Origin of the sequence: Lutibacter sp., from assembly GCF_041596795.1 — a bacterium.
In the GTDB taxonomy this organism is placed as follows: domain Bacteria; phylum Bacteroidota; class Bacteroidia; order Flavobacteriales; family Flavobacteriaceae; genus Lutibacter.
Map to the genome: position 1 here is coordinate 1 of NZ_JBFHHX010000009.1, position 42,609 is coordinate 42,609.

Annotated in this window: 36 protein-coding genes and 1 tRNA gene; 19 read left to right on the plus strand and 18 right to left on the minus strand. The window is 29.9% G+C overall.

The features are described 5' to 3' along the window. A partial coding sequence (locus ABY298_RS02225) for a YgiQ family radical SAM protein (RefSeq protein ID WP_372744361.1) occupies nt 1–1,229 on the minus strand: 1,229 nt, incomplete at its 3' end. A 158-nt stretch (nt 1,230–1,387) separates the two neighbouring features. Here ABY298_RS02225 and ABY298_RS02230 point away from each other — a divergent pair. Continuing rightward, a complete protein-coding gene (locus ABY298_RS02230; RefSeq protein ID WP_372744362.1) occupies nt 1,388–1,843 on the plus strand; it encodes a Spy/CpxP family protein refolding chaperone in 456 nt (151 codons plus the stop codon). An 85-nt stretch (nt 1,844–1,928) separates the two neighbouring features. Here the strand turns inward: ABY298_RS02230 and ABY298_RS02235 are convergent, their stop codons facing one another. The 3 genes from ABY298_RS02235 to ABY298_RS02245 are packed head-to-tail and all read right to left on the minus strand — an operon-like array spanning nt 1,929 to nt 5,787. Beyond that, entirely contained in the window at nt 1,929–2,942 is a 1,014-nt protein-coding gene (locus tag ABY298_RS02235; protein WP_372744363.1) for a glucosaminidase domain-containing protein, read from the minus strand. 2 nt (nt 2,943–2,944) lie between these two features. After that, complete coding sequence (locus tag ABY298_RS02240) at nt 2,945–3,877, minus strand: 1-aminocyclopropane-1-carboxylate deaminase/D-cysteine desulfhydrase (RefSeq protein ID WP_372744364.1); 933 nt, start codon at nt 3,875–3,877, stop codon at nt 2,945–2,947. Next, nucleotides 3,868–5,787, minus strand: coding sequence for an ABC-F family ATP-binding cassette domain-containing protein (locus ABY298_RS02245; RefSeq protein WP_372744365.1), 1,920 nt, complete (start codon nt 5,785–5,787; stop codon nt 3,868–3,870). The genes ABY298_RS02240 and ABY298_RS02245 overlap by 10 nt, the downstream gene beginning before the upstream one ends. 113 nt (nt 5,788–5,900) lie before the next feature. Between ABY298_RS02245 and ABY298_RS02250 the strand changes: the two genes are divergently transcribed. After that, nucleotides 5,901–6,314 (plus strand): DUF983 domain-containing protein, encoded by a 414-nt coding sequence (locus ABY298_RS02250; protein WP_372744366.1) that lies wholly within the window; start codon nt 5,901–5,903, stop codon nt 6,312–6,314. On the opposite strand, the gene ABY298_RS02255 is transcribed toward ABY298_RS02250, so the two are convergent. The 7 genes from ABY298_RS02255 to topA form a co-directional block, all read right to left on the minus strand. Then, complete coding sequence (locus tag ABY298_RS02255; RefSeq protein WP_372744367.1) at nt 6,274–7,320, minus strand: NAD(P)/FAD-dependent oxidoreductase; 1,047 nt, start codon at nt 7,318–7,320, stop codon at nt 6,274–6,276. The two genes, ABY298_RS02250 and ABY298_RS02255, sit on opposite strands and share 41 nt — an antisense overlap. Before the next feature lie 72 nt (nt 7,321–7,392). Then, nucleotides 7,393–8,292: a gliding motility protein GldN gene (gene gldN, locus ABY298_RS02260; RefSeq protein ID WP_372744368.1), complete on the minus strand. Its 900-nt coding sequence runs from the start codon at nt 8,290–8,292 to the stop codon at nt 7,393–7,395. 16 nt (nt 8,293–8,308) lie between these two features. After that, nucleotides 8,309–9,838 carry a gliding motility protein GldM gene (gene gldM, locus ABY298_RS02265; protein WP_372744369.1) on the minus strand — a complete coding sequence of 510 codons (1,530 nt, stop codon included), beginning with the start codon at nt 9,836–9,838 and terminating at the stop codon, nt 8,309–8,311. A 46-nt stretch (nt 9,839–9,884) separates the two neighbouring features. After that, entirely contained in the window at nt 9,885–10,532 is a 648-nt protein-coding gene (gene gldL, locus ABY298_RS02270) for a gliding motility protein GldL (RefSeq protein WP_372744370.1), read from the minus strand. Nucleotides 10,533–10,576: 44 nt separating this feature from the next. Further along, entirely contained in the window at nt 10,577–11,935 is a 1,359-nt protein-coding gene (gene gldK, locus ABY298_RS02275; protein WP_372744371.1) for a gliding motility lipoprotein GldK, read from the minus strand. Nucleotides 11,936–12,045: 110 nt separating this feature from the next. Then, complete coding sequence (locus ABY298_RS02280; protein WP_372744372.1) at nt 12,046–13,206, minus strand: formimidoylglutamase; 1,161 nt, start codon at nt 13,204–13,206, stop codon at nt 12,046–12,048. A 49-nt stretch (nt 13,207–13,255) separates the two neighbouring features. Then, a complete protein-coding gene (gene topA, locus ABY298_RS02285) occupies nt 13,256–15,739 on the minus strand; it encodes a type I DNA topoisomerase (RefSeq protein WP_372744373.1) in 2,484 nt (827 codons plus the stop codon). Nucleotides 15,740–15,932: 193 nt separating this feature from the next. Here topA and miaB point away from each other — a divergent pair, with 193 nt between their 5' ends. From miaB to groL, 7 genes are all read left to right on the plus strand, one after another. Continuing rightward, entirely contained in the window at nt 15,933–17,366 is a 1,434-nt protein-coding gene (gene miaB, locus ABY298_RS02290; protein ID WP_372744374.1) for a tRNA (N6-isopentenyl adenosine(37)-C2)-methylthiotransferase MiaB, read from the plus strand. Nucleotides 17,367–17,370: 4 nt separating this feature from the next. Continuing rightward, complete coding sequence (locus tag ABY298_RS02295) at nt 17,371–18,603, plus strand: sigma-54 interaction domain-containing protein (protein WP_372744375.1); 1,233 nt, start codon at nt 17,371–17,373, stop codon at nt 18,601–18,603. Between the two features lie 89 nt (nt 18,604–18,692). Continuing rightward, entirely contained in the window at nt 18,693–19,199 is a 507-nt protein-coding gene (locus tag ABY298_RS02300; RefSeq protein WP_372744376.1) for an LptE family protein, read from the plus strand. Nucleotides 19,200–19,203: 4 nt separating this feature from the next. Next, the gene (locus tag ABY298_RS02305; RefSeq protein ID WP_372744377.1) at nt 19,204–20,205 is read left to right on the plus strand and encodes a hypothetical protein; all 1,002 of its coding nucleotides are present in this window, start codon (nt 19,204–19,206) and stop codon (nt 20,203–20,205) included. Next, nucleotides 20,202–20,549: a preprotein translocase subunit SecG gene (secG, locus tag ABY298_RS02310; RefSeq protein ID WP_372744378.1), complete on the plus strand. Its 348-nt coding sequence runs from the start codon at nt 20,202–20,204 to the stop codon at nt 20,547–20,549. Before ABY298_RS02305 ends, secG begins: the two co-directional genes overlap by 4 nt. A 162-nt stretch (nt 20,550–20,711) precedes the next feature. Beyond that, on the plus strand, nt 20,712–20,990 hold the full coding sequence (groES, locus tag ABY298_RS02315; protein WP_372744379.1) for a co-chaperone GroES: 279 nt from the start codon (nt 20,712–20,714) through the stop codon (nt 20,988–20,990). A 19-nt stretch (nt 20,991–21,009) separates the two neighbouring features. Beyond that, the gene (groL, locus tag ABY298_RS02320; protein ID WP_372744380.1) at nt 21,010–22,638 is read left to right on the plus strand and encodes a chaperonin GroEL; all 1,629 of its coding nucleotides are present in this window, start codon (nt 21,010–21,012) and stop codon (nt 22,636–22,638) included. Between the two features lie 73 nt (nt 22,639–22,711). Here groL and ABY298_RS02325 read toward each other — a convergent pair whose 3' ends face one another. Beyond that, nucleotides 22,712–25,207: a zinc-dependent metalloprotease gene (locus tag ABY298_RS02325; protein ID WP_372744381.1), complete on the minus strand. Its 2,496-nt coding sequence runs from the start codon at nt 25,205–25,207 to the stop codon at nt 22,712–22,714. A 305-nt stretch (nt 25,208–25,512) separates the two neighbouring features. Here ABY298_RS02325 and ABY298_RS02330 point away from each other — a divergent pair, with 305 nt between their 5' ends. Beyond that, nucleotides 25,513–27,873 (plus strand): carboxypeptidase regulatory-like domain-containing protein, encoded by a 2,361-nt coding sequence (locus tag ABY298_RS02330; protein ID WP_372744382.1) that lies wholly within the window; start codon nt 25,513–25,515, stop codon nt 27,871–27,873. Between the two features lie 33 nt (nt 27,874–27,906). On the opposite strand, the gene ABY298_RS02335 is transcribed toward ABY298_RS02330, so the two are convergent. The 3 genes from ABY298_RS02335 to xrtF all read right to left on the minus strand — a co-directional run bounded on the left by ABY298_RS02335 (nt 27,907) and on the right by xrtF (nt 29,438). Then, the gene (locus ABY298_RS02335) at nt 27,907–28,341 is read right to left on the minus strand and encodes a heavy metal-binding domain-containing protein (protein ID WP_372744383.1); all 435 of its coding nucleotides are present in this window, start codon (nt 28,339–28,341) and stop codon (nt 27,907–27,909) included. A gap of 126 nt (nt 28,342–28,467) precedes the next feature. Further along, nucleotides 28,468–28,905 (minus strand): exosortase F system-associated protein, encoded by a 438-nt coding sequence (locus ABY298_RS02340; protein WP_372744384.1) that lies wholly within the window; start codon nt 28,903–28,905, stop codon nt 28,468–28,470. Then, on the minus strand, nt 28,905–29,438 hold the full coding sequence (gene xrtF / locus ABY298_RS02345) for an exosortase family protein XrtF (RefSeq protein WP_372744385.1): 534 nt from the start codon (nt 29,436–29,438) through the stop codon (nt 28,905–28,907). Before xrtF ends, ABY298_RS02340 begins: the two co-directional genes overlap by 1 nt. A 41-nt stretch (nt 29,439–29,479) precedes the next feature. Here xrtF and ABY298_RS02350 point away from each other — a divergent pair, with 41 nt between their 5' ends. The 7 genes from ABY298_RS02350 (at nt 29,480) to rodA (ending at nt 37,318) form a co-directional block, all read left to right on the plus strand. Next, nucleotides 29,480–29,932: a GAF domain-containing protein gene (locus ABY298_RS02350; protein WP_372744386.1), complete on the plus strand. Its 453-nt coding sequence runs from the start codon at nt 29,480–29,482 to the stop codon at nt 29,930–29,932. Nucleotides 29,933–30,247: 315 nt separating this feature from the next. Continuing rightward, nucleotides 30,248–31,774 (plus strand): bifunctional phosphoribosylaminoimidazolecarboxamide formyltransferase/IMP cyclohydrolase, encoded by a 1,527-nt coding sequence (gene purH, locus ABY298_RS02355; protein WP_372744387.1) that lies wholly within the window; start codon nt 30,248–30,250, stop codon nt 31,772–31,774. Between the two features lie 53 nt (nt 31,775–31,827). Next, nucleotides 31,828–32,856 (plus strand): rod shape-determining protein, encoded by a 1,029-nt coding sequence (locus ABY298_RS02360; protein WP_372744388.1) that lies wholly within the window; start codon nt 31,828–31,830, stop codon nt 32,854–32,856. 20 nt (nt 32,857–32,876) lie between these two features. Then, entirely contained in the window at nt 32,877–33,698 is an 822-nt protein-coding gene (mreC, locus tag ABY298_RS02365; RefSeq protein WP_372744390.1) for a rod shape-determining protein MreC, read from the plus strand. After that, the gene (gene mreD / locus ABY298_RS02370; RefSeq protein WP_372744391.1) at nt 33,691–34,197 is read left to right on the plus strand and encodes a rod shape-determining protein MreD; all 507 of its coding nucleotides are present in this window, start codon (nt 33,691–33,693) and stop codon (nt 34,195–34,197) included. The genes mreC and mreD overlap by 8 nt, the downstream gene beginning before the upstream one ends. After that, the gene (gene mrdA, locus ABY298_RS02375; RefSeq protein ID WP_372744392.1) at nt 34,197–36,032 is read left to right on the plus strand and encodes a penicillin-binding protein 2; all 1,836 of its coding nucleotides are present in this window, start codon (nt 34,197–34,199) and stop codon (nt 36,030–36,032) included. Before mreD ends, mrdA begins: the two co-directional genes overlap by 1 nt. Before the next feature lie 8 nt (nt 36,033–36,040). Next, nucleotides 36,041–37,318 carry a rod shape-determining protein RodA gene (gene rodA, locus ABY298_RS02380; RefSeq protein ID WP_372744393.1) on the plus strand — a complete coding sequence of 426 codons (1,278 nt, stop codon included), beginning with the start codon at nt 36,041–36,043 and terminating at the stop codon, nt 37,316–37,318. A 417-nt stretch (nt 37,319–37,735) separates the two neighbouring features. Here rodA and rpsT read toward each other — a convergent pair whose 3' ends face one another. From rpsT to proS, 3 genes are all read right to left on the minus strand, one after another. Next, entirely contained in the window at nt 37,736–37,987 is a 252-nt protein-coding gene (rpsT, locus tag ABY298_RS02385; protein ID WP_372744394.1) for a 30S ribosomal protein S20, read from the minus strand. Between the two features lie 26 nt (nt 37,988–38,013). Continuing rightward, nucleotides 38,014–38,085, minus strand: a tRNA-Glu gene (locus tag ABY298_RS02390). Between the two features lie 95 nt (nt 38,086–38,180). Next, nucleotides 38,181–39,659, minus strand: coding sequence for a proline--tRNA ligase (gene proS, locus ABY298_RS02395; protein ID WP_372744395.1), 1,479 nt, complete (start codon nt 39,657–39,659; stop codon nt 38,181–38,183). Nucleotides 39,660–39,763: 104 nt separating this feature from the next. Between proS and ABY298_RS02400 the strand changes: the two genes are divergently transcribed. Beyond that, entirely contained in the window at nt 39,764–40,927 is a 1,164-nt protein-coding gene (locus ABY298_RS02400; protein WP_372744396.1) for a hypothetical protein, read from the plus strand. Nucleotides 40,928–40,953: 26 nt separating this feature from the next. After that, nucleotides 40,954–42,300 carry an OmpP1/FadL family transporter gene (locus tag ABY298_RS02405; protein ID WP_372744397.1) on the plus strand — a complete coding sequence of 449 codons (1,347 nt, stop codon included), beginning with the start codon at nt 40,954–40,956 and terminating at the stop codon, nt 42,298–42,300. Nucleotides 42,301–42,609: the final 309 nt, after the last annotated feature.

Consider the following 42,609-nt stretch of genomic DNA (forward strand, 5'->3'; position numbering starts at 1 on the left):
GCTTTATAAAGCTCAGTTAATGGTTTATGAGAGGTATCTAAATTATGACAAATTACTGGTGAAATACAAGAAGGAGACACACATCTATCACAAATTTCTTGCACTTTCCCTTTCATTTTGTACATATTTGCCGATGGTCCGCCAATATCTGATAAATACCCTTTAAAATCGGGCATATTTGCAACTTTATCAACTTCTTTTAAAATTGATTCTTGACTTCTACTAGCAATAAATTTTCCTTGATGTGCAGAAATTGTACAAAAGCTACAACCTCCAAAACATCCTCTATGAATATTAATGGAAAATTTAATCATTTCAAACGCTGGAATTGGTCCTCGTTTATTATATTTTGGATGTGGTAAACGTGTAAAAGGCAAATCGAAAGAAGCATCAATTTCAGCCTCTGTCATTGTTTCAAAAGGCGGATTAATAACTAATTTTGTATCTCCAACATCTTGAAAAACTCTATCCGCAAATAATTTATTAGATTCTTGTTCAATTACTTTAAAATTAGAGGCATATGCCTTTTTATCTTTTAAACAAGCTTCATGAGAATTTATAGTAACATCCTTCCAATTTTTATTTTTCGGAATTTCTTCGTCCTTATTTAATAAAAAAGCAGTTTGTTTTACCGTTGTTAAACTAGAAAACGGAACACCTTTTTGTAATAAATTTACTATTTCACGCAATGGTTGTTCTCCCATTCCGTACACTAATAAATCGGCTTTAGAATCTTTTAAAATGGTTGGTTTTAGCGTATCACTCCAATAATCGTAATGTGTAACTCTACGCAATGAGGCTTCAATTCCACCAATTAAAACCGGAATATCTGGAAATTTATCTTTTAAAATATTTGTATAAACAGTAGTTGCATAATCTGGCCTAAAACCTTTGTCTCCGTTTGGCGTGTATGCATCATGGTCTCGTCTTCTTTTACTTGCTGTATAATTGCTTACCATAGGATCCATACAACCGCCGGTAACTGCAAAAAATAATTTTGGAATTCCTAGTTTAGTAAAATCTTGTAAATTATCGTTTACACTTGGCTGAGGAACAATTGCAACTCGTAATCCATAACTTTCTAAAATCCTACCTATTACTGCAGGACCGAAAGCCGGATGATCCACATAGGCATCTCCACTGAAAAGAATTACATCTAATTCTTCCCAACCTCTAAGTTTCACCTCTTTATTTGTTGTAGGTAACCAATCTGAAAGTTTGTTCATCATATTTTGCAAAAATACACTATTTTAAATTATTCTAAATAAAATAGTTTTAGCATTGTTTTTATCTTTTTGTTAATCAATGTTAATGAGTGTTAACATATTAAACCTTTCTAATTTAGAATAGTCTTACCAACATAAAACATTTTAAAACTTTATATATTATGAAAAAAATAATTGGATTTACAGTACTTGTATTAATGCTATCTTTTACAATGAATGCTCAAAACAAAAAAGGAGGAAACAGACAAGGCTCTGATTATACACCTGAGCAAATGGCTACTTTACAAACAAAAAAAATGACTTTAAGACTTGATTTAACTGAAGGTCAACAAAAAGAAATTTACAAATTAATGTTGACATCTGCCAAAGAAAGAGAAATTCAAAGAGAAGAATTCCAAAAAAACCGAAAAGATGGAGTAAAACTAACTGCTGATGAAAAATTTGATAGAGAAAAATTACGATTAGAAAAACAACTTACTCAAAAAGCTGCAATGAAAAAAATATTGAATGCAGATCAATATGAAAAATGGGAAAAAAATATGGGACAAATGGGGATGAACAAACGATCTGATAAAATGAACAATAATAATTATAATTGTTCACAAAGAAATAATTAAATCAATCCGAGAACTCATTACAAAATGAGTAAATTTAAGTTTAGTTAATTTAATAAAAAAACGCTGCAATTGCAGCGTTTTTTTATTATTTAGTTAATATTGATTGTCCAATACTAAGTTCGTTTGATTGTAGATTATTTATCCTTTTTAAGTCTTCTACTGATATTCCATATCTTTTAGAAATATTGTATAACGTATCACCTTTTTCTACAATATGTTCTTTTAATGTTGAAACTTGTACCGAAGTATCTGAATTTTTAGAATATTTCAAATTCTGACCAATAGAAATTGTATCGGTAGTTAAATTATTTAATTCTTTTAATTCATTTACAGAAATTCCGTATTTATTGGCTATTGAAAATAACGTATCGTTATAATTTACTGTATGATAGCCACTTTTACTAGCCACGTTAGCAACTACTTTTTCTGATACAATTTTTTCCTTCAAACCTGAATTTACAGTATACGATTTTCCTAAAACTTGAGTATCATATTTGTGTAGTTCAAATTTCTCTATTAATCCAATTAATTTTGCTGGATATCTTCTGTCTGTAGCATAACCAGCATCGCTTAAGCCTTTTGCCCATCCAACATAATCTCCTTGATCTAATTTAAACAAATCAGAGTATCTAGATCTTAATGTTAAAAATAATGAATGATCTCTATAAGATTTGGCAGGATCTTTATAAACCCTAAAACATTCTCCCTTTTCATCATCATCATGGTAAGTTCTATCACCGTCCCATTCTTTATGACATTTAATACCAAAATGATTGTTAGACCTTTTTGTTAGTTCACTATTTCCACTTGAAGATTCAATAATACCTTGCGCTAAAGTTATACTTGCAGGAATTTTATAAATTTTCATTTCTTCAATAGCAGCATCTTTAAAATAGTTAATATACGCTTCTGTTGATTTAAATATTAATGAATTAGTATCACTGCTATTGCCTTGTTCTTTAGTAACAACATCTTCGTTCTTTTCTATCACTTTTGGATGCGCTTTTGCAATTGGCTTGTGCACAACTTGCTTTTTACTGTGACAACTAGCCAAAACCATAATTGATAAAACGGCAATTAAAAATCTTGAAAATCTCATAATCATATAATTTGGGGTAAATTTTTCTTTTTTAAAACAGCATTCATACCTTTTATTCCTTGTAAACCGCCCGTATGAATTGCAATTATTTTTGTTCCGGTTTTAAAATACTCATTTTTAATTAAATCAACAATTCCAAACATCATTTTCCCTGTGTAAATAGGATCTAAAGGAATTCCTGTTTCATTTTTAAATTTATTGATAAAAGTAATTAATTCTTCAGATATTTTAGCATATCCACCAAAATGATAATTTGTATTTACTTGCCAATTTTTGGTGGTTTTTACATAATTCTGAATCTCATTAATTAAAAAATCTCCTTTTAGAGCAGGAAATCCTATAATATTTTGGTGCTCTTTTGCAGCATTTATCAGTCCAGCAATAGTTCCTCCTGTTCCAATTGATGAGCAAATAACATCAAATTTTTCATCCTCTTTTGTTAAAATTTCCTCACAGCCTTTTACCGCTAAATTATTTGTTCCGCCTTCTGGAACCAAATAAAAATCGCCAAACTCATTATTTAAATTAGCAATAAACTTAGTGGAATTTTTCTTTCTGTAATCGCTTCTTGATACAAAATGAAATTTCATACCGTGTTGGTGCGCAAATTTTAATGTTGCATTATTTTTTAAAACTTCATCTAAATTATTTGCTAACTCATCACCTCTAATTACTCCAATAGTTTCAAAATTAAATTCAAACCCAGCTGCTGCAGTTGCTGCAATATGGTTAGAAAATGCACCGCCAAAAGTAAGTAATATAGACTTCCCCAACTCTTTAGCTTCAGATAAGTTGTATTTTAATTTTCTAAATTTATTACCTGAAATAAAAGGATGTAATTCGTCTTCTCTTTTTATAAATAATGAAACATTTTTGTTTGTTATTTCCGAAAAACGAATTTCCTGAATCCTACTTAACCTATTATCTAAGAACAACTTGCTACTTTTTCTTCAATTTCAGTCCAATCTTCCATCAATTTTTCAATTTTCTTCTTTTTAGACTCGTAAGTTTCAAAAAATTTAGCATCAGAAGCAGTCTTTTCATAGTCCTTTGCTAATTTAGCATCCATTTCTAAAATCTCTTTTTCTAAAGTATCAATTTCAGTTTCAATTTTAGACAATTGATTTTTTAACTTTTTTAATTCTTTTTCTTCTTCTTTTGAAAACTGAGTTTTTACAACTTTTTCCGCTTTTGGTTTTGCTTCTACAACTGTTCTTTTCTCAGCTTCTCTTAAATTTTCAATTTGATGTTGTTCTAAAAAGAAATCAATATCTCCTAAGTATTCTTTTATAACTTTATCTTTAAAACCATAAACTGTAGTTGCCAATCCTTGTAAAAAATCTCTATCATGTGAAACCAAAATTAAAGTTCCATCAAAGCTTTTTAAGGCTTGTTTTAATACATTTTTTGAAGCAATATCAAGGTGATTTGTAGGCTCATCCATTATTAAAACATTAAAAGGCAACAGCAATAATTTACAAAGCGCTAATCTGTTTCTTTCACCACCCGATAACATTTTTGCCTTTTTATCTACGGCATCTCCACCAAATAAAAAAGAACCAAGCATATCTCTTACTTTTGCTCTATTTCCATCAGTTGCAGCATCTTCCATAATTTCTAATACTGTTTTTTCAGGATCTAAATATTCCGATTGATTTTGAGCAAAATAACCAATTTGTACATTGTGCCCTAATTTTAAATGACCACCGTGAGCAATTTCACCAACCATAATTTTTGCTAGTGTAGATTTTCCTTGTCCGTTTTGACCAACAAATGCAATTTTACTATTGCGTTCTATCAATAAATCAACATTTTCTAATACATGCTTATCACCATAACTTTTTGATAAATTTTCTGCTTCAAAAACCACTTTTCCGGGGTCTTTAGATACTTGAAATCGAATATTCATAACGGCATTATCATCATCATCCACTTCAATTAACTCAACTTTATCCAATTTTTTAATTAAAGATTGTGCCATTGAAGCTTTATTTGCTTTGGCTCTAAATTTATCTATTAGCTGTTGTGTTGCTTTAATCTCTTTTTCTTGATTTTTTTGAGCTTGTAATTGTTTTTCTTTTATTTCATCACGCAATAATAAAAATTGTGAGTACGGTTTTTTATAATCGTAAATTTTACCCAATGAAATCTCAATAGTTCTATTGGTAACATTATCTAAAAACATTTTATCATGCGATACTAACACAATAGCTCCTGCATACGATTTTAAAAAGTTTTCCAACCAAATAATAGATTCAATATCTAAATGGTTTGTTGGCTCATCTAGCAACAAAATATCATTATCTTGTAATAATAACTTTGCCAATTCAATACGCATTCTCCAACCACCAGAAAATGTTTCCGTTAATTTATTAAAATCTTCTCGCTGAAAACCTAATCCTTGTAAAATTCTTTCGGTATTTCCTTGATAATTATAACCTCCTAACAGCTCATACCTATGTGAAAACTCGTTTAGGTTTACCATTAAATCATGATAATATTCACTTTCATAATCCGTTCTTTCGGCAAGTTCAAAGTTAATTTGATCAATTTTTGCTTCTAATTCTTTAATCTCTTCAAAGGCCTGATATGCTTCTTCAAGAATTGTTCGTCCTTCAATAAAATCAATATCTTGTCGTAAAAATCCAATACGTACATCTTTATCAAAAGCCATGGTTCCACCAGAACTTTCAATATCTTTAGAAATTACTTTTAACAAGGTAGATTTTCCCGCGCCATTTTTTCCTATTAATCCAATTCTATCCCCTTTATTCAATTTAAAAGTTATCCCTGAAAATAAATCGGAACCAGCAAAGGAAACCGTTAAATTATGTACGTTAAGCATTTATTTTTATTATTTAGTGTAATTTTGTATGTGTTTTAAAAAAACGTACAAATTTACTATAAAAAAAATTGGCACTCAATTAAAGTTATCATTATAAAAAATTTTCATTTGTTATGATTAAAAAAGGAACCAAACTATATAGCATTTTATTTAATAAATGTCCTAAATGTCAGGAAGGAGATTTTATGAAAGAAAAAAATATATTTAAACTTCACAAAGCATTTCAAATGAACGAAAGATGCTCTAAATGTGGTTTAAAATATATGATGGAGCCTTCTTTTTTTTATGGGGCAATGTATGTTAATTACGGCTTAACAGTTGGTTTAGCCATAATTACATTTGCAATTTCGGTATTGTTTTTTAATTTAACTTTATTAGAGAGTTTTATTCCAATTGTAATAATATTAATTGCAACAGCACCAATTACCATTCGATTATCACGAATTATTTGGATAAATATTTTTGTTCATTTTGATAAAAAAGCTATTAATCTTTCAAAAAACGAAGAATTGAATACTCAGGATTAATGCTAACTCCATTTTCTAAATAATTATACAATTGTTTAGCTGCAATTGGAGCAATTATAACTCCACGCGTACCCAAACCGTTTAAAATAGCTAAATTTTTATAGTGCGGATGGGTTCCAACTAAAGGTCTTCTATCTTTCACCGTTGGTCTAATTCCGGCTAACTGCTTAACAACTTTGTACGGTACATTTAAAAATGTATCTAATTTCTCTAAAAGCTCTATTTTTCCTTCTTCCGATGGATTTTGAGTTTTATCTTTCCAATTAAAAGTTGCGCCTACTTTATACAAATCATTTCCTAAAGGCAACACAAAAACAGCCGCTTTAATTAATGCATTAACTTTTAAATTTGGTGCGTGTATAATTAACAATTCGCCTTTAGCTTCTTGCATTGGTAAATAGTTAAAAAATGGGTTTTGCAGCATTCCAAAACCTTCGCAAAACACAATTTTAGTAGCAGTTATATGTTGGTATTTAATATTTTCATCAGAAATAATTACGTCTGCATGGTTAAAACTTTCATTTAGTAAAGCATTTTTAGTTTTTAAATAAGCGCTATAATCATTTAATAACAATTGTGTATCAACCCAACCTGTATTTACTAATTTTCCATAACCGTGATTTGCTTGAATTCCATCAATTGCCGAGTGGTTTATTTCAGAAACCATATAATTACTTAATGCCTGATTGTCTGATGCAACAAACCAGTTATTTTGCTCTTCTATAGATTTAAAAATTCTAAAAATATCAATGGGAAAATTATACCTTTTTTTGAATTTATTTTCTAATTCCTGATAAAAAGGGAGAGCCACATTAAGCTGATTGCTTGCTTCCCAAACTGGCGTAAACCTTTTTAAAATAACCGGATTATAAACACCTCCAGCTACCACTGATGAGTTCTGCGAATTATTTTCAAATACCGCAAATGATTTATTATTAGCTTCCAATTCTTTTGAAAAAGCTAAACCAGCTAAACCTAAACCAACAATAATATAATCTACATTCATATACAGCAAATATATATTAAAACAAAAAACTCCTGCAATTTGCAGGAGTTTTTTGTTTTAAAAAGTATGGAATTAATAATTCCACATATCTAATTCTTTATTTCTAATTTCGTCTTTAATTCTGTTAGACTCTATTACTTGGAACAAAGAATTCCCTTTTACATAATGAGCCACATCTCTATCTCCATAAATATTTTCTTCTCTATAAATAATAGAACTAAATCTACGTGCATTTAATAAATGATCAAAAGAAATAGGATATGCAGAGTTTTTCTCATTAAACACTTTCATATCGTGCAATATATTTCTAGCATCTGGAAACCAAACCCAAAATAAAGGAAGTTGTTCAGTAATATCTAAATCTTCTCTTCCCATTACTTGCACATCTGGAGCAACTGGTGCTAATGCTAATAACCTATATTTTAATTCTCCTTGGCGTTTATCAAAATACCACAAACCTTTAATTTTAAATCCTTCAATATCCTGAGAACTTAAATTAATTTTGTCAATATATTCATCAATATTTCTATTTCCAGCATTTAATTCATCAAAACCTGCATCTGTTGTATCAATTCTAAAAAGCTTAGCATTAATTTCAGATTTTGTCATTTTTGCTGTAAAATAAGAATCATCATACACCTCTGTTATAGCACCTTTTCTAATACCTCTTAACAAAGTATCAAATAAAGATCTTCTATCCATTGTTACATTAGATGTATCAACAGGATAATACATTGGCAAATTAATACGCTCATTTAGGTCTATATATTCCCAAACAACTTTAGACCAAACAATATCTCTATCATCAATATATCCATATTCTAATGGTTTATCATTGTCAATTGCTTTTTGTGCCATTGTCTTTTTACCAATATCAGAAGGTTTTTTGGCATTTAATAAATTAGATTGTGCTGATAAAGAATTTACCAACATAAACACAACCAAAAAAGACCAAATATAATTCTTATTCATTCTTATAATTTTTTTATTATTGAATTTCTATACTTACTGCCGAAGCATCTTTAATCTTGTAAGAGGAATTACCTATTAACGAAGATTTTATATCAAATATTATAACAACATCTCCTCTTTTTGCTTTTGCAATTGCTTTTTGAGCAGCGCTATCCATTCTGTCTCCTCTTACAACAACTGCACCTTGTCCAGGAACTTTAATTGTAAATCCAGTAGTATTTAACCTTAAATCAAAATCAAAATCTGGTAATTCTGCTCCAACAGTAGAATTTTCTAAACTTGAACTTGGCATTTTAACATATCCAAATTGTTTTCTAATTGTTCCGTTTGGAGAAGGAATATCTTTAATTCTAAAAGTTTGAGATGAACTAACCGAAGTTCCGTCAGGTAATTTTCCTGAAACACTAATTTTAACTTCGTTTCCGGTAGAAGGAGTCATAATGTATTTTCCAGTTCCACTACCTTTACTTAATCCAGTGCCATTGGCAGTAACTAAGTTATCTGGAACACCTGGAATTGAAATAGTCATTGGGTTAGGAACACCTCTATAAACTACATTCATTTTATCTGCCGAAATAACCGCACTATTTGGTTTTGGAATTACTGCATAGCTAGAAGCAATTGGAATTTCTACAGGTTTACCATTTTCTATAAAAACAAATTTACCTTTAATTTCTCTTTCACCAACAGCTCCGGCAGGGAAGTTTAAAATTGCTCCACCATCTTGAATTGTTTTAATTTCACTTCCATTTACTACAACTTGCTCAGGTTTTAATGAAGCATCATATCTACCTAATACAATTTTTCCTTTAAAGTTTTCACCTTGAAAGAAAGCTGATTTTTCAGGAATTAAAATTGTTCTATAGTTAGACATAGATACATCACTTTCTAACTGACCACCTAATAAAGTTCCAAAAATCTCAGATTGCGTAGTTTCAATATCCATTTGCATAGATGTTAAATTAGTAATCGTAGAAATTAAAGGAAACCCTTCGTATCTATTTTTTAACCAAGGCTGTGTTCCATCTTCTGTTTTTTGATCAGAAGTATCAAATCTTGCAACTATACTATTAGTTAATGGACTTTTTTCTCCTAACAATTCTTTTAATGAATTTCTGTATCCATTAATCATATCAAGAAATTTTTGACCATCTTTTGTATATTTATCACCTTTAAAAAAGTGTTCATCTACAATACCAGAATTATCCATAGCCTCATAATCCTTTTTGTTTTCATGCTCTGAAAGGAAATAAGTTTTTTTTGTCTCTAAATAGTCACTAAACTCTTTAGATAGCACATCAACTTTTTTAGCTAACTCATATAAAGATTCATATTTTTCTGGTTGTTCTTGTGCTTTTGTAGACAAGTTTGCCAAAATTTGATCGTTTTTAACAACAGCAGTAGCATTATTTACTGTTAATTTTTCATTCATAAATCCAAAAGCAGATAATACTTCCTTAGACATATTCATTGCCAACATCGCAATAAATATTAAGTACATAAGGTTGATCATTTTCTGCCTTGCTGATAATTTACCTGAAGCCATTTTAATTAGTTTTTTTTGTTAATAAATAATTATAATACACAACTAATTATTTTTTGTTTGACATAGCAGATAACATTCCGCCATAGACTCCATTTAAAGAAGATAAGTTTGTTGCTAATGATTCCATTTGTTCTTTTAGCTTCCCTGCATTTACAGCTACTTGCTCATTTATTTCAGCTTGGCGTGTTGAACTTTCTAATTGAACTTTATATAAACTATTTAAGGATTCCATTTGAGCAGCTGCTAATGATAATTGCTCACTATATTTTGTTGTAGCAGCAATAGAGTTTACAGCTGGAGCAATATTTTCTGCTGCTCCTTTAAAATTTTGTATGCTATCACCTAAACTTTGCATTAAATTAGCATCTAATTTTGCTTCTTTAAGCATTGCATCTAATTTTTGTGATAATAAGGTTTGTGCTTCCTTGGTATCGCTTTTATCTTTTTCTTTAGCCATTCCACCACCTAATTCTGGATAAACTTTAGACCAATCTAGGTCGTCTTCAACAGGTTCAAATGCAGATATAGCAAAAATTATTGCTTCTGTAACTAACCCAATTGCAAGCATAACTCCACCAGTTAAAAAACCGATATGAAAGTGGGTTAATTTAAAAAGCGCACCAATAATTACTACTGATGCTCCAAGCCCATAGGCCATATTAAATAATTTTTTAGTTGATTTTGATTGTGCCATAACGTGAAATTTTAATAGTTAAGTTTGGGTTGATTTTTATTGATTTATTTTCCTTGTATATTGGTTCCTAAGAAATCTTGAACAGTTCTAAAACCAATATAACTTCTTGCTGAATCCGCATATTCATAATCACGAGTACTTACTTGTAAAAAATAAGCTACATCTTTCCAAGAACCTCCACGGATTACTTTTCTTTTATTTTTATCTATTTCAACATTTGGGTTCATGGTTGATCCAATATAATAAGACGATTCGCTGTAAGCTGTGTTTGTCCATTCTGAAACATTTCCAGCCATATTATACAATCCATAATCATTAGGATTGTAAGATTTTGCTTCCATAGTGTATAAGGCTCCATCTACAGCATAATCTCCTCTACTTGGTTTAAAGTTTGCTAAAAAGCATCCTCTATCACTTGTAGTATAAGGTCCACCCCAAGGATATGTTGCGTATTGCAAACCTCCACGAGCAGCATATTCCCATTCAGCCTCTGTTGCTAATCTAAAATATGGAACAGTAATAGCATTTTTCTTAGATCTTAAAAAGCTATTTTTCTTTTTAGTTCTCCAGCTACAAAAAGCTTTTGCTTGATCCCAATTAACACCAACAACTGGATAATCGTTATATGCTTGATGATGAAAATAATCTTGGTGCATAGGATCGTTATAAGAATAACTAAAATCTTTAACCCATACTGTGGTATCTGGATATACTTCTATTACTTGATGTTTAATAAAGTCTTTTCTTTCTCCTTTATTTCTGGCTGCAGATTCACTATCTAACCAAGAGTATTTATATTTAAGTTTTTTTGTATCGATAATTCTTTTTCCTTCAAGTCCGTTTTCAATTGGAATGTAAAGAGAATCCATCACTTCAGAATAGTAAATATCAGGAAAATCATTAGGTTCCCAAATTAAATCTTCATCCCAATTTAACGATCTTCCTTGAAGAGGTGAATTAATATCACCTAAACTACCATAACTATTCATCATATATTTCTGATAAGGAGTCATTCTAGAAGTATCTGGATTTTTAAATTGGTAATCTTCCAAAATAATGTTGGTATCATCAGACATTAATTCTGAAAACAAGGCTAGTTTTGTTCTTACAATAGAATCTCTTACCCACGTAACAAATTCTTTGTATTCTGAATTGGTTATCTCTGTTTCGTCCATATAATATGGTCTAACAGTGACTGTTCTTGCTGGCGAATTAAGCGCTCCAGCAACATCTTCATCCTCTTTACCCATTGTAAACGATCCTCCGGGAATTAACACCATTCCTAATGGTTTTTTTGAATTCCATTCGCGTTTAGACCTTACCCCTACAAGTTCTCCTTCGTCACTAGACCCACAACTATAAACAAATAAGGCTAATAAAATATACAACGATATTTTTCTCATAATAATTTACTTAATCTTTTTAGACAAACCTATTACTATTTATTTTAAAAAACAATAATTTATTTCAAAGTGATAAAACTAAACTATATAATTTAATTTTCACTTAATTTTTATACTAATTTTTTCAATGTATTTAACCACCGATCTGGAATTTCCTGATCCGTAGCGCTAATATAATCTTGATATGTACAAGGTATTAACGCATGTCTTTTGTATTTATTACTTTCATTTAAACTTATTTCCATCCACCATCTTCCACTTTTATTACTTTTATAAAAATTTAGCACTTCATTTTCAATAGGAACAATAAATTTTTGATAATTATCTTTCAACCCAAATGGGTAATCATTTGCCCTATAATTAACGCCTTCAATAAAATACCAAATCATTTGAGCAACTAACTGAGCTGTTTGATTTTTGTTATCATATTTTGAATTGTATTCGTAAATTCCAAATGAAGAAACCTTATCACTTATGCCTGCATATCGTGCAATTGCACAAATTTCAGCCCCAGAAAAACCATTTGGTGTAGCATTATAATTTGCAGGAGCTTCTGAATTTTTTATCGCAGATAAATCTATACTTACTATATCGGCATCTCTTAAAACTGGTTCTACAATTTGCAAGTCATTTGTTACTTCTCCTAGCCTGTGTGATTCAAAAAATAAACTTTCTAATAAATCAATTTCATTTTGAGAATTAAAATATGTTTGGTAACCAATGTTACAGTAATTAAATAAATTACAAGGTTGGTTCATAACAATTTTACTTAAAAAAGTTTTAGAGTTTAACTCATCTTCTATGGAACCTAAATCAAATTTATTATCTACACAAGCTAAATTTACTGTTTGCTCTAGAGAATCGTATGCTCTGTAGTTTGCATAGGTTAAGTCTTGACCACCACCTATAATTACAGGAATAATTTTAATTTTTAATAAGCTTGATACAATTTCTTTTAAGGCAAAATAAGTATCTTCAATAGTGTTTCCTTTCTTAATATTCCCTAAATCAACAACATTTATAGGCCAATTTCCAGGATATAACGCGTAAAATTCTTTTCTGATAAAATCTAAATTAGTACCTGAACCACTATTATTAACTGCTCCGCGATCTTCTTCAACACCTATAATGGCAATTTTAATATTTTCTAAACTTGGAAAATTATTTTGCGAAGTATAAACTTCTATACATTGCCCAATTGATTTATTGGTTTGCATTTTAGAATGCATTAATAATGCATCGTCAACGGGACTTAAATATTCGAAATTCATTTATAGGGGTTCTATTTTTTCTTTTTCAGCACCAAAGTAATAAAAAAAATTATTTCTTTTTACTTTTACTTTTAGTTGTTTTCTTTTTAGGTGTATTTTTTTCAATTAGTTCTTTTACTTCTTCTAACGTTAATTTTGAAGCATCAACTGTTTTTGCTAATTCAATTTTAATTTTTCCTTTAATTATGTTAGATCTTCCCCACCTAGCTTTCTCTACAGTAATCTTTTCTTCTGGCCAATTATGAATAATTTTATCTATTTCCTTTTGCTTTTTATCTTCAATTAATTGTTTAATATCACTTTTAGATAAGTTATCAAAATCATATTTTTTATTCACATTTATAAAAATATTATTCCATTTTATAAATGGTCCAAAACGTCCTACTCCTTTTTGAACTGGTAGATTTTCGTAGGTTGCAATTGGCGCATCCGCTTCTCGTTTTTCTTCAATTAATTCAATAGCTCTTTCTAAATCTACTTCCATTGCATTTTCATCTCTTGGAATAGAAACATACATATCATCAAATTTCACATAAGGTCCAAATCTACCTACAGCAACTTCAACAGGCTTTTTTTCATAATTACCAACTTTTTTTGGAAGCTTAAATAAATCCATTGCCTCTTCAAAAGTAATAGTTGTTAAATTTTGATCACCTTGTAAACTTGCAAATTTAGGTTTTTCCTCATCTGTTGCTTCACCAATTTGAACCATTGCTCCAAATCTTCCTAAACGTGCATATACATTTTTACCAGATTCTGGATCTATTCCTAATAAACGTTCTCCTTTTGCTCTATCGGCGTTTTCGGCAACGTGCTCTACATTTGGATGGAATTTTTTATAAAAATCTTTAATCATTTTTATCCAATCTTCCTTTCCTTCGGCAATATCATCAAATTCAGATTCTACTTTTGCTGTAAATCCGAAATCTAAAATACTTGCAAAATTCTCCACTAAAAAGTCGTTTACAATATTTCCAATATCTGTTGGAACTAATTTACCTTTATCGGACCCAACTTTTTCAGTTAAAATTTTAGTTGTAATCTCTTTACCTTTCAATTTTAACTCGGTATAATTTCTATCTTCTCCTTCAATAGTTCCTTTTTGTACGTATTCTCTTTTTTGAATTGTTGAAATAGTTGGTGCATACGTAGATGGACGACCAATTCCTAATTCTTCTAAACTTTTTACCAAAGAAGCTTCCGTAAATCTATAAGGACCTTTTGTATATCGTTCTGTTGCTGTAATATATTTGTTTACCAAGGTTTCGCCAATGGAAAGTTTTGGCAACATACCGTCTTGTTCTTCATCTTCATTGTCATTTCCTTCTAAGTAAACAGCTAAAAAACCTTCAAACTTTATCATTTCACCATTTGCAGTAAAAATGTTATCGTTATTGTTATTCGCAATTCTAACATTTGTGCGTTCTACTTGAGCGCTACTCATTTGAGATGCAATGGTTCGTTTCCAAATTAAATCGTATAACCTATTTTGATCAAAATCAACATTTACAGTATGTTCACTCATACTTGTTGGTCTAATTGCCTCGTGAGCTTCCTGCGCTCCTTTAGATTTTGTACTATAGTTACGTGGCTTACTATATTGTTTTCCGTACGATGAAATTATTTCTTGCTGCGCATCATTTTTTGCATCTTCAGATAAATTTACACTATCCGTTCTCATATAGGTAATTAAACCGGCCTCATATAAACGTTGTGCAATCATCATTGTTTTTGCTACCGGAAAACCTAATTTTCTGGATGCTTCCTGTTGTAAAGTTGATGTTGTAAATGGTGCTGCTGGAGATTTTTTTGCTGGTTTTTTCTGTAAATCATCAACTTTAAACTTTGCTCCTATTGATGACTTTAAAAAAGTTTCTGCTTCTTCTTTTGTTTCAAAATTTTTAGGGATAGAAGCTTTAAATTTTTTTCCCTCTGTAGTTAAAAATTCCGCTACCACTTTATACGATGCTTGCGGAACAAAGTTCATAATTTCGCGTTCTCTTTCAACAATTAACCGTACAGCTACAGACTGCACTCTACCTGCTGACAATCCTCCTTTTACTTTTCTCCATAAAACCGGAGAAAGTTCGTACCCTACTAATCTGTCTAAAACTCTACGTGCTTGTTGTGCATTTACCAAGTTATAATCTATAGTTCTTGGATTGTCAACTGCTTTTAAAATGGCTTTTTGGGTAATTTCATGAAATACAATACGTTTTGTATTATTTTCTTTTAATTTTAATTGCTCAAATAAATGCCACGCAATAGCCTCTCCTTCGCGATCCTCATCGGATGCTAACCAAACTGTTTCAGCATTTTTAGATAAATCTTTTAATTTTTTTACAAGTGATTTCTTATCCGAAGGCACTTTGTAATTTGGCATAAAATCACCATCTACATTTATTCCTATTTCTTTTGAAGGTAAATCAGCAATATGACCAAAGCTGGACTCTACTTGAAAATCTTTTCCAAGAAATTTTTCAATTGTTTTTGCTTTTGCTGGTGACTCTACTATTACTAAATTTTTTGCCATAAATTATTTCTTTTTCTAAACTTACACCATATATATTATAGTGATTTTCGACTACAAATGTATACAGATTTTTTTTAAATCAAATTATTTGTTGTTAAAAGCCATTTTAATGATCTAAAAATGATGTTAAATTTCTGCCAATCTGTCACAATTTTAATTTTTTGGTTATATCTTTGCAAACCAAATAAAAAAGATGAGTGCAGAGAAAGTTATAGACGAAAAAAAGCAAGGACAAGCGCTTTTAACAGATAATAAAGAAGGAAATACTAAGAAACTTTTTATTGAAAGTTATGGTTGTGCAATGAATTTAAACGACAGTGAAATTGTAGCTTCCATTTTATCTGAAGAAGGTTACAATACAACATATATTTTAGAAGAAGCCGATTTGGTTTTAGTAAACACCTGTTCTATTAGAGAAAAAGCCGAACAAACTGTTAGAAAACGTTTAGAAAAATACAACGCTGTAAAAAAAATAAATCCTACAATGAAAGTGGGAGTTTTAGGCTGTATGGCAGAACGTTTAAAAGCAAAATTTTTAGAAGAAGAAAAAATTGTTGATTTAGTTGTTGGTCCTGATGCTTATAGAGATTTACCAAATTTATTACAAGAAGTAAACTCTGGAAGAGATGCCGTAAACGTAATTTTATCAAAAGAAGAGACCTATGGAGATGTTTCTCCTGTACGTTTAAATAGCAACGGAGTTTCTGCTTTTGTATCAATTACAAGAGGTTGTGATAATATGTGTACTTTTTGCGTAGTTCCTTTTACACGTGGGCGCGAAAGAAGTCGTGATCCAAAAAGTATTGTAGAAGAAATTAGACAATTAGTAGATTCTAATTATAAAGAAATTACCCTGTTAGGTCAGAATGTAGATAGTTACCTTTGGTATGGCGGCGGATTGAAAAAAGATTTTAAAAATGCTTCGGAAATTGCACAAGCAACAGCCGTAGATTTTTCTCATTTACTAGATTTAGTGGCTACCGAATTTCCAAAAACACGTTTTCGTTTTTCAACATCAAACCCACAGGATATGAGTTTAGATGTGATTTACACCATGGCAAAACACGAAAATATTTGTAAATACATTCACTTACCTGTACAATCTGGAAGTACCGCAGTTTTAAAAAGAATGAACCGCCAACATACACGTGAAGAGTATATTGAATTGGTAGATAATATTAGAAGAATTTTACCAGATTGCTCAATTTCACAAGATATGATTACTGGTTTTTGTGGCGAAACTGAAGAAGAACATCAAGAAACATTAAGCTTAATAGATTACGTAAAATACGATTTCGGATTTATGTTTGCATACTCTGAGCGTCCGGGAACATTAGCAGAGAAAAAAATGGAAGATGATGTTCCTGAAGAAGTTAAAAAACGTAGATTGAATGAAATTATTCAATTGCAACAAAAATACAGTTTATATAATACAGAACGATTTGTAGGTAAAACTGTAGAAGTTTTAATTGAAGGTACATCAAAAAAATCTGATGCACATTGGAAAGGAAGAAACTCGCAAAACGCAATGGTAGTTTTCCCAAAAGGAGATGAAAAAATTGGTGATTTTGTAAATATATATGTAGAAGATTGTACTTCTGCAACGCTATTAGGAAAAAGAGCATAAAATTATGGATTCATTACAAGCAATAAAACAACGATTTGGTATTATTGGTAACGATATGCACCTAAATCGCGCTTTGGAAAAAGCGGTAAGAGTAGCTCCAACCGATATTTCGGTGTTAGTTACTGGTGAAAGTGGTGTAGGAAAAGAAAATATTCCTAAAATTATTCACGCCTTATCGCACCGAAAGCACGCCAAATATATTGCTGTAAACTGTGGTGCAATACCTGAAGGAACTATTGATAGTGAACTATTTGGTCACGAAAAAGGTTCGTTTACAGGAGCAACTGCAACCCGTAAAGGTTATTTTGAAGTTGCTGATGGCGGAACCATATTTTTAGATGAAGTTGGTGAACTACCACTTACAACCCAAGTTAGATTATTACGTGTTTTAGAAAATGGTGAGTTTATAAAAGTTGGTTCTTCAGAAATACAAAAAACCAATGTTAGAATTGTAGCTGCAACCAATTTAAACATGCATCAGGCAATTAACAAAGGAAAATTTAGAGAAGATTTATATTACCGTTTAAGCACCATTGAAATTCATTTACCTCCATTAAGAGAACGTTTAAGCGATATTCATTTGTTATTTAGAAAGTTTGCCTCAGACTTTGCGCAAAAATACAATATGCCTGGAGTGAGATTAACAGATGAAGCTATAAAATTATTAGAAAATTATGGCTTTCCAGGAAATATTCGTCAGTTAAAAAATATTGCTGAACAAATTTCTGTTGTTGAAGAAAATAGAATTATAACTCCAAATACGCTACAACAATATTTACCAAGCAAAGGCACTAATTTACCTTCAATAATAGAAAGTAAAAAAAGTAATAGTGATTTTAGTTCGGAACGTGAAATTATGTATAAAGTTTTGTTTGATATGCGTAACGATATTAACGATCTAAAAAAATTAACCTTAGAATTAATGCAAAGTGGCGATGCAGAAAAGGTACAAGAGGAAAATAAAAATTTAATCAAAAAAATATACAACGAAATCCCTGAAGAGCAAGAAGAAAACCAGGTAGAAGTTGTTAGATTAAACGAAAAATACTCAGATTCTAATACTTATGAATTTGCCGAAACTATTGACGCTGATGAGAGTTTATCCATTCAAGAAAAAGAAATTGAACTTATTAAAAAATCGTTGGAGCGTAACAACGGCAAACGAAAATTAGCAGCAAAAGAATTGGGAATATCAGAAAGAACCTTATATCGTAAAATAAAACAATACGATTTATAGTTAATAATAGTATCTTTGAAATCGAGTTTTTACGGTTTCAAAATAGTTAGCAACAACAAGAATCTTAAAAAAGTTTTAAAAATAAAAAAATGAAAAAAATCTATTTAGCAGTATTATTTATTTTTACAATTGCAATACAAAGTTGTGGTATTTATTCTTTTAGCGGAACAAATATCCAATCTGATGTAAAAACAATTCAAATAGATTATTTTCCAAATAATGCCATTTTGGTAGAACCAACCTTAAGTCAAACGTTTACACAAGATTTACAAGATTTGTTTTTGAAACAAACTAATTTAAACTTGGTAAAATCTGGAGGAGATTTACAATTTGAAGGTGAAATTACAGGGTATAAAATTAACCCAATGACCGCTACTGCAGATCAAACAGCTTCCCAAAACAGATTAACAATTACTGTAAACGTTCGTTTTTTCAACAATAAATTAGAAGATGATAATTTTGAAAAAACCTTTTCACATTACTATGATTATGATGCCGATGTAATTCTTACAGGAAGTTCACTTGATGATGCTTTTTCAGAAATTTTCGAGCGTATAACACAAGATATTTTTAACGCATCTGTAGCAAAGTGGTAAAAAAATGAATAGTACGGAGTTTAATAATTTATTGGTTAATTCGGAAAATGTTGATGATATTTCACCAGAAATATTTGAAAACATAATTCATGAATTTCCATATTTTCAAGCCTCCAGAGCTATTTATTTAAAAAGTTTAAAAAATAGCAACAACTTTAAATACAATACTGCTCTTAAAAAAACCGCTGCGCATACCATTGACAGAAAGGTGCTTTTTGAATACATTACTTCATTAAATTTTGATAAAAAACATACCAAAGAATTTGAAGTTTTAGAAGATATTGAAGTTATTGAACCTATAACTGTAAAAGTACTTCAGTCTAAAATCACCAATTTATTTAAACCTAAACAAGAAAAAACTGAGCTTTCTGAAATTGAAGAAACCGAAGAAACCGAAGAAGAACCTATAGAGTTTGAAAAAGTTAACCCAGTTGAAAAGATTACCAAAGTTGATGAAATTGAGATTGATAAGCCAGAAGAAAATAACATTGTTGAGGAAGTTGATCTAGCCAAAACTAACATTGAAGAAACAAACCATACTACAGATATTGAAACAAACGATGCTACTGAAGTTTTAGAGCTAGGAAAACCATTACAATTTAGTAGTGCCGAACCACATTCTTTTAACGAATGGATGCAATTAATTTCGCAAAAACCAATTGAAAGAAAGGAAACTGCCCCTGAAATTGAAGAAAAAGAACCCGAAACTGAAGAAAATAGTTCAAAAATAGCGTCTAAACTTAGCTTAATTGATAAGTTTATTGAAACCAATCCAAAAATAAAACCAGTTGATAAACAAGCTGCTATTATAGATGTTTCAAAGGAAAGTAATTATCAAAACGAAAGCTTAATGACCGAAACTTTAGCTAAAGTTTACCTTGAACAAAAAAAATATGATAATGCATTAAAAGCTTACCGCATTTTAAGTTTGAAATATCCAGAAAAAAGTAGTTTCTTTGCAAACCGAATTAAAGCAATAAAAATTTTACAAAAAAATAAGTCATGACAACGTACACATTATTTTTAGTTCTAATTATGATAGTAGCATTTTTGCTAATATTAATTATTATGGTTCAAAATCCTAAAGGAGGAGGATTATCTTCTTCATTTGGTGGTGGCGGATCACAATCTTTGGGTGGAGTACAAAACACTACTAACTTTTTAGACAAAAGTACTTGGACACTTTCTATAGTATTATTAGCACTAATTTTATTATCTAATTTTGCTGCACCAAAAGTAAATGCAGTTGATACAAGTTCAGAAATTGAAAACACACTTCAAAACAGAGAAGTTCAAAGTGCGCCAATTCAAACAACAACTCCAGCAACTACGCAAGACACAGTTCAATAATTGAACAAAAAAATATACTTTAAAAATGCCATCGTAAATGACACGTTGGCATTTTTTTTTGCCTAAATAGCTCCTCAAAAAGTACATTTGTCAGTTTTAAAACCTTGGCACACTTTTAGACTATTTAATTCACAGAATTAATAATTTTTAAACTAAATAAAAATGAGTAAAGTTAATATTAAACCATTATCAGATAGAGTTTTAGTTGAGCCTCTTCCAGCTGAAAAAACAACAGCATCAGGATTAATAATTCCAGATTCAGCAAAAGAAAAACAACAAAAAGGAACTGTAATTGCAGTTGGTAACGGATTAAAAGATGAGCCAATGACTGTTAAAGTTGGCGATACTGTTTTATATGGCAAATACGCAGGAACAGAATTAGTAGTTGATGGAACCGACTATTTAATTATGAGAGAAAGCGATATTTTAGCAATTGTTTAATTATTAAAAAATAAAAAAAATGGCAAAAAATATAATTTTTGATATAGAAGCTCGTGATGGCTTAAAAAGAGGAGTAGATGCTTTAGCAAATGCAGTAAAAGTAACATTAGGACCTAAAGGAAGAAATGTTGTTATTGGAAAATCATTTGGTGGTCCAATTATTACAAAAGATGGAGTTACCGTTGCAAAAGAAATTGAATTAGAAGATCCATTAGAAAACATGGGGGCTCAAATGGTAAAAGAAGTTGCATCTAAAACTAACGATTTAGCTGGTGATGGAACTACAACTGCTACAGTTTTAGCACAAGCAATTGTAAAAGAAGGATTAAAAAACGTTGCCGCAGGAGCAAATCCATTAGATTTAAAACGTGGAATTGATAAAGCTGTTGAAGCTATTGTTGCTAATTTAAGATCACAATCACAAGAAGTAGGAAACAAATCGGATAAAATAAAACAAGTTGCTTCTATTTCTGCAAATAATGATGATACAATTGGTGATTTAATTGCACAAGCTTTTGAAAAAGTTGGAAAAGAAGGTGTAATTACTGTTGAAGAAGCAAAAGGAACCGCAACTTATGTAGATATTGTTGAAGGAATGCAATTTGATAGAGGATTTTTATCACCTTATTTTGTAACAAATCCTGAAAAAATGATAGCTGATTTAGAAAATCCGTACATTTTATTGTTCGAAAAGAAAATCACTAACCTAAAAGATTTATTACCAATATTAGAGCCAGTTGCGCAAAGCGGAAAACCATTATTAATTATTGCTGAAGATGTTGAAGGAGAAGCTTTAGCTACTTTAGTAATGAACAAATTACGTGGTGCTTTAAAAATTGCTGCTGTAAAAGCTCCTGGATTTGGAGACAGAAGAAAAGCAATGTTAGAAGATCTTGCTATATTAACTGGTGGAACTGTAATTGCTGAAGAAAGAGGTTTAACTCTTGAAAACACAACAATTGATATGTTGGGTACAGCTGAAAGAATTACTATTGATAAAGATAATACTACAGTTGTAAACGGTGCTGGAGATGCTGATACTATTAAAGCAAGAGTAGGTCAAATTAAAGCTCAAATTGAAACTACAACTTCAGATTACGACAAAGAAAAACTACAAGAACGTTTGGCTAAATTAGCTGGTGGTGTTGCTGTTTTATATGTTGGTGCTGCAAGTGAAGTAGAAATGAAAGAGAAAAAAGACAGAGTTGATGATGCTTTACACGCTACACGTGCTGCCGTTGAAGAAGGAATTGTTGCTGGTGGTGGAGTTGCTTTAGTTAGAACAATTGACGTTTTAAAAACAATAACTACTGATAATTTAGATGAATTAACTGGTGTTAAAATTTTAGCAAGAGCTATTGAAGAACCACTACGTCAAATTGTTGAAAATGCTGGTGGTGAAGGTTCTGTTGTTGTTGCAAAAGTAATGGAAGGAAAAGGTGATTTTGGTTACAACGCTAAAACGGATGAATATACAAAAATGTTAAAAGCTGGTATTATTGATCCAACTAAAGTAACTAGAATTGCATTAGAAAATGCTGCTTCTGTTGCTGGTATGATTTTAACTACTGCTTGTACATTGGTAGATATTAAGGAAGATGCTCCAGCAATGCCTCCAATGGGTGGTGGAATGCCAGGAATGATGTAATAAATTTATTATTATAATTAAAAAAGGCTCTCAAAATTTTGAGAGCCTTTTTTTTAAACTTTAATATTAACCCTTACCCTTTTGGGTTTAAAATAGCATCTATTCTTTCAGAAATATCTTGTAAGTGATATTTTTTAACTGTGTTACTTGTAGCTATAGAAGCTCTGTAAGCATCTTTTTTAATTCTGTTTAACTCACCTCTTACAATTGGAATAATATCAGATTCTTTTACAGTTACTGCAGTAGTTTTTACGTAACTTGATTTACGAGTTACTTTTACATCTTTAGCGTTTAATAGCTCTCCCAATCTTTCCACATAAGCACGTTGTAAATTTCTTCTGTAGGTGTCAATTTCTTTTCCTGAAGATAATTCAGACCAAATTCCATTACGTAAATCAGTCATCATATTTATTAACGTATATGCTTTAGCTCCGTTCAACGTTTCATTTTCAATCATACGCATCATAGTTCCTAAATCAAGAATATTATTTAAAGTCTTTACTTGGGTACTTCTAATTCTTTCAGTTATTCCTGCAAATTCAGTTCTACCAATAATTTCTTTATCAATTAACCAATTTGGTGTTGAAAACAATTGTTCATTTATAAAGTTTAAACAGTTTTTTTGATGTGCTTTATCAACATGTGTATACACTAATCCTTCTTGATCATAGGTTTTGTAGTTTTCATAAACACCACCTAAATTAGAAGAAACGTGCCCCATATAACGGTTAAACTGCGCAAGCACATGACCATACATGGTTTCTAAATCGTCATAATTTTTTCCATCTTCTGCAGTCCATTTAATTAAATTAGGAACAATTCTTTTTAAATTTGCAATACCATACAAACTTGCTTTTATGGCATCATCACCTAAATCTTCTGTTTGAGAACTTGGATCAACTACACTTCCTGCTTGTTGATGTCCAAATCGGTATAATGGATCTCCTGCGTGTTTTAAAATCCAACTATCTAAAATAGGTTTTTCATCTTCAGCAGTTTTAGCTTCTAAAATTGGGCGATATCCCCAATTCATAGCATATTTATCGTACACACCTATATTTGGCATTAAAGCAACATCTTTATCTCCAGGCTGTGCAATATAATTAAAACGTGCATAATCCATTATTGAAGGTGCAGTACTATGCTTTTTTGTAAAGGTAGCCGAGCGTAAAGAGTCTACAGGATAAGCAGAACTGCTTCCCATATTGTGAGGCAATCCTAAAGTGTGACCAACTTCGTGAGATGAAACAAAACGGATTAAACGTCCCATTACATCATCTTTAAATTCTACACTTTGCGCTTCTGGATTGATGGCTGCGGTTTGCACAAAAAACCAACCTTGTAATAAACTCATTACATTGTGATACCAGTTAATATCTGATTCTAAAATTTCACCTGAACGAGGATCACTTACATGTGGACCATTTGCATTTGGAATTGGTGAAGCTAAATAGCGCACTACAGAATAGCGAACATCTTCTGGAGTCCATTCTGGATCTTCCTCTTTTGTTGGAGGATCTTTTGCTATAATGGCATTTTTAAAACCAGCAGCTTCAAAAGCTACTTGCCAATCTTCAATTCCTTGTTTTATATAAGGAACCCATTTTGTTGGTGTAGCTCTATCTATATAATAAACAATTTGTTTTTTTGGTTCTACTAATTCTCCATTTTTAAATTTTTCAATATCTTCATCTTTCACTTCTAATCTCCAACGGTCTAAAAAAGTTACTTCTTTACTTTTTTGAGCGTCTAAGCCGTAATCTGTTTGGCTTGTTGTAAACCAACCTACTCTTTCATCAAAAATTCTTCTTTTCATTGGTTCTTTTGGAAGCAAAATCATAGAATTACTCATTTCTACTGAAATAGTTCCAGTGCTTGAATTTGACGGTGGTTCACTAGCAGCGTATGTTTTTACGTGACGAGATTCTATATTTAATGGATAACTTTTAATAGATTCAATAAAAGAAGTTTTAATTTCTAACTTAGAAATTTTGTATTCTTTTCTAAAATATTCAGGTAAGCCAAGAGGCTTTACATCTGTTGAATATAATTCCGTAACATCAATTACTGTCGATTTTTTATCATCTGAAAATGCTTTTATAGGAAAAGCAAACAAAACAGGTTCAAAATTAGAATTTACAACGGCTTCATGTATTGGTAATTCTTCATCGGCAACAATGTCATGTGAAACCACACGTAACACAATGCTTTTATCTTTTTTTTGCCAACGTAAAACTTGTGTATTTGTTTTTTGTCCACCAAAGCTATTATTATTTGAAGTGTTTTTAGAAATACGAGTAACCATTAACATTTCTCTTTCAAGTAACGAATCTGGAATTTCATAAAAGTATTTTTCATCTAAAAAGTGTACTTTAAATAAACCTTCATCAGTTTTTGCATCGCTAGTAATTACTTTTGAATACGGTTCAATTTCACTTTTTTTTGTTTTGGGAGCAGCTGGCGTCTCTTCCTTTTCCTCATTTTTCTTTTTACGTTGAGCTTCTACATTTGTTGAAACTCCAACAATTAACAGTGCTGTTAAAAGCGAGGTTAGTAACCTTTTTGTCATAGAATGTTAAATTAAGTTAATTTTTATAAATAAAGATTCTAATTTATTAAACCAAAACCCAATATTTCTTAATTATTTGTTAAAGAACTAAATAATAGTAAAAATCAACTTTTAATAAAAAATAGACTATTCAATACCAATATTTTACCATCTACAAATTTTATTTGAAACATTAAAAAAATGGTTATATCTTTATAATTGATTGCTATTTTTCCCCTCAAAAAAATCTATATATACTTTTAGGTGCATATTTCCCCAAAAATGTTATTTAACCATTGTATTAATTAATATAGAAGTTTAAAAAAATGAGACTATTTAAATTATTTTTAGCTTGCTCGTTGTTTATTACATTGAGCACTGACACCTACGAAGTAAAATCGTTATCATTAAACAAATATTCTTCTATAAATCTTACAGATTGCACCCAAACTATTTCTGGTGTAATTTTAGATAAAGAAACTAAAAAACCAATTGCAAATTCAATTGTTTCATTATTGTTAAATGAAGAAGAAATTACAATTACAAAAACAAACAATTTAGGAGAATACACTTTTAAACTTAAGTGCAATTTAGACTATAAAATTTCTGTAAAAGCTACCGGTTATTTTAATAAAATACACAAATTTAAAACCGATACTGTTGAGAAAAAATTTACCCAAAATATTGAGTTAAACAAGCAATGTTACCAAACAATTTCAGGTGTATTTAAAAATGATATATCTAAAGAAATTATCCACAATGTTACTATTACTTTAAATAAAAACGGTGAAGAAATTGAAAAATTAAAAGTTACTGATGGTAACTATTCTTTTAATGTGGAATGCAACGAAAACTATTCCATAATAACTTCTACACTAAACTATATTAATGATTTTTATGAATTTTCTACCTCAAATAAAAGTAATGACAACATAAAACACGACTTTAATTTAGAACCAGAATGTGTTCAAACAATTACTGGGACTATAAAAAATAAAATTACAAAAGAACCCATAGGAGCTACCTTAAAATTATTTATAAATAATATTGAAACTCAAACTATTAAAGTAAATAATGATGGTAAATACACAGTGCAATTCCAGTGTGCAACCAATTATAAAATAGTAGCTAGCAGAACAGACTATATTGATGATACTTATAACTTTTTAACTGATTATATAGAAGACAAACAACCAGATTATTTTCATGTAAAAAAAGATCTTTTACTTGAACCTGATGAATGTTTTCAAATTGTTTCTGGAACAGTTTTAGATAAAGTGACCAATAAAATAATTCCGAAATCGCTAGTTACACTTATTTACCAAAATCAAGAAATAAAATCTTTTCAAACCAATGAAGATGCCTCCTACTTTTTTAATGTAAAATGTGGTTTATCGTATGAAATTAAAGCTGAAAAAGCTGATATGACCTCGAATACTACAAATTATATAGCATCATCTGTTAAAAATGAGAAAGTTGTAAAAAATGTTTATTTGGAACACAAATTATGTAAACAAGTATTAAACGGATTAATAGTTGACAAAATAACCAAACTTCCAATTACAAATACATCGGTTTCTATTGTAGAAAACAACAATGAAATTGGCAAAAAAACAACCGATGAAAAAGGGCAATTCTCTTTTGATATTTCTTGCGATAAAACTTATAAAATTGTAGCTTCTAATTCCAATTATACCACAGAATCAACCGAATTTAAAACATCAACAACAAGAGATTTTAAGAATAGTAAAACTTTAGAGTTACAACCTTTGGAATGTAATCAAATAGTATCGGGTATTATTAGAGACAAAATCACTAAAAAACCATTGCCAAATACAACTATAAACTTATACCAAGATAACAAAGTTATTAATAGTTTTACTGTGGGTGAAGATGGTATTTATGAGTTTCCTTTACATTGTGAAACATCTTATAAATTAACTGTATTCAAAAACAATAATTTAGACGCATTTAGATTAAAAACTGCCATTGAAAACGGAAGGCAATTAACATTAAACATAGATATAGAACCTTTGGTTTGTGTACAATTTATAAATGGAATAGTTAAAGAATCTATTAGTGAAAATGCAATTCCGAATGCAAAAATTACATTATTTAACCATGACAAGGAAATAGCAAAAACTGATACTGACTCTAATGGATCTTTTTATTTTGAAATTGAATGTTCTAAGGCATATACTATTGTTGCTCAAAAAGATAATTACACAAAAGTAAGCACGCAACTTTTTTCAACCGATAAAACCGCTGTTCCAAATAATGTTATTTTAACATTAGAACCAATAGTTCTGTTTACTGAGAAAAATGGAATTAAATATATAGAAACTAAGCCGTTAAATTTTGTTTTAGACGAGTTTGAACTTAATAATGAAGTAAAACTTGAATTGAATAAAATAATTTATAACATGAATCAAAATCCGAGCATTAAAATTGAAGTAAATTACCATACAGACAGTCGCGGACCCGATGATTATAATTTACAATTAACTAAAAACAGAGCAAATTCAACAAAAGAATATTTGATTTCTAAAGGTATTAGTGCGGACAGAATTAAAGCAAACGGATATGGAGAAACAATGTTATTAAATAAATGTAGTAACAACATTAAATGTACCGAAGAAGAGCATTCAAAAAACAGAAGAGCAGAATTTAAGGTACTGAACAAATAAAAAAAATGCCAACTTTAAAGTTGGCATTTTTTTTTAAGCATTACAAGAACATTTTCCAGGTCCGCAATTAGAACTAGTATTAACTGCTTTTGCAACTTCGTTTTTACAAGTACAATTTCCTGGTTCGCATTTAGCACAAGCAATTTCATCTTTACATGTACATTTTCCATCTGGGCATGTACATTCACCAGCTTCCATACATTTACAACCTTCAGCATGTTCCATTCCGGTTGTTTCTTTTAAGTCCATTTTACAAACAGGACAAGTTCCTTCAGCATCATACGTTTTGCCTTTTTCACAATCCATAGGACATTGGTATGCTGTAGCATTCATAGCATCATGGTCATGTCCTTCGTGACTTTCCATTTGCATTTCTTCTTTTACCTCTTCTTTTTTAGTTTCTTTACAAGCAGTAAATAACACTGCAAAAGAAAAAACGGTAGCAACTACAAAAATGATTTTTTTCATAATAGTTTAATTAATGTTTAAAATTTATTTTTTTAGACGCCTAAAATACAAAATTTAAAAACAACAAAATTATTTATGCATAATAAACCGTATTTAACTAAATAACAACTATTTATAAAATATTTTTTATTGATTTTTAAAATTTAACTTCTGATAATAAAAAGCTGGTATTAACACTAATAAAATTATTGGATGAATTAAAAATCTTCTTACATAAAAAAGAAATAAATAACCGCTTCCCAAATAATTATATAATGCTAAAAATAGCAACATCATTAATACTAAAAAGGCAACAAAAAATATTTTAGCAGAAAAAACTGCAATCTCTTTCTTTTCAAAAACCAGATAAATAATTGTTATAGAAATAATTGAATTTACAATATACCTAATTGAAATATTCAGAAAATAAAGAAACATATCAATTTTTGGAACTGATTTACTTAAATAATCTGTCTTAAAATATTCAATTAAAGGATCGTAGAATAAGGGTTCAATAAAAGCACGAACTGCAATCAAACCTAAAATCAACAAAAACAAAATTCCGTATTTAAAACTTTTGGCCATTATTTTAGCTTTAAAAATTTAGTAACCCATACAATCCATAATAAAAAGGTTGTACCATAAATCATTAAAGGAAATATAAAATCATGCAACATACGTTCGTATTCTGGATATTCATATAATGCAATTGCAATGGCAGAAATCCGTACAATATTTATAAAATAAATAAGCAAACTTCCTGCAATAATAAATAATAGTGTAGGCTTTAATTTTCCAGAAAAAGCAATAATAAAAGCAATAAATAATATAATTATACTTATAGCATTACAACCTTCAATTACCTTGGCTACACTTTTTTGATTGATTATTAAATGAATAGACATTTCCGTAGTACTTTGCTGAATTTTAGAAGTATACCCTGCCAAATTAATTAAATAATTACTTTGTTTAGCAACCAATTCCGTAATTGGCGCACAAGAATACATACCAACGCTGCCCTGATTTTTATTTAAATAAAAAGTATACAACAAAAATAAAATGGCATACGACCCAAAAAATTTAATTAAAAATAATATAACTGTTTTATTTTTTTGCACTTAAAAAGATTTCTATTTTTGCCTAAAATTACAAACTTATTATGAATATATCTCAACTAAAAAATTCTATCACAACTATTGTAAATTCTGACGCATCAAAATCTCAGAAACTACAAGCAATATGCGATTTCTTAAAAAATGAAATTTCGTATTACGACTGGGTTGGATTTTACTTTAAAAATGGTGACAAAAATGAATTAAAATTAGCTGAGTTTGCTGGAGAACCAACAGAGCATACAATTATCCCTTTTGGAAAAGGTATTTGTGGGCAAGTTGCTGTAAGCAATCAAAATTTTGTAGTACCAGATGTTTCTGCGCAAGATAATTACATTTCATGTGGATGGAAAGTTAAAAGTGAAATTGTAATTCCAATTTTTGTAAACGGAAATAATGTAGGGCAAATTGATATTGATTCGCATACTGTAAACCCGTTCTCAAAAAACGATGAAGAACTTTTAGAGTTTGTATGTTTAAAAGTTGCCGATATTTATTAAAATATAATATATTTGCCTTAATTGTTGCTATGATTTTGATATTAAAGAAAAGTAAAATTAATTTTTATTGTCTCTAAAATGTTAAAATTTACCCCGAAAAAAAATTTAAAATTTAAAAAAACACTGGCTAAAATTCAGTTTTTTAGTATTTTCACTTCTAAAAAAGAAAATAATCCAGAGTCTTTAAATTATTTAGAATTAGTAAATAATTTTGAATCTAAAATTAAAAACAAATAGCTTCATATTTAATATTCTTTTGTTTTGTTTAAACTGTTGATAATTATTAGCTTTGCGCAAAAGTAACAACACAACAAAATGAGCATAACTAAAAAAGCAAAATCAGCATTAATTTCAGTATTTCACAAAGACGGTTTAGCCCCTATTATTCAAAAACTAAATGAATTAGGTGTTACAATTTATTCAACCGGAGGAACAGAAAGTTTTATTAAAGAATTAGGAATAGACGTAGTTCCAGTAGAAGATTTAACATCATATCCTTCTATTTTAGGTGGTAGAGTTAAAACTTTACACCCAAAAGTTTTTGGTGGAATATTAGCCAGACGTGAAAATAATAATGATTTAGCGCAATTAGAGGAATTTCAAATTCCTGAATTAGATATTGTAATTGTTGACCTTTATCCTTTTGAAAAAACAGTTGCAAGTGGTGCATCTGAGCAAGATATTATTGAAAAAATTGATATTGGTGGAATTTCATTAATAAGAGCTGCTGCTAAAAACTTTAAAGATGTAATTTGTGTATCATCAATGGATCAATACCCGGAGTTTTTACAAATTATGACTAATGGTAATGGTGTTACTACACTAGAAGAACGCAAAAACTTTGCTGCAAAATCATTCGCTGTATCGAGTCATTATGATACTGCCATTTTTAACTACTTAAATAAAGATGAAATTGCTTTTAGAGCAAGTTTTAATACTTCAGAAGTTTTAAGATATGGAGAAAACCCACATCAAAAAGGATATTTCTTTGGAAACTTAGATGAACTTTTTGAAAAATTACACGGTAAAGAACTTTCTTATAATAATTTATTAGATGTTGATGCTGCTGTAAATTTAATGGGTGAATTTAAAAATGATGCTCCAACATTTGCAATTTTAAAACATAACAATGCTTGTGGATTGGCACAAAGAGCAACATTAAAACAAGCTTATTTAGATGCTTTAGCTGGTGATCCAACTTCTGCTTTTGGTGGAGTTTTAATTTCAAATAAAACCATTGATATTGAAACAGCACAAGAAATAAACAATTTATTTTGTGAAGTTGTTATTGCTCCAAGTTATGCTAGTGATGCTTTGGAAATATTAAAAAGCAAAAAAAATAGAATACTTTTAATTCAAAAAGATATTGAATTACCTGCTTACAATTACCGTACAGCATTAAATGGTGTTCTTTTTCAAGAGAAAGACAACAAAACAGATGATGCTAGCGTTATTAGTACAGCAACAAAAAAAGAACCTTCAAAAGAAGAATTAAGCGATTTATTTTTTGCTTCAAAAATTTGTAAACACACAAAATCTAATACCATTGTATTGGTAAAAAACAAACAACTTTTTGCAAGTGGAACTGGTCAAACTAGTAGAGTTGATGCATTGGAACAAGCAATTGCAAAAGCAAAACACTTTAATTTCGACCTAAATAATGCTGTTATGGCTAGTGATGCATTTTTTCCATTTCCAGATTGTGTGGAAATTGCAAAAAATGCTGGTGTAAATGCTGTTATTCAACCTGGAGGATCTATAAAAGACCAGTTATCTATTGATTATTGTGATAATAACGGAATGTCTATGATATTTACAGGCATCCGTCATTTCAAACACTAATTTTAGTAACTTTGCAACGTTTCAAATTAAAAATTTAAAAAACAAAAATATATATGGGTTTTTTCGACTTTATGACTGAGGATATTGCCATTGATTTAGGTACGGCAAACACCTTAATAATCCATGATGGTAAAGTAATTGTAGATGCACCTTCAATAGTTGCAAGAGATAGAAGTACGGGAAAAATTATTGCAGTTGGTAAAAAAGCCAGCCTAATGCAAGGAAAAACTCACGAAAATATAAAAACAATTAGACCGCTTAAAGATGGTGTAATTGCAGATTTTGAGGCTTCGGAACAAATGATAAAAGAATTTATTAAGAATATTCCGAATATTAAAAAACGTTTTTTCACACCTTCGCTACGAATGGTAATTTGTATTCCATCAGGAATTACGGAAGTTGAAAAACGTGCCGTAATAGATTCTGCAGAACATATGAATGCCAAAGAAATATATTTAATTCATGAACCAATGGCTGCTGCTATTGGTATTGGAATTGATATTATGCAGCCAAAAGGAAATATGATTATTGATATAGGTGGTGGTACTACAGAAATTGCAGTAATTGCTTTGGGTGGAATTGTTTGTGACAAATCCGTAAAAGTTGCTGGTGATGTTTTTACTGGTGATATTGCTTATTATATGCGTACACAACACAATCTTTATGTTGGAGAACGTACTGCTGAAAAAATTAAAATTCAAATTGGAGCTGCTACAGAAGATTTAGAAACTCCACCTGAAGATATGTTAGTTCAAGGACGTGATTTATTAAGCGGAAAACCTAAACAAGTTCAAGTTTCGTTTAGAGAAATTGCAAAAGCTTTGGATAAATCTATTTTAAGAATTGAAGATGCGGTTATGGAAACGTTATCTAAAACACCACCTGAATTAGCTGCTGATATTTATAATACAGGAATTTATTTAGCCGGTGGTGGTTCTATGCTTAGAGGTTTAGACAAACGTTTATCTAGAAAAACCGACTTACCAGTGTATGTGGCTGAAGATCCATTAAGAGCAGTTGTTAGAGGAACAGGAATTGCCTTAAAAGACCTTGAAAAATTCAAAAATGTATTAATGAAATAAGATAATTTCCAACACCTAATATGCAGCAACTAATTTATTTTATCAGAAAATATAGATACTTTCTGCTGTTTCTTCTGTTGGAAATTATTGCATTTTCTTTAACCATTCAACAACATTCTTATCATCAGAGTAAGTTTGTAAATTCTGCTAATTTTATTAGTGGCGGTTTTTACACTAAAGTTAATTCTGTAAGCGAGTACTTTCATTTAAAAAAGGAAAACCAACTTTTAAATGAAGAAAATGTAAGGTTGAAAAATCAATTGGATAAAATAGGAGTACCTTCTAATGATAGTATCTATAATTTTTCAGATTCAATTCAAAATTACCACTATACAATTGCCAAAGTAATCAACAATAATTACACTAAAAGAAACAACTATTTAACTATAAATAAAGGTTCTAATAAAGGTATTACTCCAGAATTAGGTGTAATTAACAGTAAAGGAGTTATTGGTGTGGTTAAAAATATTTCAACCAATTATGCCACTGTTCTTTCAATACTTAACAGCAATTCTAAAATTAACGTTAAACTAAAAAACAGTAATCATTTTGGTTCATTAATTTGGAATGGCGAAGATTATGCGTATGTTCAAATTACTGATTTTCCTAGACAAGCGAAATTAAAAAAAGGAGATACCATAATTACTGGTGGAAAATCTGCTATATTTCCTGAAGGAATTAATATTGGTACCATTGATGAAATTATTATAAAAAATCATTTATACCATCAAGTAAATGTTCTGTTATTTAATGACATGAGCGCTATTGGACAAGTTCAAATTGTAAAAAACCTACAAAAAGAGGAACAACTAAAATTAGAAGAAAAATCAACTAATGAATAATATAGTTATTGCAAATATTATCCGATTTATAGGTTTACTGCTTTTACAAGTTTTAGTTTTAAACCATGTAAACCTATTTGGTTTTATAAATCCATTAGTATACATTGTTTGGATTTTCCTTTTTCCTATCAAAAAAAATAAATCTGCTTTTTTAATACTTAGTTTTTTATTAGGTTTAAGTATAGATTTTTTTTCAGATTCAGGTGGAATTCATGCAGCGTCTACCCTATTTATTGCGTTTATAAGAATTCCAATTTTAAATTTGGTTTTAGGTAAATCTGATTTTGATTATGTGCTTTTTAATTTAAGAAGTATTGCCTTTTTAAAAGCAATTTCTTTTATTACAATTTTAACTCTTATTCATCATTTTGTTTTATTTAGTTTAGAATATTTTAGCTTTAATGCTATACTATCAATCCTATTTAATACGTTAATAACAGGAGTATTCACAATACTTTTAAGTATTTTAGGAATCATTTTATTCACCAAGAAAAAATAATGAAAAGATTTAATCTTTTAACTTTTTCAGTAGTACTAATCAGTGTTATTTACATTGCACGTCTCTTTTATTTACAAATATTAGACAACTCGTATAGTATTCCAACCCTAAATAATTCTGCCATTAAAGCAGTTTATGATTATCCTGAAAGAGGTTATATTTACGATAGAAATGGTATTTTATTAGTTGCCAATCAGGTATCTTATGATATTATGTTGATTCCTAATGAAGTAAAAAATTTAGATACTTTAGAATTTTGTTCACTTTTAAAAATAACCAAAGAAGATTTAATTAAAAGAACAGAAAAAGCCATACGATATTCACCTAGAATTCCTTCCATTTTTCTACCTCAGCTTTCAAAAAGCGATTATGCTTTTCTGCAAGAAAAAATGTACAAATACAAAGGTTTTTATATTCAAAAAAGATCTATTCGCGAATATCCAATAAAATCTGCTCCAAACGTTTTGGGCTATATAAGTGAAGTAAATGAAGGTTTAATTGCTAAAAATCCTTATTATCAATTAGGTGAATTAATTGGAACTTCTGGTATTGAAAAAACCTATGAAGACGTTTTAAGAGGTAGAAAAGGTGTAAAATTTATTCAAAGAAACAGATTTAATAAAGAAATTGGATCGTATAAAAATGGTTTGTATGATACATTACCAATTCCAGGAAAAGATATTACTTTAACTATAGACTCTAGAATTCAGCAATACGGAGAAGCTTTAATGGCAAATAAAAGAGGTGGAATTGTAGCTATAGAACCAAGTACTGGAGAAATTTTAGCCCTAATTTCAATGCCAACATACGATCCTAATTTAATGGTTGGTAGAGAACGCTCTGCTAACTTTACAAAACTTTATTTAGATAGTATTAGCAGACCATTATTAGATAGAGGATTACAAGCACAATATCCTCCAGGATCACCATTTAAAGTAATTTCCGCACTCGTTGCCTTACAAGAAAATGTTATAACACCTTACACAACCACAACGTGCCACCATGGTTATAAATATGGCTCTGGAGCAGGTTCATTTATGAAATGTCATTGCGGAACAGGTTATCCAATAGAATTAAATACGGCTATTTATAGATCTTGTAATAGTTATTTTGCAAACGCTTACAGAAAAGTAATTGAAAAATATAAAAAACCCTATGATGGAATGAATGTTTGGAACAAACATGTGGAAAGTTTTGGCTTAGGAAACTATTTAAATAACGATTTATCTGTAGGACAAAAAGGACATGTTCCTGATGGCGATTATTACAACAGAGTGTATCCAAATGGAAGATGGAGATCAACAGCAACAATCTCTAATTCAATTGGACAAGGTGAAGTTTTAACAACACCTATTCAACTTGCAAATATGACAGCTACTGTTGCTAATAGAGGTTTTTATTTTACACCCCATATTGCTAAACATATTGAAGGAATTCCTTTAGATAAAAAATTTAAAATTCCTAACTACACCACTATCGATAAAAAACATTTTGAGCCTGTTATTGAAGGCTTATTTAATGTGGTTGAAAATCCAGCAGGAACAGCTCATTGGTCTAAAGTTGAAGGAATTGAAATATGTGGAAAAACAGGAACAGCAGAAAACCCTCACGGACAAGATCACTCAATTTTTATAGCTTTTGCTCCAAAAGATAATCCTAAAATTGCCATTGCCGTATTTGTTGAAAACGGATATTGGGGTTCTAGATGGGCAGGACCAATTGCTACCTTAATGATTGAAAAATATCTGACCGGTAAAACAAACAGACCTCTTGTTGAGGAAAGAATGTTTAAAGGAAGTATACAAGATGAATACGATAAACAACTTTTAAGATAGTATAAACATTGAGACATAAAAAAAATAATATTTTCTTAGGAATTGATTGGTTACTGGTATTATTCTACTTTATCCTAATTTTTTTAGGTTGGTTAAACATCTATTCAGCAACAGTAACCGAAGATAATTATGATATTATTAATTTTTCTTCAGAATACGGAAAACAAATTATTTGGATTGGTTTAAGTATCCCATTAATATTGTTAATCTTAATGTTTGATGCCAAATTATACGAAAAATACGCATCTATTATTTACCTTGTTTCACTTATTTCATTAGTTGGCTTGTTTGTATTAGGTAAAAACATTAACGGAGCAACTTCATGGTATAGTTTCGGGTCTTTTAGCCTTCAACCTTCAGAGTTTGTAAAAGCTGCTACAGCACTTGCTATGGCAAAATTAGTAAGTGAAAAAAACTTTAATCTAAAAAAGATTGAAACTCAACTTCAATCAATGTTTATTTTAATAATCCCAGCACTTTTAATAACGTTACAGCCAGATCCAGGTTCTGCCCTTGTTTACGGAGCTTTTATTTTTGTATTAAACAGAGAGGGTTTACCTTTTTATTATATAACAATAGGAATTGTTGCATTGGCTTTATTTATATCTACACTAATTTTTGGATCTACAACAACACTTCTTGGATCTCTTGCCCTATTTGTTTTAATTTTACTATACTTTAATTTTTATAGAAAAAAAGCATTTAGAAGAGGTTGGATTAACATTATAGGTATTTACTTAATGTCTGCTCTTTTTATTTTTAGTATAGATTTAGTGTTCAATCACGTATTTGAACAAAGACATAGAGATAGATTTAATATTCTTTTAGGTAAAACTGCCGATACTAAAAGCATTGGCTATAACACAAATCAATCCGTAACCACTATTGCAAATGGAGGTTTTTTAGGTAAAGGTTTTTTAGAAGGTGAACGCACCAAAGGAGATTTTGTTCCAGAACAACAAACCGATTACATTTTTACAACCGTTGGCGAAGAATGGGGCTTTATAGGAAGCAGTATTGTAATATTGTTATTCGCTCTTTTTATTTTAAGAATAATAAGAATTGCTGAACGTCAAAAAACAAAATTTAGTAGAGTTTACGGCTATAGTATTGCCGCTATCTTTTTTACGCATTTTACCATTAATGTTGGAATGGTAATAGGTTTAGTGCCTACTATTGGTATTCCTTTACCATTCTTTAGTTATGGTGGTTCTGCTTTATGGGGTTTTACAGTGCTTCTTTTTATATTTATTAAATTAGATGCCAATAGAATTTATGAATGGTAAAACACTCCTAAATGAGCTTAAAACCATTCTCTAGCTTTATTTTATACCTCGTTTACTTTATAATAAATAATTTAGGGATGTTCTAAATTTGATAACCAACATTATAGTAATAATTCCTGAATAGAATTCTGCACGTAAGAATTTTACCTTATAATGATTTAATCTCTTTTAAAACTTCAAAACATACTTTATATAAAGTATTCAATCCTTATTAAGAGCAAAAAAATGAATACTTTTTAAGCATAATTAAACCACTATTTAGTAGAATGAAATTTGTAAACAATTGTCCAAAAAAAATAATCATTTTTAAATTGGGGTTGATAAAACTTGATACCTAAAAATTAAATACCACCCAAAAATAAAGGCAAAAAAAAAGCATCCTAATGGATGCTTCTAATTTTTTAATTAAAATATAAATTATAAGGCAGCTACGTGCTTAGTTAATTTAGATTTTAAATTACTTGCTTTGTTTTTGTGGATAATATTCTTTTTAGCTAATTTATCCAACATAGAAATAACTTTAGTAAACATCTCTTCAGCGTCTTTCTTCTCTGTCGCTGCACGTAAATCTCTAACAGCATTACGAGTAGTTTTATGCTGATATTTATTTCTTAATTGCTTTGCGCGATTACTTCTAATTCTTTTTAATGCTGACTTATGATTTGCCATTATAAATTCTGTATTAATTTTTTTTGTAGTCCGTAGGGGAATCGAACCCCTGTTACCAGGATGAAAACCTGGCGTCCTAACCCCTAGACGAACGGACCATTATTTTTTGTTTTACAACAACACTTTTATTTCGTTATTGCGGATGCAAAAATACAACTTATTTCCACTTCTCAAAATTTTTTTTGCATTTTTTTTAATAAGATTTTGCAAATAAAACTCTTTGTGTTGATTTCGTGCCAGTTAGCACACAAAATCCTTCTTCAATTTTATTGTTTAAAGGAATACATCTAATGGTAGCCTTGGTTAACTCCTTAATTTTATCTTCTGTTTCCGCTGTTCCATCCCAATGTGCAGATACAAAACCTCCTTTAGTTTCAATAACGTTTTTAAACTCTTCAAAAGTATCTACCTCGGTTGTATGCTCATTTCTATATGCAATGGCTCTATTAAAAAGGTTTGTTTGGATTTTATCTAAAAGATCTGCAACAAAATCTACAATAGTATCTTGTGAAACAGTTTCTTTCTCTAAAGTATCTCTTCTAGCTACTTCAACAGTATTATTTTCTAAATCTCTGTTTCCAATAGCTATTCTAATTGGAACTCCTTTTAATTCGTATTCGGCAAACTTTGCTCCTGGTCTAAAGGTATCTCTATCATCAAATTTAACAGATATTCCTTTTGCTCTTAATTCCTTTACAAAAACACCTACTCTTTCTGAAATAGCTTCTAATTGTTTTTCATCTTTATAAATTGGAACTATTACCACTTGTATTGGTGCTAATTTTGGTGGTAATACCAACCCAAAATCATCAGAATGGGTCATAATTAACCCACCAATTAATCGGGTAGAAACTCCCCAAGAAGTTGCCCAAACATATTCCTGTTTTCCTTCTTTTGAAGTGTATTTCACATCAAAAGCTTTCGCAAAATTTTGACCTAAAAAATGTGATGTTCCCGCCTGTAATGCTTTTCCATCTTGCATTAAGGCTTCAATTGTATAGGTGTCATCTGCACCTGCAAAACGCTCGCTTTCAGATTTTGAACCTTTAATAACTGGCATTGCCATAAAACCTTCTGCAAAATCTGCGTATACCTTCTGCATTTGTAATGCTTCTGAAACGGCTTCATTTTTAGTTGCATGAGCTGTATGCCCTTCTTGCCATAAAAATTCAGCTGTACGCAAAAACAAACGCGTACGCATTTCCCAACGCACTACATTTGCCCATTGATTTATTAATAATGGTAAATCTCTGTACGATTGAATCCAACCTTTATAAGTATTCCATATAATTGCTTCAGAAGTTGGACGAACCACCAATTCTTCTTCTAATTTAGCTGTTGGATCAACACGTAACTTTCCTGGGTTGTCCGGATCGTTTTGTAATCTGTAATGTGTTACTACTGCACATTCTTTTGCAAATCCTTCCGCATTTTTTTCTTCTGCTTCAAACAAACTTTTAGGCACAAATAATGGGAAATAAGCATTTTCATGGCCAGTTTCTTTAAACATTTTATCTAGTTGGGCTTGCATCTTCTCCCAAATTGCATAGCCGTAAGGTTTAATAACCATACAACCTCTAACTGCCGAGTTTTCAGCTAAATCTGCTTTTACAACTAACTCGTTATACCACTTGGAATAATCGACTTCTCGCTTTGTTAAATTCTTACTCATAATCAAAAGTTTGGCACAAATATTGCACCTTTTTATAATAAAAATGCTAATTTCGACAAAATTAGTTTTTTTTAATAGTTCAACAATAAAAATTTCAACTGATTATGAAAGTTTCAAATTTAACTACACGAAAATATTTGCAATTAAGCGCATTAATTGTGCTTTTTGCAGCCTTTTATTCTTGTGGCACATATCAAAGTGCATACAATTATTACGATGATGGAATTTACACTTCCAATACTAGAACTTATTCAGATGATATAGATAATAACACAAAAAATAAAGAAGAAGTTATTGTTGTTGACGAAGCAGAATTTGATAAAACTTATTTTTCTCGAAAATTAGAAGAAATTGAAGACGTAAATGGTACTGACATTATTACTGATGTTGACACTTATTATGATGAAGATTATTACGATGAAGAAAATTACGACAATGATAATGCTCCTTGGGAATTTTCTAATGATGTTACTATTTCAATAAATAATGGCGTAGGATTTGGATACAATCCTTTTTACTATAATGGTTATTACGATTATTATGGCTATCCATATTATTCTAATTACTATAATCCTTGGAGATATAGATATTATTCTCCTTTCTATTATTACGGTAGTTACTATCCTTATGGTTACTACAATTACTATGGATATTATAATTACTATAGAAACAGTTACTATCCATATTATGGTGGTTATTACAACTATCCTTTTAACAATAGTTATAACAGATATGATAGTTATGGTAAAAGAAGCTCTTATACATCTGCAAACAGAAGTGACTCTAGGGCAACAGCAAGCACAAGAAGAACAACTAGCGCTACAAATAGCCCATACGCCAACTCAAGAAGAAGTACAAACACTACAAGTAGTCCATATTCTAGTACAAGAAGATCTTCTACCATTTCAACAGATAGAAATTCATCAACAAGATCAAGTTCTACAATTCAAAGAAATATAAATTCAAACACAAGGTCTTCTGAAGTAAATACCAGATCTAGAAACTATTTTGAAAATGTGAATAGACGTATAAACTCATCGAATAATAACAATGTAAGAAGCTCTTCAAGCTCAAGACAAAACAATAGTTCTTATACACCAAGTAGAAGTTCGTCTAATACTAATTCATCTTATAACAGATCATCTAGCAGTTCTTCTTCAAGTAGCAGTTCTTCTAGATCATATACTCCAAGTTCTTCATCTACAAGATCCTCTGGAAACACATCATCAAGTAGTTCTTCTTCTAGAAGTAGTTCTAGAAGAAATTAATAATAGCATTAAAATATTTAATAGATATGAAAAAATTATTTTTAGCAGTGGTACTTTTTGTTTCCTATTTTACATATGCCCAAACAATAGAACAAACACTAAGTTATAATGATATAGGTGAATTATTTTCTAAAGAAACCATAAATGGTTCTGCCAGATTTAACTCTATGAGTGGAGCATTTGGTGCGCTTGGTGGAGATTTATCTGCAATTGATATAAACCCAGCAGGTGCGGTAGTTTTTACAAAAAGTGAAGTTGCATTATCATTAGATAACAAAACTATTAAAACTAACGCATTATTTTACGGAGTAAATCAATCAAGTGAAAATGAAAATTTAAACTTTTCACAAGCAGGTGGTGTAATGGTTTTTAAAACCAATCGAAATTCTGATTGGGGAAAATTTGCACTTAGTTTAAACTATGCTATTACTAACGATTACAACAATTCGTATACCGCAAAAGGAAATAGTGGCTATGCTCCTATTACTGATATCTACGACCCAGAAGTTGTATATTTAAATTCTGATGGACATTATTTTGAAAATTATACAGATGGAAGAAGTGAAAAATACACATTTACATTTGCTTCTGAATATAAAAACAATTTAATGTTAGGTTTTTCTTTAAGCACTTATAACATTGAGCATTACCAACGTATTTTAACAGATGAATATAACAATGATGGCGAAGGAAATACTTTAGATATTTATCAAAAACAAGAACTAGCAACCTTTGGCGATGGAATTTCTTTAAATTTTGGATTAATTACTAAACCTAATGAAAATTTACGTATTGGTTTAGCCTATCAATCGCCTATTTGGTATACTTTAAATGAAGAATATTTAGAATATGATGCAGATGTTTATGAAAGCATTACAAATAGTACTACTAATGATTATTCTGGTATTAATGGTTTTGATTATAAACTAAAAACACCTAGTAAATTAACAGGAAGTTTGGCTTATATTTTTAACAAATCGGGCTTAATTAGTTTAGATTACATTTATAAAAACTATAGTAATATTAAACTAAGCAATGGTGATTTCAGCTACGAAAACCAAGGTTTTAAAGACGGCTTAGAAAGCACTACCGAATTAAGACTTGGAACAGAATGGCGTTTTGAAGCTTTTTCTTTTAGAGGTGGTTACCATTATGAAAAAAATCCAAAAACAGATGCTTATCAATCTGATGATATTGAAGGATACTCATTAGGAGCTGGAATTAAATTTAGAGGTGGAAGATTTGATATTTCGTATTTAAACTCTAAAAACACAGATTTTTATAATTTTTACAAAGGAAACACACAAGTAAATTCGGCTGAGTTGGATATAGACACTTCAAAAATTACAGCAACACTTGTCTTAAATATTTAAACATACATTTAATTAAATTAAAGACTGTCTAAAAAATCTTGAAATACGTCATTCTTTACTTGTTTCAGTATCTTATTATATTAATAACTAATTGTTATAAGATGCCGAAACAAGTTTTAGTTGACCAAAATTTCACTTTTTAGACAGTCTATTTTATTATTAACACATTTGCTAAACAAGTTTTAGTACTTTTGCACAAAATTTAACTTAAAATGAATCCAATTACATTACATATAGAAAAAACAACTTCAGAAACAATTATAAAATTTTCATCAAACAAAGTTTTAACAAGCGGAAGTTATGATTACA

What these genes read in the sequence shown, in the direction of transcription:
- ABY298_RS02255 (WP_372744367.1), bottom strand. Translation starts at nt 7,320, where the DNA reads ATGAATGTAGATTATATTATTGTTGGTTTAGGTTTAGCTGGTTTAGCT.
- ABY298_RS02360 (WP_372744388.1), top strand. Translation starts at nt 31,828, where the DNA reads ATGGGTTTTTTCGACTTTATGACTGAGGATATTGCCATTGATTTAGGT.
- miaB (WP_372744374.1), top strand. Translation starts at nt 15,933, where the DNA reads ATGAGTGCAGAGAAAGTTATAGACGAAAAAAAGCAAGGACAAGCGCTT.
- gldN (WP_372744368.1), bottom strand. Translation starts at nt 8,292, where the DNA reads ATGAATAAGAATTATATTTGGTCTTTTTTGGTTGTGTTTATGTTGGTA.
- ABY298_RS02245 (WP_372744365.1), bottom strand. Translation starts at nt 5,787, where the DNA reads ATGCTTAACGTACATAATTTAACGGTTTCCTTTGCTGGTTCCGATTTA.
- ABY298_RS02250 (WP_372744366.1), top strand. Translation starts at nt 5,901, where the DNA reads ATGATTAAAAAAGGAACCAAACTATATAGCATTTTATTTAATAAATGT.
- mreC (WP_372744390.1), top strand. Translation starts at nt 32,877, where the DNA reads ATGCAGCAACTAATTTATTTTATCAGAAAATATAGATACTTTCTGCTG.
- gldM (WP_372744369.1), bottom strand. Translation starts at nt 9,838, where the DNA reads ATGGCTTCAGGTAAATTATCAGCAAGGCAGAAAATGATCAACCTTATG.
- mrdA (WP_372744392.1), top strand. Translation starts at nt 34,197, where the DNA reads ATGAAAAGATTTAATCTTTTAACTTTTTCAGTAGTACTAATCAGTGTT.
- ABY298_RS02235 (WP_372744363.1), bottom strand. Translation starts at nt 2,942, where the DNA reads ATGAGATTTTCAAGATTTTTAATTGCCGTTTTATCAATTATGGTTTTG.
- ABY298_RS02400 (WP_372744396.1), top strand. Translation starts at nt 39,764, where the DNA reads ATGAAAGTTTCAAATTTAACTACACGAAAATATTTGCAATTAAGCGCA.
- purH (WP_372744387.1), top strand. Translation starts at nt 30,248, where the DNA reads ATGAGCATAACTAAAAAAGCAAAATCAGCATTAATTTCAGTATTTCAC.
- ABY298_RS02295 (WP_372744375.1), top strand. Translation starts at nt 17,371, where the DNA reads ATGGATTCATTACAAGCAATAAAACAACGATTTGGTATTATTGGTAAC.
- proS (WP_372744395.1), bottom strand. Translation starts at nt 39,659, where the DNA reads ATGAGTAAGAATTTAACAAAGCGAGAAGTCGATTATTCCAAGTGGTAT.
- ABY298_RS02280 (WP_372744372.1), bottom strand. Translation starts at nt 13,206, where the DNA reads ATGAATTTCGAATATTTAAGTCCCGTTGACGATGCATTATTAATGCAT.
- ABY298_RS02230 (WP_372744362.1), top strand. Translation starts at nt 1,388, where the DNA reads ATGAAAAAAATAATTGGATTTACAGTACTTGTATTAATGCTATCTTTT.
- gldL (WP_372744370.1), bottom strand. Translation starts at nt 10,532, where the DNA reads ATGGCACAATCAAAATCAACTAAAAAATTATTTAATATGGCCTATGGG.
- ABY298_RS02405 (WP_372744397.1), top strand. Translation starts at nt 40,954, where the DNA reads ATGAAAAAATTATTTTTAGCAGTGGTACTTTTTGTTTCCTATTTTACA.
- ABY298_RS02305 (WP_372744377.1), top strand. Translation starts at nt 19,204, where the DNA reads ATGAATAGTACGGAGTTTAATAATTTATTGGTTAATTCGGAAAATGTT.
- ABY298_RS02350 (WP_372744386.1), top strand. Translation starts at nt 29,480, where the DNA reads ATGAATATATCTCAACTAAAAAATTCTATCACAACTATTGTAAATTCT.
- ABY298_RS02340 (WP_372744384.1), bottom strand. Translation starts at nt 28,905, where the DNA reads ATGGCCAAAAGTTTTAAATACGGAATTTTGTTTTTGTTGATTTTAGGT.
- ABY298_RS02330 (WP_372744382.1), top strand. Translation starts at nt 25,513, where the DNA reads ATGAGACTATTTAAATTATTTTTAGCTTGCTCGTTGTTTATTACATTG.
- groL (WP_372744380.1), top strand. Translation starts at nt 21,010, where the DNA reads ATGGCAAAAAATATAATTTTTGATATAGAAGCTCGTGATGGCTTAAAA.
- topA (WP_372744373.1), bottom strand. Translation starts at nt 15,739, where the DNA reads ATGGCAAAAAATTTAGTAATAGTAGAGTCACCAGCAAAAGCAAAAACA.
- mreD (WP_372744391.1), top strand. Translation starts at nt 33,691, where the DNA reads ATGAATAATATAGTTATTGCAAATATTATCCGATTTATAGGTTTACTG.
- ABY298_RS02335 (WP_372744383.1), bottom strand. Translation starts at nt 28,341, where the DNA reads ATGAAAAAAATCATTTTTGTAGTTGCTACCGTTTTTTCTTTTGCAGTG.
- rpsT (WP_372744394.1), bottom strand. Translation starts at nt 37,987, where the DNA reads ATGGCAAATCATAAGTCAGCATTAAAAAGAATTAGAAGTAATCGCGCA.
- groES (WP_372744379.1), top strand. Translation starts at nt 20,712, where the DNA reads ATGAGTAAAGTTAATATTAAACCATTATCAGATAGAGTTTTAGTTGAG.
- ABY298_RS02325 (WP_372744381.1), bottom strand. Translation starts at nt 25,207, where the DNA reads ATGACAAAAAGGTTACTAACCTCGCTTTTAACAGCACTGTTAATTGTT.
- secG (WP_372744378.1), top strand. Translation starts at nt 20,202, where the DNA reads ATGACAACGTACACATTATTTTTAGTTCTAATTATGATAGTAGCATTT.
- ABY298_RS02300 (WP_372744376.1), top strand. Translation starts at nt 18,693, where the DNA reads ATGAAAAAAATCTATTTAGCAGTATTATTTATTTTTACAATTGCAATA.
- gldK (WP_372744371.1), bottom strand. Translation starts at nt 11,935, where the DNA reads ATGAGAAAAATATCGTTGTATATTTTATTAGCCTTATTTGTTTATAGT.